At 67.3% G+C, this 53,870-nt stretch carries 45 protein-coding genes; 26 read left to right on the plus strand and 19 right to left on the minus strand.

What is annotated here, in order from left to right; all coding sequences use genetic code 11:
- Positions 1-272: 272 nt before the first annotated feature.
- From V3B25_RS16635 to V3B25_RS16660, 6 genes are all read left to right on the plus strand, one after another.
- Entirely contained in the window at positions 273-2,738 is a 2,466-nt protein-coding gene (locus V3B25_RS16635) for a GH92 family glycosyl hydrolase (protein ID WP_329811019.1), read from the plus strand.
- Between the two features lie 96 nt (positions 2,739-2,834).
- Positions 2,835-3,884 (plus strand): LacI family DNA-binding transcriptional regulator, encoded by a 1,050-nt coding sequence (locus V3B25_RS16640; protein WP_049424705.1) that lies wholly within the window; start codon positions 2,835-2,837, stop codon positions 3,882-3,884.
- A gap of 75 nt (positions 3,885-3,959) precedes the next feature.
- The gene (gene fucP / locus V3B25_RS16645) at positions 3,960-5,258 is read left to right on the plus strand and encodes an L-fucose:H+ symporter permease (RefSeq protein ID WP_329811020.1); all 1,299 of its coding nucleotides are present in this window, start codon (positions 3,960-3,962) and stop codon (positions 5,256-5,258) included.
- 7 nt (positions 5,259-5,265) lie between these two features.
- A complete protein-coding gene (locus V3B25_RS16650; protein WP_201119001.1) occupies positions 5,266-6,261 on the plus strand; it encodes a carbohydrate kinase in 996 nt (331 codons plus the stop codon).
- Positions 6,258-7,484 carry an AGE family epimerase/isomerase gene (locus V3B25_RS16655; protein ID WP_329811021.1) on the plus strand — a complete coding sequence of 409 codons (1,227 nt, stop codon included), beginning with the start codon at positions 6,258-6,260 and terminating at the stop codon, positions 7,482-7,484. The genes V3B25_RS16650 and V3B25_RS16655 overlap by 4 nt, the downstream gene beginning before the upstream one ends.
- A gap of 91 nt (positions 7,485-7,575) precedes the next feature.
- The gene (locus V3B25_RS16660; RefSeq protein WP_329811022.1) at positions 7,576-10,194 is read left to right on the plus strand and encodes a glycoside hydrolase family 2 protein; all 2,619 of its coding nucleotides are present in this window, start codon (positions 7,576-7,578) and stop codon (positions 10,192-10,194) included.
- Between the two features lie 128 nt (positions 10,195-10,322).
- Here V3B25_RS16660 and mtnC read toward each other — a convergent pair whose 3' ends face one another.
- The 5 genes from mtnC to V3B25_RS16685 form a co-directional block, all read right to left on the minus strand.
- Positions 10,323-11,018, minus strand: a complete 696-nt coding sequence (mtnC, locus tag V3B25_RS16665) for an acireductone synthase (RefSeq protein WP_043397315.1) — start codon at positions 11,016-11,018, stop codon at positions 10,323-10,325.
- A gap of 3 nt (positions 11,019-11,021) precedes the next feature.
- Positions 11,022-11,579, minus strand: a complete 558-nt coding sequence (locus V3B25_RS16670) for an acireductone dioxygenase (protein ID WP_014037028.1) — start codon at positions 11,577-11,579, stop codon at positions 11,022-11,024.
- Positions 11,580-11,671: 92 nt separating this feature from the next.
- Entirely contained in the window at positions 11,672-12,313 is a 642-nt protein-coding gene (locus V3B25_RS16675; RefSeq protein ID WP_201119008.1) for a methylthioribulose 1-phosphate dehydratase, read from the minus strand.
- A 545-nt stretch (positions 12,314-12,858) separates the two neighbouring features.
- Positions 12,859-14,286, minus strand: coding sequence for an amino acid permease (locus V3B25_RS16680; RefSeq protein WP_065183667.1), 1,428 nt, complete (start codon positions 14,284-14,286; stop codon positions 12,859-12,861).
- A gap of 82 nt (positions 14,287-14,368) precedes the next feature.
- A complete protein-coding gene (locus tag V3B25_RS16685) occupies positions 14,369-15,844 on the minus strand; it encodes an amino acid permease (protein WP_329811023.1) in 1,476 nt (491 codons plus the stop codon).
- Between the two features lie 133 nt (positions 15,845-15,977).
- Here V3B25_RS16685 and V3B25_RS16690 point away from each other — a divergent pair, with 133 nt between their 5' ends.
- A complete protein-coding gene (locus tag V3B25_RS16690; protein ID WP_329811024.1) occupies positions 15,978-16,592 on the plus strand; it encodes an NUDIX hydrolase in 615 nt (204 codons plus the stop codon).
- Positions 16,593-16,670: 78 nt separating this feature from the next.
- Here the strand turns inward: V3B25_RS16690 and serA are convergent, their stop codons facing one another.
- The gene (gene serA / locus V3B25_RS16695) at positions 16,671-17,912 is read right to left on the minus strand and encodes a phosphoglycerate dehydrogenase (protein WP_014037034.1); all 1,242 of its coding nucleotides are present in this window, start codon (positions 17,910-17,912) and stop codon (positions 16,671-16,673) included.
- A 169-nt stretch (positions 17,913-18,081) separates the two neighbouring features.
- Here serA and V3B25_RS16700 point away from each other — a divergent pair, with 169 nt between their 5' ends.
- The 3 genes from V3B25_RS16700 (at position 18,082) to V3B25_RS16710 (ending at position 21,669) form a co-directional block, all read left to right on the plus strand.
- Positions 18,082-19,470: an FAD-binding oxidoreductase gene (locus V3B25_RS16700; protein WP_329811025.1), complete on the plus strand. Its 1,389-nt coding sequence runs from the start codon at positions 18,082-18,084 to the stop codon at positions 19,468-19,470.
- 62 nt (positions 19,471-19,532) lie between these two features.
- The gene (locus V3B25_RS16705; protein WP_014037036.1) at positions 19,533-19,832 is read left to right on the plus strand and encodes a DUF2388 domain-containing protein; all 300 of its coding nucleotides are present in this window, start codon (positions 19,533-19,535) and stop codon (positions 19,830-19,832) included.
- 40 nt (positions 19,833-19,872) lie between these two features.
- Positions 19,873-21,669, plus strand: coding sequence for a DUF4105 domain-containing protein (locus tag V3B25_RS16710; protein WP_329811026.1), 1,797 nt, complete (start codon positions 19,873-19,875; stop codon positions 21,667-21,669).
- Here V3B25_RS16710 and V3B25_RS16715 read toward each other — a convergent pair.
- Together V3B25_RS16715 and V3B25_RS16720 are read right to left on the minus strand one after the other, a co-directional pair.
- Positions 21,647-22,723: an ATP-binding protein gene (locus V3B25_RS16715; RefSeq protein WP_032128780.1), complete on the minus strand. Its 1,077-nt coding sequence runs from the start codon at positions 22,721-22,723 to the stop codon at positions 21,647-21,649. The genes V3B25_RS16710 and V3B25_RS16715 overlap by 23 nt on opposite strands.
- Positions 22,723-23,439 carry a response regulator gene (locus V3B25_RS16720; RefSeq protein WP_020424480.1) on the minus strand — a complete coding sequence of 239 codons (717 nt, stop codon included), beginning with the start codon at positions 23,437-23,439 and terminating at the stop codon, positions 22,723-22,725. Before V3B25_RS16720 ends, V3B25_RS16715 begins: the two co-directional genes overlap by 1 nt.
- A 129-nt stretch (positions 23,440-23,568) precedes the next feature.
- Here V3B25_RS16720 and V3B25_RS16725 point away from each other — a divergent pair, with 129 nt between their 5' ends.
- The 4 genes from V3B25_RS16725 (at position 23,569) to V3B25_RS16740 (ending at position 29,055) form a co-directional block, all read left to right on the plus strand.
- Positions 23,569-24,717, plus strand: a complete 1,149-nt coding sequence (locus V3B25_RS16725; protein ID WP_032128781.1) for an efflux RND transporter periplasmic adaptor subunit — start codon at positions 23,569-23,571, stop codon at positions 24,715-24,717.
- Between the two features lie 36 nt (positions 24,718-24,753).
- Positions 24,754-27,903 (plus strand): multidrug efflux RND transporter permease subunit, encoded by a 3,150-nt coding sequence (locus V3B25_RS16730; RefSeq protein ID WP_329811027.1) that lies wholly within the window; start codon positions 24,754-24,756, stop codon positions 27,901-27,903.
- On the plus strand, positions 27,884-28,276 hold the full coding sequence (locus tag V3B25_RS16735) for a nuclear transport factor 2 family protein (RefSeq protein WP_032128783.1): 393 nt from the start codon (positions 27,884-27,886) through the stop codon (positions 28,274-28,276). The genes V3B25_RS16730 and V3B25_RS16735 overlap by 20 nt, the downstream gene beginning before the upstream one ends.
- Positions 28,277-28,359: 83 nt before the next feature.
- Positions 28,360-29,055: an MliC family protein gene (locus tag V3B25_RS16740; RefSeq protein ID WP_201119018.1), complete on the plus strand. Its 696-nt coding sequence runs from the start codon at positions 28,360-28,362 to the stop codon at positions 29,053-29,055.
- Between the two features lie 50 nt (positions 29,056-29,105).
- On the opposite strand, the gene V3B25_RS16745 is transcribed toward V3B25_RS16740, so the two are convergent.
- The 6 genes from V3B25_RS16745 to V3B25_RS16770 form a co-directional block, all read right to left on the minus strand.
- Complete coding sequence (locus V3B25_RS16745; RefSeq protein WP_201119020.1) at positions 29,106-29,639, minus strand: hypothetical protein; 534 nt, start codon at positions 29,637-29,639, stop codon at positions 29,106-29,108.
- Positions 29,629-30,195 (minus strand): elongation factor P-like protein YeiP, encoded by a 567-nt coding sequence (gene yeiP / locus V3B25_RS16750; protein WP_005409468.1) that lies wholly within the window; start codon positions 30,193-30,195, stop codon positions 29,629-29,631. Before yeiP ends, V3B25_RS16745 begins: the two co-directional genes overlap by 11 nt.
- Before the next feature lie 49 nt (positions 30,196-30,244).
- The gene (locus tag V3B25_RS16755; protein WP_049424669.1) at positions 30,245-31,015 is read right to left on the minus strand and encodes an SDR family oxidoreductase; all 771 of its coding nucleotides are present in this window, start codon (positions 31,013-31,015) and stop codon (positions 30,245-30,247) included.
- A 100-nt stretch (positions 31,016-31,115) separates the two neighbouring features.
- Complete coding sequence (locus V3B25_RS16760) at positions 31,116-32,012, minus strand: hydroxymethylglutaryl-CoA lyase (protein WP_049424667.1); 897 nt, start codon at positions 32,010-32,012, stop codon at positions 31,116-31,118.
- Positions 32,009-32,410 carry a VOC family protein gene (locus V3B25_RS16765; RefSeq protein ID WP_049424665.1) on the minus strand — a complete coding sequence of 134 codons (402 nt, stop codon included), beginning with the start codon at positions 32,408-32,410 and terminating at the stop codon, positions 32,009-32,011. Before V3B25_RS16765 ends, V3B25_RS16760 begins: the two co-directional genes overlap by 4 nt.
- Before the next feature lie 2 nt (positions 32,411-32,412).
- Complete coding sequence (locus tag V3B25_RS16770; RefSeq protein WP_049424663.1) at positions 32,413-33,201, minus strand: enoyl-CoA hydratase/isomerase family protein; 789 nt, start codon at positions 33,199-33,201, stop codon at positions 32,413-32,415.
- 119 nt (positions 33,202-33,320) lie between these two features.
- Here V3B25_RS16770 and V3B25_RS16775 point away from each other — a divergent pair, with 119 nt between their 5' ends.
- The 3 genes from V3B25_RS16775 to V3B25_RS16785 are packed head-to-tail and all read left to right on the plus strand — an operon-like array spanning position 33,321 to position 35,691.
- Positions 33,321-33,575: a FeoA family protein gene (locus V3B25_RS16775; protein ID WP_032128790.1), complete on the plus strand. Its 255-nt coding sequence runs from the start codon at positions 33,321-33,323 to the stop codon at positions 33,573-33,575.
- Complete coding sequence (locus V3B25_RS16780) at positions 33,572-35,437, plus strand: ferrous iron transporter B (protein ID WP_049400127.1); 1,866 nt, start codon at positions 33,572-33,574, stop codon at positions 35,435-35,437. The genes V3B25_RS16775 and V3B25_RS16780 overlap by 4 nt, the downstream gene beginning before the upstream one ends.
- Positions 35,437-35,691, plus strand: a complete 255-nt coding sequence (locus V3B25_RS16785; protein ID WP_049424661.1) for a DUF6587 family protein — start codon at positions 35,437-35,439, stop codon at positions 35,689-35,691. Before V3B25_RS16780 ends, V3B25_RS16785 begins: the two co-directional genes overlap by 1 nt.
- Positions 35,692-35,760: 69 nt before the next feature.
- Here V3B25_RS16785 and V3B25_RS16790 read toward each other — a convergent pair whose 3' ends face one another.
- The 4 genes from V3B25_RS16790 to V3B25_RS16805 form a co-directional block, all read right to left on the minus strand.
- Positions 35,761-36,222: a DUF4304 domain-containing protein gene (locus tag V3B25_RS16790; protein WP_049424659.1), complete on the minus strand. Its 462-nt coding sequence runs from the start codon at positions 36,220-36,222 to the stop codon at positions 35,761-35,763.
- 115 nt (positions 36,223-36,337) lie between these two features.
- Positions 36,338-36,919 (minus strand): NAD(P)H-dependent oxidoreductase, encoded by a 582-nt coding sequence (locus tag V3B25_RS16795; protein ID WP_329811028.1) that lies wholly within the window; start codon positions 36,917-36,919, stop codon positions 36,338-36,340.
- Between the two features lie 55 nt (positions 36,920-36,974).
- Positions 36,975-37,370, minus strand: a complete 396-nt coding sequence (locus tag V3B25_RS16800; protein WP_049424655.1) for a MerR family transcriptional regulator — start codon at positions 37,368-37,370, stop codon at positions 36,975-36,977.
- Between the two features lie 4 nt (positions 37,371-37,374).
- The gene (locus V3B25_RS16805) at positions 37,375-38,154 is read right to left on the minus strand and encodes a 3-oxoacyl-ACP reductase (RefSeq protein WP_049424653.1); all 780 of its coding nucleotides are present in this window, start codon (positions 38,152-38,154) and stop codon (positions 37,375-37,377) included.
- A gap of 120 nt (positions 38,155-38,274) precedes the next feature.
- On the opposite strand from V3B25_RS16805, the gene V3B25_RS16810 reads away from it, so the two are divergent.
- From V3B25_RS16810 to recJ, 6 genes are all read left to right on the plus strand, one after another.
- Complete coding sequence (locus V3B25_RS16810; protein ID WP_032966043.1) at positions 38,275-38,946, plus strand: dihydrodipicolinate reductase C-terminal domain-containing protein; 672 nt, start codon at positions 38,275-38,277, stop codon at positions 38,944-38,946.
- Between the two features lie 416 nt (positions 38,947-39,362).
- Entirely contained in the window at positions 39,363-40,490 is a 1,128-nt protein-coding gene (gene carA, locus V3B25_RS16815; protein WP_329811029.1) for a glutamine-hydrolyzing carbamoyl-phosphate synthase small subunit, read from the plus strand.
- A gap of 148 nt (positions 40,491-40,638) precedes the next feature.
- Complete coding sequence (gene carB, locus V3B25_RS16820) at positions 40,639-43,881, plus strand: carbamoyl-phosphate synthase large subunit (RefSeq protein WP_032128799.1); 3,243 nt, start codon at positions 40,639-40,641, stop codon at positions 43,879-43,881.
- A gap of 8 nt (positions 43,882-43,889) precedes the next feature.
- On the plus strand, positions 43,890-44,354 hold the full coding sequence (gene greA, locus V3B25_RS16825; protein WP_026347191.1) for a transcription elongation factor GreA: 465 nt from the start codon (positions 43,890-43,892) through the stop codon (positions 44,352-44,354).
- A gap of 4 nt (positions 44,355-44,358) precedes the next feature.
- Positions 44,359-45,276, plus strand: coding sequence for a phosphoglycerate mutase (locus V3B25_RS16830; protein WP_049424651.1), 918 nt, complete (start codon positions 44,359-44,361; stop codon positions 45,274-45,276).
- 160 nt (positions 45,277-45,436) lie between these two features.
- Complete coding sequence (recJ, locus tag V3B25_RS16835) at positions 45,437-47,194, plus strand: single-stranded-DNA-specific exonuclease RecJ (RefSeq protein ID WP_049424650.1); 1,758 nt, start codon at positions 45,437-45,439, stop codon at positions 47,192-47,194.
- Positions 47,195-47,279: 85 nt separating this feature from the next.
- On the opposite strand, the gene V3B25_RS16840 is transcribed toward recJ, so the two are convergent.
- Complete coding sequence (locus tag V3B25_RS16840; protein ID WP_329811030.1) at positions 47,280-48,329, minus strand: DUF1176 domain-containing protein; 1,050 nt, start codon at positions 48,327-48,329, stop codon at positions 47,280-47,282.
- Between the two features lie 131 nt (positions 48,330-48,460).
- On the opposite strand from V3B25_RS16840, the gene V3B25_RS16845 reads away from it, so the two are divergent.
- The 3 genes from V3B25_RS16845 (at position 48,461) to V3B25_RS16855 (ending at position 53,684) form a co-directional block, all read left to right on the plus strand.
- Entirely contained in the window at positions 48,461-51,373 is a 2,913-nt protein-coding gene (locus V3B25_RS16845) for a VIT domain-containing protein (RefSeq protein WP_329811031.1), read from the plus strand.
- A 250-nt stretch (positions 51,374-51,623) separates the two neighbouring features.
- A protein-coding gene (gene prfB, locus V3B25_RS16850) for a peptide chain release factor 2 (protein ID WP_097048047.1) occupies positions 51,624-52,749 on the plus strand; the annotation gives its coding sequence in 2 pieces (ribosomal slippage) (positions 51,624-51,698 and positions 51,700-52,749; 1,125 coding nt in all).
- A gap of 152 nt (positions 52,750-52,901) precedes the next feature.
- Complete coding sequence (locus tag V3B25_RS16855) at positions 52,902-53,684, plus strand: helix-turn-helix transcriptional regulator (protein WP_046985666.1); 783 nt, start codon at positions 52,902-52,904, stop codon at positions 53,682-53,684.
- Positions 53,685-53,870 lie beyond the last annotated feature (186 nt).

Below are 53,870 nucleotides of genomic sequence, written 5' to 3' on the forward strand. Positions count from 1 at the left end.
CCCCCCCCGACTCCCGCAGGAAACCGGCTTTTGCTGTTGCTTCGGCTTCGGCAGGTGCAGGGCGCAGCCCTGCCGAATACCCCTCTCATGCTGCGCCGCAGAATGCATTCGGCTGAACCTGCATGCTCTACTTGAATCGATCTAAATTCACGGTCTGGTGGGTCGGGCGTCATTCCAGGGGGAGCTTTCTGCCAGTCATGGCGGGACTCAGCGGAACGGTGCCGGACGGCCCCGGCCGTCTGCCTCCGCCTCATCGACTACAGGAACCCGACATGCGTCCAGTGCCGTCCGCTCCCGCCGTCCCAGTGTCCTCGCGCCCGCTGCTGCGCCTGGCCTGCCTGCTCGCACTGTCGTCAGTGCCGGTGCTGCTGCAGGCCGCGCCGGCTGCGCTGGAGCGCGAGGTCAACACCTTCATCGGCAGCAAGGACGACGGCAACACGTTCCCGGGCGCGTCGGCACCGTTCGGCCTGATCCAGGTCAGCCCGATCGGCAGCCACTATTCGGGCTGGCGCTACGACGACGAGAAGATCCGCGGTTTCGGCCACTCCTTCATCTCCGGCGCAGGTTGCTGGGAGCAGGGCGGGCAGGTGTCGGTGCTGCCGGTGACCGGTTCGATCGGTCCCGGCGGCGATTTCGATACCGGCAACGCGAAGAAGTTTGACCACAAGGCCTATGCCGCGTCGTACACGCATGACGGCGAGATTGGCCAGGCGGGCTATTACAAGGTGCGGCTGACCAGCTACGGCGGCATCGATGCCGAGACCACCGCGCGTACGCGTGCCGCGGCCGAGCGCTACACCTTCAGCCAGCGCAGTGGGGATGGCCACGTGCTGGTCAACGTCGGCCAGGCCAATGAGCGCCACTCGGTGATCGGCAGCGTGGTCGATGTGGTCGGCGACCGCGTGGTGGAAGGCAAGCTGGTCACCAAGAGTTTCTGCGGCGGCCATCAGTACACCACCTGGTTCCGCATCGAGTTCGACCGCCCGTTCAAGGCGCATGGCACCTGGGGTGAGGGCGGTGGCCTACCCGGCGCGCGCCACAGCATGGAAGGCGAGCAGAAGCCGAACGGTGCCTGGCTCAGCTTCGACCTGGCCAAGGGCCAGTCGGTGACGGCGGTCAGCGCGATCTCGCATGTGGACGCCGAAGGCGCGCGCATCAATCTGCGCGCGGACGGCATGCAGGGTGGGGTGCTGCTCGGTTTCGACCGCATGCGTGCGCTGTCCCAGCAGTCGTGGCGCGAGCAGCTGGGTCGGGTGCGTGTGCAGGGCGGTACGGCCGATGACCGCACCGTGTTCTACAGCGCGGCCTACCACGCGCTGCTGCAGCCGATGACCGGCAACGATGCCGACGGCCGTTATCGCGGCTATGACGATGGTATCCACCGCGCCGATGGCTGGACCTATTACGAGTACTTCTCGCTGTGGGATACCTACCGCGCGCAGAACCAGTGGCTGGCACTGACCCGCCCGGACGTGGCGCGTGACATCGGCCGTACCCTGCTGGCGATCGACGAGCAGGGTGGCTGGCTGCCGCGCTGGGGCTATGCCAACTTCGAGACCAACATCATGACCGGCGATCCAGTCACGCCGTTCATGGTCGACCTGTGGCGCTTCGGTGCGCTCAAGGGCCGTGAATCGCAGGCGTGGGATGCGCTGCGCCGCAACGCGTTCGGTACTCCTCCGCTGAACTCGCGCATGGCCGGCCGTTCCGGTAACCCGACCTATCTGGACAAGGGCTACGTGGTCTACGACCGCGCGTTCCCGTCCAAGGGCATGGACGTCGATCCGCACCACGGCGGTTCGGCCACCTTGGAATATGCGCTGGCCGACTGCGCGCTTTCGCAGATGGCCGATGGCCTGGGCCATGCGCAGGACGCGGCGACGCTGCGTGAGCGCGGCCGCAACTGGCGCAAGGTGTGGGACCCGCAGGTGCGAGATGCCGAAACCGGCTTCACCGGTTTCCCGCGCCCGCGCACCGAAGATGGCCAGTGGTACACGCCGGCCGATGGCCACTACAGCCCGCGCTCGCATCACGGTTTCCATGAAGGCACGGCGTGGCAGTACCAGTGGCTGGCGCAGCAGGACGTGCCGGGCCTGGTCGACGCGATGGACGGCCGCGAACAGACCGGCCGCCGCCTCGATGCCTTCTTCGCGATGGACGCGCTGCAGGCCGACCCGCTCAATGCAGCCCGCAAGGAGTGGGTGGTCGGGCCGTACAGCTACTACAACCAGTTCCGCTACAACCCGAACAACGAGCCGGACCTGCACTCGCCGTGGCTGTACACGCTGATCGGCCAGCCGTGGAAGACCGCCGCCGTGGTGCGTGCCGCGCAGCAGTTGTTCACCAATGCCCCGAATGGCGTGACCGGCAATGATGACCTCGGCACGATGTCGGCCTGGTACCTGTTCAGTGCCATCGGTGTGTATCCGGCGGTGCCGGGCAGCGGCCAGTTCCTGCTGCATACCCCGCGTTTCAGCAAGGTGGAAGTGGACATGGGCAATGGCCGCACCCTGCGCATCGACGCGCCGGGTGCCAATGGCCGCCGCCTGCAGTACGTGCAGGGTGTGAAGGTCGATGGCCAGGCGCATGCGCCGGTGTGGCTGGATTGGAACCAGCTGCAGCAGGGCCCGCGCCTGCAGTTCGCGCTCGATGCGAAGGCGCCGGAGCAGGGCTGGGGCACGGCGGTGAAGGACCTTCCGGTGTCCTGGTGTGCGGCACCGGGTAGCCAGCTGCGCTGAGACGGACTGTGCCGTTCGCGGTGACCCAGCGAACGGCACGGCACGACAGGGCCCTGATCCATTAGGCTTGAGCATCCAGCGGAGTCCGGGAAGACGATGAACGACAACGGCAGCAGTCCCAGCAAGCGCGCCGGCAAGGCGGTGACGGTGACCGACATCGCGCGTGCCATCGGCGTGTCACGGGCAACCGTATCGCTGGTGCTGCGCGGCAGCCCGCTGGTCAACGTCGATACCCGCGCCAAGGTCGAGGCCGAGCTGCGTCGCCAGCGCTATGTCTACAACCGCGCGGCGGCCAACCTGCGCCGGCGGACCTCGTCGAGCATCGCGCTGGTGATCAACGATCTGTCCAACCCGTTCTTCGCCGAATTCGCGTCCGGCGTGGATGAGGCGCTGGGCGGACGCGGTTACGTGACCCTGCTCGGCAGTACCGGTGAATCGCCGGAGCGGCAGCAGGCGGTGCTGTCCACGCTGATGGAGCACACCCCGGCCGGCCTGATCCTGTCGCCGGCCGAGGGCAGCGATACCGCGCTGCTGCGGCAGGCACTGGGTGCCAATGCCAACGTGCTGCTGTTCAACCGCGAGCTGGACGGGGCCGACTGGGATTTCCTGACCCTGGACAACCAGCACGGCGCCTATCTGGCCACGCGCCACCTGATCGAACGCGGCCATCGCCAGATCGCCTTCTTCGGCGGCCACGCTGCATCGAGCTCGTGCCACCAGCGCCGTGCCGGTTTCCAGCAGGCGCTGGCCGAGGCCGGTCTGTCGCTGCCGCCGGGCTGGATGATCGAGTCGGCGCCGAACCGCCTGGAAGCTGCGGCGCGCACCGATGAGCTGTTTGCCGACGGCCATCGGCCGAGTGCAGCGGTCTGCTACAACGACACCGTCGCGCTGGGCTTGATGCTGGGCTTGAATTCGCGTGGCATCCGTCCGGGCGGTGACTTTGCCGTTACCGGTTTCGATGATATTTCCGAGGCGTCGGTCGCGGTGCCGCCGTTGACTACGCTCACTGCCGATCCGCGCGAGCGGGGCCGGCAAGCTGCCGCGCTGTTGCTGCAACGACTGGACGAGCCGGATGCGCCGCCACGGCGCACGGTCGCGCCGGTGCAGCTGCGCATCCGCGAAAGCAGTGCCGCACGACCGAACTGATTCCTTCCATATACCCCTTCCACGCAACAACGACTTTCCGCGCATCGAGGCGCGTACCGCATGCCGATCTCCGCAATGCCCCGTCCATCGGGTACCTCCAGCAGCCAGGCGCCGGTCATGAATGTCCGTGCTGCTCTGGCGGTTGCCACCACCATATTCTTCATGTGGGGCTTCCTGACCAGCCTCAACGACGTGCTGATTCCGCACCTGAAGGCGGTGTTCGAACTGAACTACACCCGCGCGATGCTGGTGCAGTTCACCTTCTTCGGCGCGTACTTCCTGATGTCGGTGCCGGCCGGTCGGCTGGTGGCCCACCTGGGCTACAAGAAGGGCATCATCGCCGGCCTGCTGATCGCCGGCGTGGGCGCGCTGGGCTTCTGGCCGTCGGCCGCATTGCGCACCTATGAAGCGTTCCTTGGTTCGCTGTTCGTACTTGCCACCGGCATTACCGTGCTGCAGGTGGCAGCCAATCCCTACGTTGCGCTGCTGGGCCCGGAACAGACCGCATCGAGTCGTCTGACCCTGGCGCAGGCACTCAACTCGTTGGGTACCACGCTGGCGCCGCTGTTTGGTGGTTTCCTGATTCTGAGCACCGCAGTGAAGAGCGGCGACGAGATCAACGCGCTGCCCGTGGCCGAACAGATTGCCTACCGTACCGCCGAAGCGCAGTCGGTGCAGGGCCCGTACGTGGGCCTGGCCATCGCACTGGTGCTGCTGGCAGTGTTCGTCTACCTGTTCCGCCTGCCCAGCCTGACCGAGACCACCGAGCAGGCCGACAGCGGCCACCACACGCTGCTGGATGCACTCAAGCATCCGCACGTACTTTTCGGCGTGCTGGCTATTTTCTTCTACGTCGGTGCTGAGGTGTCCATCGGCAGCCTGATGGTGAACTACCTGGCACTGCCGGAGATCGGCGGCATGACTGAACAGCAGGCCACGCACTATGTGTCGGCCTACTGGGGCTGCGCCATGGTTGGTCGCTTTGCAGGTGCGTGGCTGCTGGCCAAGTACTCGCCGCGCGGCCTGCTGGCCGGATTCGCAGTGGCCAATGTGGTGCTGCTGGGCGTCACGCTGGCGTCGGGTGGCAAGGTCGCGCTGTACGGCATCGTGGCGACCGGTCTGTTCAATTCCATCATGTTCCCGACCATCTTCTCGCTGGCCATCGAACGTCTGGGCCCGCTGACCAACAAGGCGTCCAGCCTGTTGATCATGGCCATTGTCGGCGGCGCGATCATCCCACTGCTGCAGGGCGTGCTGGCCGACCGCATCGGTCTGCACCTCAGCTTCGTGCTGCCGGTGGTCTGCTACGTCTACATCATCTTCTACGGCCTGGTGGGTTCGCGCCCGCCGGCTTCCGCAACGCAGGGAGGCTGAGTCGGAAATGGGTGCCATTGTCTGCTTCGGCGAAATTTTGATCGATCTACTAGCGCAGCCGCCGGCCTCGGCCGATACCCCGCGCGCGTTCCTGCAGTACGCCGGCGGTGCGCCGGCCAACGTCGCGGTGGCGGCTGCGCGGCTGGGGGCGAAGACCCAGTTCGTCGGCATGCTTGGCCGCGACATGTTCGGTGACTTCCTGGCCGACAGTCTGGTCCAGCACGGCGTGGGCACGGATTACATCGTGCGCACCGACGCCGCCAAGACTGCGTTGGCCTTCGTCGCGCTGGATGCCAGTGGCGAGCGCAGCTTCAGTTTCTACCGCCCGCCGGCGGCTGACCTGCTGTTCCGTGACAGTGACTTCCAGGCGGAGTGCCTCGACAGCGCGCAGTGCTTCCACGTCTGTTCCAACAGCCTGACCGAGCCGGCCATCGCCGAGGCGACCTTCGCCGGCATGGAGCGCGCCCGTGCCGCCGGTGCGGTGGTCAGCCTGGACCTCAACCTGCGCCCGGCTCTGTGGCCAGCCAACGAAGATCCGACGCCGCGCCTGTGGCAGGCGCTGGAGCGCGCCGACCTGGTCAAGCTGTCGCGCGAGGAGCTGGATTACCTGGCGGCACCGCTGGGTGCCGATGGCGAGTCAGTGGTGCTCAAGCGCCTTCTGGCCGCGCAGGCGCGCTGGGTCATCGTTACCGATGGTGCGGCCACGCTGCACTGGTACACGCGCGACAACCACGGCACGGTCACCAGCTTCCGCGTGGCCACCGTCGACACCACGGCCGCCGGCGATGCCTTCGTCGGTGGCGTGCTGGTCGGCCTGCTGGAGCGTGGTGGGGCGGGCGCAGGCTTTGCCGCGTTCTGCCAGGACCCGGAGGCGATCACCGCCACGCTGCGCTTCGGTGCCGCCGTGGGTGCGCTGGCTGTTACCCGCAAGGGCGCGTTCGCCGCGATGCCCTCGCTCGATGAAGTGCAGCAGCTGCTGCAGGCCCAGGACATTACCGCATGAGCACCTCGCCCGATTTCCGTTCGCCCGCGTTCCTGCGCGCGCATATCGCCGACACGATGGCGTTCTACCACCCGCGCTGCATCGATCTGGACGGCGGTTTCTTCCACTACTTCCGTGATGACGGCAGCATCTACGATGCCAGCCACCGCCACCTGGTGAGCAGCACCCGCTTCGTCTTCAACTATGCGATGGCCTACCGCGAGTTCGGCAATGCCGAATACCGGGAGGCTGTCGAGCATGGCGTGCGCTATCTGCGCGAGGTGCACCGCAACCCGGCCACCGGCGGTTATGCCTGGACCCTGCGCGACGGCAAGGTCGAGGACGACATGAACCACTGCTACGGCGTGGCCTTCGTGCTGCTGGCCCACAGCTGCGCACTGAAGGCCGGCATCGAGCAGGCCCGCGACTGGATGGACGAGACCTGGCAGCTGCTGGAAGCACGCTTCTGGGAGCCGCAGCATGGCCTGTATAAAGACGAAGCCGATGGCCAGTGGAACTTCACCGGCTACCGCGGCCAGAATGCCAACATGCACATGTGCGAAGCGATGCTGGCCGCGTTCGAGGCCAGTGGCGAGCAGCGCTATGTCGAGCGCGCGCTGCAGCTGGCCGACAACATGACCCGCCGCCAGGCCGCCAAGGCCGGTGGCCTGGTCTGGGAACATTACGATGTGAACTGGGAAATCGACTGGGACTACAACCTGGACGACCCCAAGCACCTGTTCCGCCCATGGGGCTTCCAGCCCGGCCACCAGACCGAGTGGGCCAAGCTGCTGCTGATCCTCGATCGCCATGTGCAGGCCGACTGGCTGGTGCCGACCGCGCAGCACCTGTTCGACGTGGCCGTGGCGCGCAGCTGGGACGACGCCCGGGGCGGCCTGTACTACGGCTTCGCACCGGAATCGCGCCGGCAGCCCGGCATGGACGGCGCCCCGATCGGCGGCGACAGCTTCGTCTGCGACGACGACAAGTATTTCTGGGTGCAGGCCGAAACGCTGGCGACCGCTGCGCTGATGGCCAAGCGTACCGGCGATGACCGCTACTGGCAGTGGTACGAACGCATCTGGGCGTATTCGTGGGAGCACTTCGTCGACCACCAGTACGGTGCATGGTTCCGCATCCTCGATGCCGACAACCGCAAGTACAGCGACGAGAAAAGCCCTGCCGGCAAGGTGGATTACCACACCATGGGCGCGTGCTACGAAGTGTTGAACGTCGTGCGTTGAAGATCGTTCGAATGCAGTAGTGCCAGGCCATGCCTGGCAATCCGAAATCGGTAGCGCCGGGTCACGCCCGGCGGAAAAACAGGAGCGCCACGTGCATCGCATTTCCCTCGTTGTCCGTCTGCTCCTGCTGCTGATCGCAGCGTCCGCTTTCCCGGCAACTGCGGCGCCTCTGCAGGCACAGTGGGAGTTCCGCATGCTGCCCGGCGACGCCGAGGGTGCAGCCCACCCAGGCCTGCAGCAATGGCGTGCGGCGAAGGTGCCGGGCAGCATACACACCGACCTGCTGGCGCATGGGCTGATCCGCGATCCCTATGTCGGTGCACCCGAGGCCGAGCTGCAGTGGATCGGCCTGACCGCCTGGGAGTACCGCGCCCGCTTCGACGTGGATGCGGCGACGCTGGCCAAGCCGAACGCCGAGCTGCGTTTCGACGGGCTGGATACCTACGCCGAGGTCAGCCTCAACGGCAAGCCGCTGCTGCGCGCGGACAACGCGCACCGCACGTGGCATGCACGTGTGGACGGGCGCCTGCGCGCGAACGGCAATGAACTGCAGATCGTGTTCCGCTCACCGATCCGCACGCTGCTGCCGGGCGTGCAGGCGATGCCGCACAAGATTGCCGGCAACTATCCTTCACCCTATGGGGATGAGCCCAAAGACGCGATGGTCGGCAACTTCGCGCGCAAGCCGGCCTACCACTTCGGCTGGGACTGGGGCCCGCGTTATGTCACCGCCGGGGTCTGGCGCGGGGTCGACCTGCAGGCCTGGGACGCGCACCGCCTGACCGATCTTGCCGTGCGTACCGATGCATTGAGCGCGGAGCAGGCGGAGCTGGCGGTGTTGCTGCAGGTGGAGCAGGGCAGCACTGCCGGTTCTGCGATGGTCACTGTGGATGTGCAGGATCCGGAAGGCCGCAACGTGGCCCAGGTGCAACGCACGGTGTTGCTGAAGCCGGGCCAGAATGCGGTTGAGCTGCCGGTTGAGCTGGCCACGCCGCGGCGCTGGTGGCCGGTGGGCCATGGCGCGCAGGACCGCTATACCGTGCAGGCGCGCCTGGATGGTGGCGGCGATGCAACGCTGGCGCGCGAGCAGCGCATCGGCCTGCGCACGGTCGAACTGCGCCGCGAGGAAGACCGCAAGGGAGGGCAGGGCTTCGCCTTCGTCATCAACGGCGTGGAGATCTTCGCCAAGGGCGCCAACGTCATTCCGTTCGATGCCTTCCCCGCACGCGTCGATGCCGCACGCCTGCGCCAGGTGCTGACCGCCGCGCGCGACGCCAACATGAACATGCTGCGCAACTGGGGCGGCGGCTACTACGAGGACGATGCGTTCTTCGACATCGCCGATGAGCTGGGCCTGCTGGTCTGGCAGGACTTCATGTTCGGCGGCGGCATGCAGCCGGGCTACGATCCGGCCTTCCGGGCAAGCGTGGTGGCCGAAGCACGCGACAACGTGCGCCGGCTGCGCCATCACCCCAGCATCGTGCTGTGGTGTGGCAACAACGAGGAAGAAACCGCCTGGAAGGACTGGGGTCACGGCCGCGACCTGAAGGTGGCCGACCCGGCATTTGCGGCGAAGGTCTGGCAGGGCTACGTCGACCTGTTCGGCAACGACCTGCGCCAGGTGGTGGGCAAGGAAGGGCTGGGTGTGCCGTACTGGTCCAGCTCGCCCAGCAACGACCTTGACGAGAAGGCCAACGATTCAACGCGTGGCGACAAGCACTACTGGCAGGTCTGGGGCAATCCGGCGCTGCCGGTGCAGGCCTACCTGCGCGAGACCCCGCGCTTCATGTCCGAGTACGGGCTGCAGGCGTGGCCGTCGGTGGCGACGGTGGACCAGATCGCCACCCGCGCCGAGCAGCGCATCGACAGCCCGGTGATCCGCGCGCACCAGAAATTCATGGCCGGCGAGGGCAACAGCCGCCTGCTGCACTACATCGAACTGGGCTACGGCACGCCGAAGGACTTCGAGGACTTCGTCTACCTCAGCCAGGTGATGCAGGCCGATGGCATCGCACTGGCGGCGCTGCATCATCGCGCCTCGCGGCCGTACACGATGGGCTCGCTGTACTGGCAGCTCAACGACGTCTGGCCAGGTGCTTCATGGTCCAGCGTGGACTACTTCGGTCGCTGGAAGGCGCTGCACTTCGCCGCGCGGCGTTTCTTCGCGCCGGTGGCGGTGGCGGCGTTGCGCGACGAGGGCAGTACGCGGGTGCGCCTGATCAACGACGGTGCCGCGCTGGATGCACGCTGGCGGTTGCGGGTGATGGATGTGGACGGCAAGGTGCTTCGCCGCCGCGAGGAAGCGGTGTCGCTGGCTGCCGCCGGTGTCACCTCGATCGGTGATTTCCGCGACGCCGAATTGCTGGCCGGTGCCGATCCAAAGCGCACGGTGGCCGTGTTCGAACTGCTGCAGAACGGGGCGGTGAGTGCCCGCCAGGTGGTTGGTTTCGTCGAGGCGAAGGACCAGGTATTGCCCCGACAGAAGCTGAAGGCTGCCTTGAGCATCGAGGGCGACCACTATCGCCTGCGGCTGGAAAGCGCGGCGTATGTGCGCGCGACGTGGATCGATTTCGGCGCGCTGGATGTGCAGGTTGAAGACAACCTGCTGGACCTGCTGCCGGGCGAAACCCGCGACATCGCAGTGCGTGGCCCGGTGGATCTGACGACGCTGCGCGAAGCGCTGAAGGTAAAAACCCTCAACGATCGTTGAGGGCGGCGCATCCTGTTTTGGTAGGTGCCAACCTTGGTTGGCACACCCCGAACATGCCAACCAAGGTTGGCATCTACCAGAAGCGGAGACGGGTAGGTGCGGACCGTTGGTCCGCACACATCTCTTCTTTACAGCTGGATCTGCTGAAAATTCTCGACGCGCTCATGGCCGTTGGCGGCCTGGCCGGTGCGCGGCAGCGGGTAGTCATCCAGGCGATCAATCAGGCGGGTCTGCAGGCCGGCTTCGCGGGCAGCATCCAGCTCTTCCACCACATCGGACAGGAACAGGATCTCGCCGGCCGGCACGCCAATGGCCTGCACGATGCGGCGGTAGCTGTCGGCCTCGCGCTTGCCGCCGACTTCGGTGTCGAACCAGCCCGACACCAGCGGGCTGAGGTCACCGGCGTCGCTGAAGCCGAAGAATAGCTTCTGCGCCGGCACCGAGCCGGAGGAGTACACGTACAGTGGCAGGCCGGAGGCGTGCCAGCCCTTCAGCACCGGCGCCACTTCCGGGTAGAAGTGCGCGGTGTAGTCGCCGCGGCGGTAGCCTTCGTCCCAGATCAGGCCCTGCAGCGCCTTCAGCGCGGTGTGCTTGCGGTCCTGGTCGATCCAGCCCTGCAACGTTTCGGCCACCAGGCTGTCCTGGCAGGCGCCGCCGATCTCGGTGGCCACCGCATCCAGCCAACGGCGGACTTCCGGCTGCTGGCCGTGCTCGGCGACGAACGCGGGCAGCGCCTTGCGGGCATAGGGGAACAGCACGTTCTTGACGAACGAGATGCTGCTGGTGGTGCCTTCGATATCGGTCAGGATGACGCGGGGCTGCATGGATCAGGATGCCTGGGTAGGTACGTAACGGGGGAATTTCTGCGCGATGTCGGTGCCGGTGAAGTGACCGACCCAGCCATCCGGCTCGGTGAAGAAGCGGATCGCCACGAAGCTGGGCTCATCGCCCATGTCGAACCAGTGGGTGGTGCCGTCGGGCACGGCGATCAGGTCGTCCTTCACGCACTCGATCTCATAGACCTTGTCACCCACGTGCAGGGTGAACAGGCCGGAGCCTGCGACGAAGAAGCGCACCTCGTCTTCCTTGTGGAAGTGTTCGTCGAGGAACTTCCTGCGCAGCTCGGCGCGGTTCGGGTTGTCCGGGGCGATCGAGGCCACGTCCACGCTCTTGAAGCCGCGCTCGGCAACCAGGCGGTCGATGTCGGCGCGGTAAGCGGCGAACACTTCATCCTGGCTGGCGCCCGGTGCGACCGGTGCGGTGGCCTGCCAGCGCTCGAAGGTGACGCCGATCTTCTGCAGCTCGGCAGCGATGACCGCGCCGTCCTGGGTGTCCAGCAGCGGCGATTCGGGGCGGGTGTCGTCGTAGATGCGCAGTCGGCTCATGGCGGCAGCTTGAACGTCTCGGGGGGAAGACAGGGTAGCAGGGTGGGCACGAGGTGCAGATTCCGGATCGACATCTGCACCTGCGTGCGGGTTCAGCCGCGCAGCTTGCGCAGTTCCAGCTCGCAGTGGAACAGGAACTCGAACGCTTCCAGGTGGCGGCGTGCCTCGGCCATGTCGCGGCCCCAGGCATACAGGCCGTGGCCGTCGATCAGGTAGCCCCACAGGTTCTGCCGGTCGAGCAGGTCATCGACCTGCTTCGAAAGCACGTTCATGTCCTGGGTGTTGGCGAACACCGGCACGTCGATGGCCATCTCGTGGGTGCTGTTGCCGGCGAAGGCCTTCAGCAGCTCGTAGCCTTCCACTCGGATGTGGCCCTGCGGCGCGTACAGGCGCGAGGCGATGGTCTGCATCGGCGAGTGGGTGTGCAGCACGCAGCCGATCTCCGGGAAGCGACGGTACAGCTGGGTGTGCAGCAGGGTCTCGGCAGACGGGCGCAGCGGGCGGCCGACGGCCTGGCCGTCGAAGTCCACCACCATGATGTCGTCCTCGATCAGGCGGCCTTTGTCCTTGCCGGAGACGGTGATCGCGGCGTGGCGGTCATCCAGGCGGTGGGAGAAGTTGCTGCTGGTGGCCGGGGTCCAGCCGGCCTGGGCCAGTTCGCGGACGTTGTCGATCAGCAGCTGGGCCAGTTCGCTCAGGCGCGCGGTGTCGTACGGGAAGGTGGGGGCGTTCATGCCGGCGATTTTACTGGATTCGGCCAACGGCTGAGCCCCTCGTGGCTGTCTCGCCGGGCTGGATTTCTTGCTTTGGCCGGGCGGGTGGGCTGTGCAGGGGACGCCGTAGACCCTTCCTTGGGGGCTTGGCCGCGGCATCCATGCCGCGGACACCCCTGCACAACCCACCCGCCCGACCACGGACAGGTTCCGTGCGCGTCAGCCACGGAGTGAAGAAGGAAAGGCAGAAGCGGGTCGCGGCGCTGCGCTTGCTCGGAGCGGAGCATGGCTCCGCTCTACAGAAACAGTCATTCCGGAACATTCGTTCAAGAGAACGTTTCATCCACGCATGGCGTGGATCCACCGGATGCGCCGGGAGACTGTCATGGGCGGGGAGGCATGGGTTCGCGGGGGTATCCGCGCCATGGATGGCGCGGCGAAGGCGCCCTGGGGGGGTTGACGGGGGGCCCGGCGCCCGCATGCCTCCCCGCCAAACCCCTCAGCCCAGCTGTTGCCGTTGCTCCGGCTTCAAAGGCAGGTGCAGGGCCGCAGGCCCTGCAATCCCTTTACTTACCCCGCAGGCGGCTGTGCCTGAAGCCGTAGCAGAAATAGATCACGAAACCAACGAACGTCCACACGCCCATCAGCATCCAGTTGTGCATCGTCATCGCCGACAGCAGCGCCAGGCAGCTCAGCACGCCCAGGCTGCAGATCAGCCACGCCATCGGCATGCGGAACGGACGCGGCAGGTCCGGCTGGGTGCGGCGCAGGATCAGCACGCCCGCGCACACCGCCGCGAACGCGATCAGCGTGCCCATCGAGGTCAGCTCGCCCAGGATGTCCAGCGGGAACAGCGCCGCCAGCAGCGCGATGCCGATGCCGGTGATCACGGTGTTGATGTGCGGAGTGCGGTACTTCGGGTGGATCCTGGTGAACACCGGCGGCAGCAGGCCGTCGCGCCCCATGATCATGAAGATGCGCGGCTGGCCGATGATCATCACCAGCACCACCGAAGACAGGCCGACCAGCGCGCCGACCTCGACCACCCAGCGCAGCCAGCCCAGCTGCGGATGCGCCGCCACGGCGGTCACCACCGGCTCATCGGTGCCCAGCAGCTGGAACGGCACCAGGCCGGTCATCACTGCGGCCATGGCGATGTACAGCACGGTGCAGATCACCAGCGACAGCATCATGCCGAACGGCATGTCGCGCTGCGGGTTCTTCGATTCCTGCGCCGCCACCGACACCGCCTCGAAACCGATGTAGGCGAAGAACACCATCGCCGCGCCACGCAGCACGCCTTCCATGCCGTACTTGCCGGGGCCTTCGTTGGCCGGAATGAACGGGGTCCAGTTGCTGGTGTCCACGTACTTCCAGCCGACCACGATGACCAGCAGGATCAGGCCGGTCTTCAGCACGACCATTGCCATGTTCATCGCCGAGGACTTGCTGATGCCGACGTAGCACAGCCAGGTCAGCAGCAGTACCAGCGCGGCGGCCGGCAGGTTGGCGATCGCGCCGGTGGGGCGCAGCTGTGCATCGAGTGGGGCGCTGACCAGCGCCGCCGGTAGATGGATGTCGAACTGGCTGAGCAGGCTGAGGAAATAGCCGGTCCAGCTGACCGCGACCGCCGAGGCGGAGACGCCGTATTCGAGCACCAGCATCCAGCCGATGAACCAGGCCGAGAGCTCGCCGAAGGTGGCGTAGGTGTAGGTGTAGGCGCTGCCGGAGACCGGCACCATCGAGGCGAACTCGGCATAGGCCAGTGCGCAGAAGGCGCAGCAGATGGCGGCCAGTACGAAGGACAGCATGATGGCCGGGCCAGCGTGGTTGGCGGCGGCCTGGCCGGTGATGACGAAGATGCCGCCGCCGATCACCGCGCCGATACCGAGGGCGGTCAGGCCCCAGGGGCCGAGGTGGCGGCGCAGGCTCAGGCCGTTGGCGTCTTCATGGGCGGCATGCGGGTGCTTGGTGGCCCACAGTTGCTTGAACATGTGTGGTGGTCTTGTCGAAGCGCGCCACGGGCGGCGCGCGGGGAAAACGGACGGGCCGGCGCGAGGCCGGCCCGTAGGCGGATCAGGGCGACTTGGCCAGCTTGCTGTTGCGGATGCCGTAGCCCAGGTAGATCAGCAGGCCGAGCAGCGTCCAGCCAACGAACAGGTGCCAGTGCACCACGAACGCCTGCCAGAACAGGAACAGGCAGGTGGCTGCGCCGAGCGGGCAGATGATCCAGACCGCCGGCACGCGGAACGGACGGTGGATCTCCGGCTTGGTATAGCGCAGCACCAGCACGCCGATGCAGACCGTGGCGAAGGCCAGCAGGGTGCCCATCGAGACCAGTTCGCCCAGCACGTTCAGCGGTACCAGGCCGGCCAGTGCCGCGGCGATCACGCCGACCACGATGGTGGCGACGTACGGGGTGCGGAAGCGGGCGTGGACCTTGCCGAAGAACTTCGGCAGCAGACCGTCGCGGGAGATGGTGTAGGCGATGCGGGTCTGGCCCATCATCATCACCAGCACCACCGAGGACAGGCCGGCGATGGCGCCGATTTCCACGAAGGTCTTCAGCCAGGCCAGGGTCGGGTAGGGCTCCAGCGCGGTGGCCACCGGCTTGTCGGTGCCCAGCAGGTGGTACGGCATCATGCCGGTCAGCACGGCACAGACGATGATGTAGACGAGGGTGCACACGGCCAGAGAGCCGAGCAGGCCGATCGGCATATTGCGCTGCGGGTCCTTGGTTTCGCCGGCGGCGGTGGAGACCGCATCAAAGCCGATGTAGGCGAAGAACACGATGGTGGCCGCGCGGAACACGCCGCTCCAGCCGAACTCACCCGGCACGCCGGTGTTTTCCGGGATGAACGGCTGCCAGTTGGCCGGGTCGATGTGGGCTGCGCCGATGCCGATGAACAGGCAGATGACGGTGACCTTGATCGCCACGATGATCGCGTTGACGAAGGCCGACTGGGTCACGCCCACGTACAGCAGGCCGGACACCGCCGCCACGATCAGCACCGCCGGCAGGTTGAACAGCTTGCCCGAGGCGATGAACTCGCTGCCGGTCCAGGCGATCGGGGCTGCGCTGAGCGCATCCGGGAACGGCATGTGCAGGGTGGTGGTGATGAAGCTGATCAGGTACGCCGACCAGCCCACCGCGACCGAGGCCGAGGCGAACAGGTACTCCAGCACCAGGCACCAGCCGATGAACCAGGCCATGCCTTCGCCCAGGGTGGCGTAGGAGTACGAGTAGGCACTGCCGGAGACCGGCATCATCGCCGCGAACTCGGCGTAGCACAGGCCCGCCAGGGCACAGGCGAAACCGGCCAGCACGAACGAAAGCATCACCGCCGGGCCGGCATGGTTGGCCGCGGCCTGGCCGGTCAGCACGAAGATACCAGCGCCGATCACCGCCCCCACGCCAAGCAGGATGAGGTGTTTAGCCGTGAGGGTCCGTTTCAACGTGGCTTCGCCGTCCAGGCTGCCTTCGATGGGTTCGCCGGCATCGACGTGCCCGGCCGGTTCAACCGGCTTGACCCTCAACAGAGCTTTCAGCATGCAGTACTTCCTAGTGATCGGATTGGGTGGGCCGCCGATACGTTGCCGGCAACCCTGGAATGGTGAAGGCCGCGCGAACGGCCCGCTGTACCTTAGCCAAAGCTGAAGCCAACGCACAAGCGCAATCGCAACAATGAACGGCGATAATGAGCAGTATTTTTCCAGACCGCCCCCATTCATGCGCCAGACCGCCGAAACCCTTGCCGTGCTTGACGATCGCCTGCGTGGCCTGCTGCGGGACTATGCCCGCCGTGAGCCTGCCCACGACGCACTGGCTGCCGAATTCGGCACATTGCTGGACGATCCGGAAGATCCGTTCCGGCGCGAGCGGCTGGCCGGCCACTTCACCGCCAGCTGCTGGCTGGTCAGTGCCGACGGCCAGCGCCTGCTGCTGACCCATCACCGCAAGCTGCAGCGCTGGCTGCAGCTGGGCGGCCACGCCGACGGCGATCGTGACCTGGCCCAGGTGGCGCTGAAGGAGGCCGAAGAAGAATCGGGCCTGAGCGGCCTGGTGCTGGAAGACCCGACCATCTTCGATCTGGACAAGCATTGGATTCCGGAGCGCAAGGACGTGCCGGGACACTGGCACTACGACGTGCGTTTCGTGATCCGCGCGCTGGGCGGCGAAGCCTTCGTGCTCAGCGAGGAGTCACTCGACCTGGCCTGGCGGCAGGTGACCGAGGTCGCGGCCGATCCGGAATCGGACGAATCCATGCAGCGCATGGCGCGCCGGTGGCTGACGCGCTGAAGAAAAAGGGGACGGAGGGGATTAAGTCGTTTACGCCGCATGTGCCGCAAACGACTTAATCCCCTCCGTCCCCTTTTCTCAGTACAGGATGCGCGTGCGCAGCGTGCCCGGAATCGCGGCCAGCTCGTCGCGCACGGCGGCGGCTTGTTCCTCGCTGGCGGTGATGTCGATCACCACGTAGCCCACCTTCGGGTCGGTGCGCAGGAACTGGCCGTCGATGTTGACGTTGTGGCGCGAGAAGATCTCGTTGACCTTGGACAGTACGCCCGGCACGTTCTGGTGGATGTGCAGCAGGCGCAGGCTGTCGGCGTGCTCGGGCAGGGTCACTTCCGGGAAATTGACCGCCGACAGGGTGCTGCCGTTGTCGCTGTAGCGCACCAGCTTGGCGGCCACTTCAACGCCGATGTTGTCCTGCGCCTCCAGCGTGCTGCCGCCCACGTGCGGGGTCAGGATCACGTTGTCGTGGCGGGTCAGCGGCGATTCGAAGATATCGCCGTTGCCCTTCGGTTCGACCGGGAACACGTCCAGCGCGGCGCCGCCGACGTGGCCGCTGGCCAGGGCCGCGTCCAGCGCATCGATGTCGACCACGGTGCCGCGCGCGGCGTTGATCAGGTGCGCGCCCTTGCGCATCTTCGCCAGCTCGGTGCTGCCGATCATCCACTGCGTGGACGGGGTCTCCGGCACGTGCAGGGTGACGATGTCGGCGCGTGCCAGCAGGTCGTCCAGGCTGGCCGCTGCACGGGCATTGCCCAGTGCCAGCTTGGTTTCCACGTCGTGGAAGATCACCTGCATGCCCAGCGATTCGGCCAGCACGCCGACCTGGGTGCCGATGTGGCCGTAACCGATGATGCCCAGCGTCTTGCCGCGCACTTCATGGCTGCCGCTGGCCGACTTCGACCAGCCGCCGCGATGGCATTCAGCGTTCTTCTGCGGAATGCCACGGGTCAGCATGATCGCTTCGGCGATGACCAGCTCGGCCACGCTGCGGGTGTTGGAGTAGGGCGCGTTGAACACCGGGATGCCGGCCAGCTCGGCCGCGTCCAGGTCGACCTGGTTGGTGCCGATGCAGAAGCAGCCCACCGCGATCAGGCGCTTGGCCTCGGCCAGCACTTCGGCGCTGAGCTGGGTGCGCGAACGGATGCCGACGATGTGCGCCTCGGCGATGCGCGCCTTCAGTTCGTCCTCGGGCAGCGCCTTGGTGTGCGCTTCGATCTGGCTGTAGCCGGCGGCGCTGAATACCTCCACGGCGGTCTGGCTGACCCCCTCCAGCAACAGCACGCGGATATCCTGCTTCGGGAACGAGGTCTTCTTCGGCGACATGGGGCGACACGGCCAGTGGGACAGGGGCTGACCACTATGCCAGATCGCAGCGACCATGGTGCAGTGCGCAATTGGTTGCATCCGTAGCTATCTGCAGGGCTGCGGGGCTGGACGCTGGCGCGTGCCGCTGGCACGCTTGCCCGTTCTTCACGCACCGCGCTGGACTGTCATGACCGATTCCCGCATTGCCTCGCTGCAGCAGGCCTGTCCCGGCCTGAAGCTGAAGACCGACCCGGCCGACCTGGAGCATTACGGGCGCGACTGGACCCGGCGCTGGACGCCGGCGCCGCTGGCGATCGCACTGCCGGCCACGGTCGAGGAAGTGCAGGCGGTGATGCGTTGGAGTGCAGGCGAGGGCGTGGCCGTGGTGCCGTCCGGTGGCCGCACCGGCCTCTCGGGTGGCGCGGTGGCCGCCAACGGCGAGCTGGTGCTCAGCCTGGAACGGATGAACAAGGCGCTGGCCTACGACGCCGTCGATCGCACCCTGGTGGTGCAGGCCGGCATGCCACTGGAGGCCGTGCACAACGCCGCGCTGGATCACGGCCTGATCTACCCCGTGGATTTCGCCGCGCGCGGGTCCTGCTCGATCGGCGGCAACATCGCTACCAATGCCGGTGGCATCCGCGTGATCCGCTACGGCAACACCCGCGAGTGGATCGCCGGGCTGAAAGTGGTCACGGCTGATGGCGAGTTGCTGGAGCTCAACAAGGGCCTGATCAAGAACTCCAGCGGCTACGACTTCCGCCAGCTGCTGATCGGCTCGGAAGGCACGCTGGGTGTGATCGTCGAGGCGACGGTGAAGCTGACCGACCCGCCGCCGGCCAGCAATGTGATGCTGCTGGCCGTGCCCAGCTTTGAAGTGCTGATGCAGGTGTTCGCCGCGTTCCGCGCGCGCCTGCAGCTGCAGGCCTTCGAATTCTTCACCGACCGGGCGCTGGAGCACGTGCTGGCGCATGGCGCGCAGGCACCGTTCGACGAGGTGCATCCGTACTACGTGGTCACCGAGTTCGCCGCGGGCGACGAGGCCCAGGAAGCGGCGGCGATGGCCGCGTTCGAGGACTGCATGGGCAATGGCTGGGTCAGCGATGGCGTGATCAGTGCCAGCGACGCGCAGGCCGCGCAGCTGTGGCGCCTGCGCGAAGGCATCACTGAGTCGCTTGCCCGTTACACGCCCTACAAGAACGATGTTTCGGTGCGGATCTCGTCGATGCCGGCGTTCCTGGCCGAGACCCAGGCGCTGATCGGGCAGGCCTACCCGCATTTCGATGTGGTGTGGTTCGGCCACATCGGCGACGGCAATCTGCACATCAACGTGCTCAAGCCGGACGACACCAGTGACGCTGATTTCGTGGCGCAATGCGAGCACGTAACCAAGCTGCTGGCGCAGGTGCTGGCCCGCTTCGACGGCAGCATCTCGGCCGAGCACGGCATCGGTCTGGTCAAGAAGGGCTACCTGGACAGCACCCGCGGCCCGGCCGAGATCGCCCTGATGAAGGCGGTCAAACGCGCGTTCGATCCCCAAGCGCGGCTGAATCCCGGCAAGCTGTTCGACGTTTGAGCCGGGCAAATCCTTCACGCACCCGTTACGCTCCACGCTTCCTAACAACCGGCTTCGAACCGATGACCCGTCCGCTTCTGCTGCTCGCCCTGCTGTCCCTGCCGCTGGCCGGCTTCGCTTCCAGCTTCGCCGGCACGTCGGCCGGTTCGGCCACGGGTGCCTCCTCCGGTTCCTCGGGCAGCAGCTCGGGCGATGACAAGGTGGTACTGGCTGCGCGCGACGATGCCGCCGCGTTCGTCGCCAGCGACGGCCAGATCCGTGGTGCCCGCCTGCAGGCCGCGCTGGTCCACCTGCGTGAGCAGAGCACTGCCGCACAGCAGCAGAGCGACCTGGAACTGGCCCGCGCGCTGCTGGCACGTTGATCCCGCCTTCGGGTAGTGCCGGCCGCTGGCCGGCAACGCCATGACATCTGCACGGAACGCAGCCACGCATGGCGTGGCTCTACTGCTGATCGCTCACGTCGCGCACGCGGCTGACCGCCTGCAGCTGGACCCCGCCGGCCTCGACCCGGCGCAGCAGCAGCTCGCCAGCCAGACCCTGGCCGACGTGCAGTCATTGTTGCCAGATGGCCTGCTGCGCGCCCTGCCGGCGCAGGTGCAGGTGCGCTGGAGTGATGGCCTTCCTGCCAAGGTGCACGGCCGCGCTTTCGGCGACCGCATCACGTTGCGCCGCGATCTGCTGGATGACGGCATGCCCGGCGCCCGGCGTGCGCGACGCAGCGCGCTGGTACACGAACTGACCCATGTTGCCGACCGTACGGCGGCGAACTGGTCGCGCAGTATGCGCTGGCGTGATCTGGCCGGATGGCAGCGCAAGCCCTGGCATATCGGCCGTGGCGACAACGATTTCCGTGACCGTAGTCCGGACGCCTATGAACTGAAGGATCCGGCCGAGTACCTGGCAGTGAACGCCGAGCATTTCGTGCTCGACAGCGAGTTTGCCTGCCGGCGCCCGGCACTGGCGCAGTGGTACCAGGCCCATTTCGGAACCCCGACATCGCTGCCGCAGTCGCACTGCGCGACCACGTTGCCATTGCTGCAGGCCGAATCGGAAGAGGGCGCGGCGTCGTTGCTGCAACTCGACCCGGCACGTGTCTACGCGGTGGATTACCTGTTTGCCGAAGGCAGCGCGCAGCCGATGAGCCGCTGGGGCCACAGCATGCTGCGGCTGGTGATCTGCCGGCCGGGCCGTGCGCCGGGGCCGGACTGTCGCCTGGACCTGGAATACCACCGTGTGCTTTCGTTCCGTGCCTTCGTTGGTGACGTGCAGATTTCCAACTGGCGTGGCCTTACCGGTGGCTACCCGTCGCGACTGTTCGTGCTGCCGCTGCAGCAGGTGGTGGATGAGTACACCAAGGTCGAGCTGCGCGGGTTGCAGTCGCTGCCGTTGCAGTTGTCGCCCGGCGAGATCGCCAGCCTGCTCGAGCGCACTGCGCAGGTGCACTGGAGCTATGACGGGCGCTATTACTTCGTCAGCAACAACTGCGCGGTGGAAACCGCCAAGCTGCTGCAGGCGGGTGTGCCGCGGCTGGGCGAGGCCGGGCTGGCCCAGCTGAGTCCGCGTGGTTTGAAGCGTCGGCTGTCGCAGCTGCATGTGCTGGACGAGCAGGTACTCACGGACCGCAATGCAGCACAGGCGCAGGGTTACTACTTCGCCTCGGCACGCGATCACTACCAGCAGTTGTTCGGCGTGGCGGCAGCCCAGCTGGCATTGCCCGCACGCGACGTACGCGGCTGGTTGAAGCTGCCCGCACAGCAGCGTGCGCTGTGGTTGCTGCAGGGCGACCTGCGCGCAAGCGCCGGCCTGCTGCTGCTGGAACAGGCTGCGCAACGCCGCGCCGAGCTGCGCGCGCGCGATGTGCTGAAACGGCGCCTGCTGGCCGCACCGGACAGTGCCGAGACCCGGGGCCTGCGCCAGTTGCTGGAGCAGGGTGGGCAATGGCTGCGCCCGGGTACGCTGCTGGCGGACGGCGGCTACGGGTTGCCGCTGGCCGATGAGCAGGCGGTGCTGGCCGAAGCGGTTGCCACCGCCAGCGCACAGGCGGTGCCGGCCTGGCAGGCGCTGCGCGTACAGCTGCGTCAGCAGCTGCCGGAGAAGCAGCGCAACGAAATGGATGCGATCGACGCCAACCTCGCTGCGCTCGGTGCCCGCCTGCGGGAACAGGCAGCCACGCCGGCTATTGGCGCGGCAGCTCGATAACGAAACGGCTGCCACCAGCGTTGCCCGCCGTGCAGTAGACGCGGCCGCCGTGCGCGTCGGCGATGGCCTTGACCACCGCCAGGCCGAGCCCGCTACCGCCACCCTGGCGCGAACGCGAACCGTCGGCACGCATGAACGGAGAGAAGATGTCGGCGTGCAGCTCAGGGTCGATGCCCGGGCCCTCATCCTCGATCGCTACCTGCACATGGCCCGGTGTGTCATGCACGGCAATCCGCACCTTGCCCGGGCTGGCATAGCGGCGCGCGTTCTCCAGCAGCGCCAGCAGCGCCTGGCGCAGGCGGGTCGGGTCGCAGTGCGCGTTGTGTTCTTCGCGGCTGGTTTCCAGCTCCAGCACGAAGCCGGCGGCGCGGAACTGGGGATCGACCAGGGTCATCACCGAATGCACTTCGGCCACCACGTCGGTACGTGCGCGGCGCACGTCCAGCCGCGCATTGTCGGACAGGCTCAGCACGCGCAGATCCTCGATCAGTCGTGACAGGCCCTCGACCTGGGCGAGCAGGCTGCGGAACTGTGATTCGTCCGGCTGGAAGACGCCCTCGGCCAGGCCCTGCAGGCGGCCGCGCAGGATCGTCACCGGCGTCCGCAGTTCATGGGCGATGGCTGCATGCCACATCGCACGCTCGCTCTCCACGTGCTGCAGCCGCCGCGCCATGGCATTGAAGTCCTCGACCAAGGTGGCCACTTCGCCCGGCGAGTTTTCCTCGACGCTGGCACGGGCACCGAGGTCGCCGCCCGCGAGCGCGCGCACGCTGTCCACCAGCGAATTCAACGGCGACAGGATGCGATGGGCAAGACGGAACGAGGCGGCGATGGCCAGCGCCAGGCCGGTCAGGATCACGCCGACCATCCATGCCAGTTCAGGGCCGGTCGGCAGCCAGCTTTCCGGTTCCTCGGTAGTGCCGGGGAAAAATTCGACCAGCACTGCATACAGCAGCCACGATGACAGGATCATCATCACGATGACGCCGATCACCATCAGCGACATCGAGACGATGATGTGGCGGCTGAGCCCGGAGCGGCGCAGGCGGGCCATCAGCGGTCGGCCATCAACCGGTAGCCGACGCCACGCACGCTGGCCGGCACATTGACCATGCCCACTTCATCCAGCTTGCGGCGCAGCTTGCTGACATGGCTGTCGACCGTGCGCTCCAGCGCCTCGCTTTCCGGCAGGCACTCGTGCATCAGTTCGCTGCGGCTGAAGATGCGGGTCGGCGCCAGCGCCATGCAGTGCAGCAGCTTGAACTCGGTGAGCGTGAGCAGCACTTCGTGGCTGTAGCCTTCGCCTTCCACGTGTACGGCGTGGGTGGCCGAGTCGATCAGCAGCGGGCCCGCCCGCAGCGCGGTCGGGGCATCCACGCGCGAGGCGCGCAACGTACGCCGCAGCACGGCGCGCACGCGCGCCGCCACTTCGGCCGGATTGAATGGTTTGACCACGTAGTCATCAGCGCCCATGCGCAGTGCGGTCAGCTTGTCCAGGTCCTGGTCCAGTGCGGTCAGCATGATCACCGGCGTCTCGCCGCGCTGGCGCAGCTGGGTCAGCACGCTCCAGCCATCCAGCCGCGGCAGCTGCACGTCGAGCAGGACCAGGTCGGGGCGGGCGCTGCGATGCAGGTCCAGTGCGCTGTGGCCGTCGGCGGCGCGCAGCGTACGCAGTCCTTCGCGTTCCAGATAGGCGGTAAGAATGTCGGCGATCTCGGCCTCATCCTCGACGATCAGGACGAGGGCGGCGAGGGCAGGGGCGGCATGCATGCAGGGGCGGGGCCTTAAGGTGCTTGCCTCCATCGTATCTCCACAGTTCCTCCATCGAAACCCCATCATCGCCACGCACACTGGGTTCTTCAGAACCTATCAGCCGCCCGCGCGGCATTGTGCACAGCAATGAGAACCTTCAGGACTCCGGTCGCGTTGATCGCGGCCCTCGCCCTGGCCATGACGGCCTGCTCCACCCCCGAAGCCACGCCCGAAGCCGCACCCCGCGTGAGCGTGGTTACCGTCGGCCCGCAGGTGGTGCAGCGTGACGACGAACTGCCTGGCCGCGTGGCCGCCGTGCGCACCGCGCAGATCCGAGCGCAGGTGGGTGGCATCGTGCAGCGCCGGCTGTTTGACCAGGGCGCGGAAGTAGACGCCGGCCAGGCCCTGTTCCAGATCGATCCGGCGGCCTTCCGTGCCGATGTCGATTCGGCACTGGCCGCGCTGCAGCGCAGCGAGGCCGCCCTGGGCCGCAGTCGCGTGCAGTCGCAGCGCCTGCATGCACTGGCCGCGGCACAGGCCGTCAGCCAGCAGCATCGCGACGATGCCAGTGCCGAGTACGAACAGGCCCGTGCCGCGGTGAATGAAGCGCGCGCGATCCTGGCCCGTCGCCAGCTCGACCTGCGCTATGCCACGGTCAGCGCGCCGATTGCCGGCCGCATCGATCAGGCGCTGGTGACCGAAGGCGCACTGGTCGGCGTGGCAGATGCCGAGCCGATGGCGGTGGTACAGCAGATCGACCAGGTCTACGTCGATGTGCGCCAGCCGGCGGCGCAGCTGGAATCGCTGCAGCGCAGTGCTGCCGGTGGTGGCGAGCTGCCGGTGACGATCATCGGTGCCGCCGGCAAGCCGCTGTCCGAGCGTGGCCAGATGCTGTTCTCCGGCATCAACGTCGATGCGCGTACCGGTGATGTGATCCTCCGCATCCTGGTCGACAACCCGCAGCGCCAGCTGCTACCCGGCATGTATGTGCGCGCGAAAGTGCCGCGGGGTGCACCGGCCAGTGCGCTGACCGTGCCGCAGCAGGCCGTGCTGCGCAGCGCCGGTGGCCAGGCTTATGCCTGGGTGATCGGTGGCGATGGCAAGGCGGTGATCCGCACGCTGGAGGTCGACGGCAGCGTTGATCGCCAGTGGCTGGTGCGCACCGGTCTGAAGGCGGGCGAAAAGGTGGTGGTCGAGGGCCAGGAACGCCTGCAGGAAGGCGTGGTGGTCGATGCGCGCGACTGGCAGGTGCCGGTCGCCAGCGCCGGCGCGGTCCAGGCCGGCAGCAAGGGCTGAGCCTTTCCCGGGCCAGCCCCTCCAGGAAAATCCAACATGGCACGTTTCTTCATCGATCGCCCGGTGTTCGCCTGGGTGCTGGCGATCTTCATCATCCTGGCCGGCGTACTGGCGATTCCGCGCTTGGCCGTGGAGCGCTATCCGGCGGTCGCGCCGCCCAGTGTCAGCATCTATGCCAGCTACCCGGGTGCCAGCCCGCAGACGCTGAATGATGCGGTGGTCGGGCTGATCGAGCGCGAGCTGTCCAGCGTCAAACACCTGCTGTACTTCGAATCGTCGGTGGACACCTCCGGCGAAGCCTCGATCACTGCGACCTTCAAGCCCGGTACCAACCCGGAGCTGGCGCAGGTGGACGTGCAGAACCGGATCAAGGCGATCGAGCCGCGCCTGCCGCGCAGCGTGCGCCAGAACGGCCTGTTCGTGGAGGCCGCCGATTCCGGCTTCCTGATGCTGGTCGGCCTGCGTTCGCCGGATGCCAGCGTCAGCGAAGCCGCGCTGGGCGATTTCATGGCGCGCAACATCATCGAAGAGCTGCGCCGCATCGATGGCGTCGGCCGCGTGCAGCTGTTCGGTGCCGAACAGGCGATGCGCGTTTGGCTGGACCCGACCCGGTTGACCGGCTACGGCCTGACCATGGGCGATGTGGCCACCGCCATCGAGCAGCAGAACCTGGAGATCTCGCCGGGACGCATCGGTGATTCGCCGGGTGTTCCGGGCCAGCGCATCACCGTGCCGCTCAGCGCCGATGGGCAGCTGTCCACGCCGGAGCAGTTCGCAGCCATCGTGCTGCGCGCCGGGGCAGACGGTTCACGGGTGGTGCTGGGCGATGTCGCCCGCGTCGAACTGGGCGCGCAGAGCTATGCGTGGGGCACCCGCGAGGATGGCCACCCAGCGACCGCCGCCGGGGTGCAGTTGCGTCCTGGCGCGAACGCAGTGCGCACCGCGTCGGCGGTACGCGAGCGCATGGCCGAACTGGCGCCGCTGCTGCCGCGCGGCGTGGAGTCGAGCATTCCGTTCGACACCGCACCGTTCGTGAAGATCTCGATCCAGAAGGTGGTGCAGACGCTGCTGGAGGCCATGCTGCTGGTGTTCGCGGTGATGTACCTGTTCCTGCAGAACTGGCGCTACACGCTGATTCCGGCGCTGGTCGCACCGATCGCGCTGCTCGGCACCTTCGCGGTGATGCTGGCACTGGGCTTCTCGATCAACGTGCTGACCATGTTCGGCATGGTGCTGGCGATCGGCATCATCGTCGACGACGCCATCGTGGTGGTCGAGGGCGTGGAACGGATCATGGCCGAGGAAGGACTGCCGCCGCGCGAGGCTACCATCAAGGCGATGCGCGAGCTGACCGGTGCGGTGATCGGCATCACCCTGGTGCTGACCGCCGTGTTCATTCCGATGGCGTTGGCCAACGGCTCGGTGGGCGCGATCTACCGCCAGTTCACCGTGGCGATGGCGGTGTCGATCCTGTTCTCGGCGCTGCTGGCATTGAGCCTGACGCCGGCACTGTGCGCGACCCTGCTGCGCCCGAACACCCATGGTCATCATGGTCGGGGCGGGCTGTTCGGCGCCTTCAATCGTGGCTTCGAGGCGATGACCGGGCGCTACCAGCGTGGCGTGGCCTCGGTGCTGCAGCGCAGTGGGCGGGTGATGGGCGTGTTCGCCGCACTGGTAGTGGCGCTGCTGCTGGGCCTGCACTGGTTGCCGGGCGCATTCCTGCCGGAAGAAGACCAGGGCTATTTCATGACTTCGATCCAGCTGCCGGCCGAAGCCACCGCCGAGCGCACGCTGGCCGTGGTCGAAGCCTACGAGCGGCATGTGGCGTCACGCCCGGGCATCGGCTCCAACCAGTCGATCCTCGGCTACAGCTTCTCCGGTTCCGGCCCGAGCGCGGCGCTGACCTACACCATGCTCAAGGACTGGGGTGAGCGTGCAGGGGCCACCGCAGCCGGCGAGGTGGAGGCCGCGCAGAAGGCGATGTCCACGATTGCCGAGGGCGAGGTGATGAGCGTGATGCCGCCGGCGATCGACAGCCTGGGCCGTTCGTCCGGGTTCTCGCTCGCCCTGCAGGCGCGGACCGGGCAGAGCCAGGCCGAACTGCGCGCGGCCCTGCAGCAGCTGCTGAAGCAGGCCGAGACCAGCCCGCTGCTGTCGGAAGTGCATGCCGATGGCCTGCCGGCCGGCACCAGCGTGCGGCTGGACATCGACCGGGCCAAGGCCGAGGCGATGGGCGTGGGCTTCGAACACATCAGCAGCACGCTGTCGGCTGCGATGGGCTCGCAGTACGTCAATGACTTCCCCAACAAGGGCCGGTTGCAGCAGGTGATCCTGCAGGCAGACGCCTCGCACCGGATGGAACTGGAGGATGTGCTGAAGCTGTACGTGCGGAACAGCGAGGGCGGCATGGTGGCGCTGTCCGAACTGGTGACCCCGCACTGGACCGAGGCGCCGCTGCAGCTGCAGCGCTATCTCGGCTTCCCGGCGCTGAATCTGTCCGGCGCCCCGGCCTCCGGCGTGTCGACCGGCCAGGCGATGGCGGAGATGGAGCGGCTGGCCGAAACGCTGCCGTCTGGCTTCGCGCTGCAGTGGACCAGCCAGTCGCTGCAGGAGCGTGAGTCGGGGGCGCAGGCACCGTGGCTGCTGTTGTTGTCGATGCTGGTGGTGTTCCTGGTGCTGGCGGCGCTGTACGAGAGCTGGTCGATTCCGTTGGCGGTGATGCTGGTGGTGCCACTCGGCCTGCTCGGTGCGGTCGCCGCCGTGTTGTTGCGCGGCATGCCCAACGACGTGTTCTTCAAGGTCGGCATGATCACGGTGATCGGGCTGTCGGCGAAGAACGCGATCCTCATCGTCGAGTTCGCGCGGCAGCTGCAGCAGCAGGGTCGCGGCCTGGTTGAAGCAGCGCTGGAAGCGGCGCGGCTGCGCCTGCGGCCGATCGTGATGACCTCGCTGGCATTCGCGCTGGGCGTGGTGCCGCTGATGCTGGCGCAGGGCGCATCGAAGGAAACCCAGCAGGCGATCGGAACCGGCGTGTTCGGCGGCATGGTCAGTGCGACCGTGCTGGCGGTGTTCTTCGTGCCGGTCTTCTATGTAGTAGTGCAGGGCGCGCGGCAGTGGATCGCGCAACGCCTGCGCAGGCGCCGGCCGATGCCGGAAGGATCCGTGGATGGAACGGGACATCGTTGAAGACCTGCATGAGCGGCAGCTGGCAGCGCTGGAACAGCGCCTGCGGCAGGCATTGCTGGATGACGACCACGATGCGCTGACCGCGCTGGTATCGCCGGCCTTGTTCATGATGGATGGGCAGGGCGGGCGCATGCTCGATCTGCCCTGGCTGGGCGACTGGCTGGCCGGGAACCTGCGGGTGAGCAGCCTGCAATCGTACGCGGTGGAAACGCTGCTGTGCGGACGCCTGGCATTGTTGTCCAGTGACGTGCGCTTGTCGGTGCGCGGGCAGGGCCAGGAGCGCGAGCTGAAACTGCGCCTGCTGCGGGTCTGGACCTGCAGTTCCGGCGACAGTGGCGCACAGTTGCTGTCGATGGCGGTGCTGGCCGCGTGAGTGCGGTCAGGCCGCTTTCAGGCCCCGCTCACCGGCAGGTGGTAGGGTCGAAGATCTCTGTAGTGTCGACAAGGAGTCGAGCCATGCGTGTAGTCCCCAGTCTGTTGGCAGCCTCCCTCGGGTTGGTCCTGGCCGCGTGCCAGCCGGCACAGCCACCCGCTGCGGGCGGCACTGATGCCGCGCCGCCGGCCGCGCCCGAACCGGCTGCCAGCACCGGCGCCGGTACCGGCAGCGAGACCATGTACCGGTGTGGTGATCTGAACGTGCGCGCGACCTTCAATGGCGAGGATGCGGCGACGGTAGTGATCGGCGAACGTACCTTCGCCATGACCTCCGAGCGTGCGGCGTCGGGCGCGAAGTATGGCGATGGCCAGGGCAACAGCTTCTGGACCAAGGGCAGCGATGACGGCCTGTTGAGCCTGAAGGGCGAGGCCGATCGCGAGTGCCATGCGGTCGAAGCCACCGAAGGCGATGGCAGCGCCGGCAATGCCGCGTTCCGTGCCACCGGCAACGAACCCGGCTGGCTTGCAGTCGTTGACGGCGATGCGCCGGGCCTGCAGGTGGAAGTCGATTACGGCGAGCGCCGCTTCGATGTGGCCAAGCCCACCGAGGGGGCCGACGGATGGAGTGGCAAGGCGTCCGACGGTACCGACGTCAAGCTCAGCTTCCAGCGCACCACCTGCCAGGACGACATGAGTGGTGAGGCGTTCGAGGCCAGGGTGAACCTGACCATCGGCACCCGCCAGTACCACGGCTGCGGCAATTTCGGCGCGAAGTAACGCCCGATTCCGCGGATCGGTGACGCCGGGCCATGCCCGGCGTGCATCGATCAGCCCCCGCAGGGCTTCAGGTCGAGATCGAAGTCCAGGTCATAGCGAGTGTTGATTCCGATCAGCCCTGCGCGGACAGCGCAGTCACCGCGATGACGCGCGACCAGATCGGTGAAGTTCTTCTCGCGGCCTTCGCAGTATTTGGCGCTGGCCTCTTCCAGTTCACGGCGACGCTCGTCGTCGTACGGCTCTTCGCCGGCGAAATGCTGGCAGGTGTTCTCGCGCGCGAGGAAGGCCTGCACGTCGGCCGGCATCGCGCAGTAGATGCGCACGTCGTCGACGTCATATACATCCTCCGGGACCGGACAGCCTGCGGCTGCACGTACCTTGTCCAGGTCCTCATCGCCCGAGGGCTGCTCGGTAGCGGGCTCCGCTTCGGCGATGGCCTCCACGGCGGCCGGTGCCTCCACCGCTGGTGCGGCGGTCACGGCCGGTTCGGCTGGCGTGGCGTCGGCAGCATTGTCCGCTGCCTGCGGCGAACATGCCGCAAGCAGGGACAGGCAACCGATCAGCGCAAGGCGCTTAGTCGGCACGGCCAGCGAATTCGCCGGTGGCGGTGTTCACCAGCACGCGCTCGCCGTTGACGATGTACTCCGGCACCATGATTTCGATGCCGGTGTTGAGCTTGGCCGGCTTCGGGCGCTTGGTGGCGGTGCCGCCCTTCAGTTCCGGCGGGGTTTCAATCACTTCCAGCACCACCGAGGCCGGCAGCTGGATCGCCACCGGCTGCTCGTCGATCACCTGCACGTAGATGCCGGTCAGGCCGTCGGTGATGTAGCCGGCGTCGTCGCCGATCACGTCCGCGTCCAGGGTGTACGGGGTGTAGTCCTCGTCATCGAGGAACACGAACGCATCGCCGTCCTTGTACGAATAGGTGGACTGGCGGCGCAGCAGTTCGACCTCGACCAGGTTGTCGTCGGCATCGAAGCTGGCATCGAGCTTGTTGCCGCCCGGCACGCTGTACATGATGAAGCGGAAGCGGACGTTGCCGCCGCGACCCTGCGGCGAGCTGCGCTCGATGTCGCGGATCTGGTACACGCCGTTGTTGTACTCGACGACGTTGCCCTTCTTGATGTCGTTGGCTTTCATGGTGATCTAGGTCGTTGGGGGAGGGCGCCGTCCCGGCGCCCGGGGGGAATCACTTCGGAGCGAGGCGGGTAGCGCCGTCCAGGCGGATGGTCTCGCCATTGAGGTAGGTGTTGCCGAGGATGAAGCCGACCAGGCTGGCGAAGTCTTCCGGCTTGCCCAGGCGCGACGGGAACGGGATCGACGCGGCCAGCGACTGCTGCACCGCCTCGGGCATGCCATCGACCATCGGCGTCCAGAACACGCCCGGGGCGATGGTGTTGACGCGGATGCCGAAGCGCGACAGTTCGCGCGCCATCGGCAGCGTCATCGACACCACGCCGCCCTTGCTGGCGGCGTACGCGGCCTGGCCGATCTGGCCTTCGTAGGCGGCGATGCTGGCGGTATTGATGATCACGCCGCGCTCGCCGTCGGTGCCGGCTTCGTTGTGCTGCATGCGGTTGGCCGCGGCCTTTGCAACGTTGAAGCTACCGACCAGGTTGACCATCACCGTGCCCTGGAAGCCGGCCAGCGGCATCGGCCCTTCTTTGCCCAGCACGCGGCCGGCGCCGAGGATGCCGGCGCAGTTCATCGCCACGTTCAGGCCACCGAGGAACTCGTGGGCCTGGTCGATGGCTGCGGTTACCGCCGCCTCATCGCTGACGTTGACGTTGAAGTAGCGGGCCTTGTCGGCGCCCAGTCCGGCAACGGCAGCAGCACCCTTGTCGTCGTTGAGGTCGAACAGGGCCACCTTGCCGCCCTGGGCGACGAGGTGCTGGGCCACGGCCAGGCCGAGGCCGGAGACGCCGCCGGTGATCACGGCACGTACGGAAGACAGCTGCATTGCACGGTCCTGCAGGTTCGAGAACCGCCGATTCTAACGGAAGCCGCGACCGCCGCTGTTGTGCACTGCGCCGCCGCTGCAGTGCGGCGCAGTGCGGCGGTCAGCCGGCGGCGGCCAGCGCCTGGCCGGTGCGGCTGGCGGTGGCGCGTCCGAGCAGGCCGGCCAGCCAGCGGCCGGTTTCGGCCAGTGCCGGCAGGTCCACGCCGCTGTCCAGGCCCAGGCCCTGCAGCAGGTAGACCACGTCCTCGCTGGCGACGTTGCCGCTGGCGCCCTTCGCGTACGGGCAACCACCGGCGCCGGAGACGGCGCTGTCGACCACGCGCACGCCTTCTTCCAGGCAGGTGGCGATGTTGGCGATGGCCTGGCCATAGGTGTCGTGGAAGTGCACGGCCAGTGCGGCCATCGGAATCTCGGCGGCAACCGCCTGCAGCATTGCCCGGGCCTTGCGCGGGGTGCCGACGCCGATGGTGTCGCCCAGCGAGATTTCGTAACAGCCCATCTGGTGCAGGGCACGCGCCACCCGCACCACGTCGGCCAGTGGCACCTCGCCCTGGTAAGGGCAGCCGAGCACGGTGGAGACGTAGCCGCGCACGCGCACGCCATCGGCGGCGGCGCGGCGCAGGATCGGCTCGAACCGGGCCAGCGATTCGTCGATGCCGGCATTGGTGTTGGTGCGGTTGAACGCCTCCGAAGCGGCGGTGAACACCGCCACTTCCTCCACGCCCACCGCACGGGCGCGGTCGTAGCCCTGTTCGTTCGGTACCAGCACCGGGTAGTGGATGCCGGCCCGGCGCTGGATGCCGGCGTAGACCTCGGCGGCATCGGCCAGCTGCGGGATCCACTTCGGGCTGACGAAGCTGGTCGCCTCGATGCTGCGCAGGCCGGTGGCCGACAGGCGGTTGATCAGTTCGATCTTGTCGGCGGTGGACACCGACTGCTTTTCGTTCTGCAGACCGTCACGCGGGCCGACCTCGACGATGCGGACGTAGTCGTTCATGCGGCCACCTCGTCGGCAGGGCGGTGGCAGACCGCCTCGATGTTGTTGCCATCCAGGTCGAGCACGAAGGCGCCGTAGTAGTCGGGGTGGTACCACGGGCGCAGGCCCGGCGCGCCGTTGTCGCGACCGCCGGCGGCGAGGGCAGCGGCATGGAAGGCGTCCACCTGGGTGCGGCTGGCGCAGGCGAAGGCCACGTGCACGCCGTGGCTGGCGGTGCCGCCATTGCCGAGCCAGAAGAACGGCTTGCCGTCGCTGCCGAAGCCGATGTGGTCGTGCGCGCCGGTCTGTTCGGCGGTCACTTCCATCACCACGCCGATCTGCAGCGGCGCCAGCGCCTGCAGGAAGAAGGTCTTGCTGCGCGCCAGGTCGGCGCTGGTCAAACCAAGATGATCGAGCATGTTCAGGCTTCCGTGACCCAGTGGGGCGCGCGCTTGTCGAGGAAGGCGCCCAGGCCTTCCTGGCCCTCGGCGGACACCCGCAGGCGCGCGATCAGGGCGGCATTATCGCGATCCAGGGCATCGCGGTCATGGCTGTCACGCACCTGCCGCACCAGCTGCTTGGCGCTGGAAGAAGCGATCGGGCCGGCCTTGTCGAGCAGGGCCAGCTGGCGTTGCACGGCCTCGTCCAGGCGTTCCGGCTCGACCAGCTGGTGGACCAGGCCGATGCGCAGCGCAGTCTCGGCGTCGAAGTGCTCGCCGGTGGCGAACCAGCGGCGCGCCTGGCGCGGGCCGATGGCCTCGATCACGTAGGGAGAGATCACCGCTGGCAGCAGGCCGAGGCGGCTTTCGGTGAGGCCGAAGCGCGCCGCGGTGCTGGCGATGGCGATGTCGCAGCAGGCGACCAGGCCGACGCCGCCACCGAAGGCCGCGCCGTGGACCCGGGCCAGGGTCGGCTTGGGCAGCTCGTCCAGGGTGCGCATCAGCCGCGCCAGGGCCAGCGAGTCCTCGCGATTGTCGGCCTCGCTGGCGGCGGCCATGCCACGCATCCACTGCATGTCGGCGCCGGCCGAGAAGGAGGTGCCGTGGCCGGCCACCACTACCGCGCGCACCGCGTCGTCGCGTCCGGCGGCTTCGAGGGCGGCGGTCAGCCGCGCGATCAGGCCGGCGTCAAAGGCATTGTGCAGCTCGGGCCGGTTCAGCCAGAGGGTGAGGACGGCGCCGCTGCGCTCGATCTGCAAAGCATCGTTCATGGGATTCCAGGGTCACTCCATACGTGTATGGATCATAGCGGGCCATTGGTCATGGGCCATGACGCGACGCGGGAATGTTAGAATCGAGAACCATTTACATCCAGCAGAGAATGCGCTAGATGACGCTGTCCGAACTGCCGCTGCACGCCTCGGCCGTGGTCGAGTCCGTGCAGGACCTCCATGCCAACGATGCCATCGCCCGTCGCCTGCGCGAGCTGGGTTTCGTGAAGGGCGAGGAAGTGCGCCTGGTGGCCAAGGGCCCGGTCGGTGGCGAGCCGCTGCTGGTGCAGGTCGGGTTCACCCGGTTTGCGCTGCGTATCAGTGAAGCCAAGCGCGTCGTGGTCGACGCCAACCGCCAGGAGCGTCGCGCATGACCGCTGCAACTTCTACCGCGCCCCTGCGCATTGCGCTGGTCGGTAACCCCAACAGTGGCAAGACCGCGCTGTTCAACCAGCTGACCGGCAGCCGGCAGAAGGTTGCCAACTACACCGGCGTCACCGTTGAGCGCAAGGAAGGCCGCCTGCGCGCGCCGTCCGGCCGCGAGTTCGCCGTACTCGATCTGCCAGGTGCCTACAGCCTGCACCCGGCCAGCCTGGACGAGGCGATCACCCGTGACCTGTGCCGGGGCTTCTACCCGGGCGAGGCTGCACCGGACGTGCTGCTGTGCGTGATCGACGCCACCAACCTGCGCCTGCACCTGCGCTTCGCGCTGGAACTGCGCGAGCTGGGCAAGCCGATGGTGGTTGCGCTGAACATGGTCGATGCGGCCCAGCGCCGTGGCATCCAGGTGGACGTGGCCGCGCTGGAGCGCGAGCTGGGCGTGCCGGTGGTGGAAACCGTGGCGGTGCGCAAGCAGGGCGCCAAGGCCCTGGTCGAGCGCCTTGATGCGATGGTGCCGCACCTGGATGCGCCGGTGCCGGGCCCGGAAGGTGGCATCGACTACCACGCCAAGGTGCGCGAGATCCTGTCGGTGGCCGTGCGCATGCCGGCACGGACCGCGAAAGTCGACGACGCGCTGGACCGCTGGCTGCTGCACCCGGTGTTCGGCCTGATCAGCCTGGCGGTGGTGATGTTCCTGATCTTCCAGGCGGTGTATGCCTGGGCGACACCGTTGATGGATGGCATCGAGGCCGGTTTCGCCTGGCTTGGTGCCTTCGTTGGCAGCGTGCTGCCGGAAGGTCCGTTGGCCAGCCTGCTGACTGACGGCATCATCGCCGGTGTGGGTGGCGTGGTGGTGTTCCTGCCGCAGATCCTGATCCTGTTCTTCTTCATCCTGGTGCTGGAGGAATCCGGCTACCTGCCGCGTGCGGCGTTCCTGCTCGACCGCATGATGGCCGCCGCCGGCCTGTCTGGCCGCTCGTTCATCCCGCTGCTGTCCAGTTTCGCCTGCGCGGTGCCGGGCATCATGTCCACGCGCAGCATCCAGGACCCGCGTGACCGCCTGGCCACGATCCTGGTGGCGCCGCTGATGACCTGTTCCGCACGCCTGCCGGTGTACGCGCTGCTGATTGGCGCGTTCATCCCGCAGAAGACGGTGTGGGGCGTGTTCAACCAGCAGGGCCTGGTGCTGTTCGGCCTGTATGCGGCCGGCATTCTCAGTGCGCTGGCGATGTCGTGGATCATGAAGAAGTGGCGCCGCGACAAGAGCGAGCACCCGCTGATGCTGGAGCTGCCGTCGTACCGGCTGCCGCATGTGCGCGATCTGGCGGTGGGCCTGTACGAGCGCGGCATGATCTTCCTCAAGCGCGTCGGCGGCATCATTCTGGCGCTGACCATCCTGCTGTGGGTGCTGCTCTCGTTCCCGGCGGCTCCGGCCGGCGCCACCATGCCGGCCATCGATTACAGCTATGCGGGCCAGATCGGCCATGCGATGGCGGTGTTCTTCGCGCCGCTGGGCTTCAACTGGCAGATCTGCATTGCGCTGATTCCGGGCCTGGCCGCGCGCGAAGTGGCGGTGTCCTCGCTGGCGACCGTGTACGCGCTGTCGGCGGCCGATGACGATGCCGCCAGCCAGGCGCTGACCCCTCTGATCAGCGACGGCTGGTCACTGGCCACCGCGCTGTCGCTGCTGGTCTGGTACATCTACGCCCCGATGTGCATCTCGACGCTGGCCACCATCAAGCGCGAGACCAATTCGTGGAAGACGATGGCCTTCTCGGCGTTCTACCTGTTTGCTGCGGCCTACGTGGCGGCGCTGATCACCTACCAGGTGACCAAGGCGCTGGGAGGCGGCTGATGGACCGTGGACTGCTGCTGCAGTACCTGATCATCGCGGTGGCCGTGCTGGTCAGTGCCTGGGTGGTGCTGAAGAAGCAGTTTCCCGGCACCGTGCGCAAGCTGCGTGGCGCGCTTGCGCTGGCCCTGCTGAAGCCGGGCCGCGCCGCCTGGCTGCAGGCGCTGGGGCGGAAGATCGCACCGCCGGCTAGCGGAGGCGGTGGTGCCTGTGGCGGTTGCGACGGCTGCGGGCCGACGCCGCCCAAACAGCACTGAATGTGTCCTGGTAGGTGCGAACCTTGGTTCGCACACTCCTGGAGTCCATCCACGCATGGCGTGGATCTGCTAGACCTCTCTGCGGATGATCGCCCGGAAGTTCCCGTCCTGATTCAATCGCCGCACTGACTCGCGGTTTCCATGGGTTGCCGCGAAGCCCGCCACGTCGGCAAGGGCACCGAGCAGCAGGCATTTCATCCCATCGCGATTGCCGGCCTCCAGCAGATCATCCAGATCCTGCTGGATGAAAGCCCGGCGCAGGCCGGGCGTCTCTTCGATCCGCCAGTCGACATGGGGCGTGGGAATGCTGGAGCGGTACCGGAAAGCTGTTTCAAGATCGTCAGGCGCGAGGGGATACTCGAGCAGCTCCGGAAAGTAGAGCCCAGCATTCACATAGAAACCCCGGTTTTCGCTGGCGCGTTGGTGATTCACGACAAGCAGGGCAGTATCCAGCAAGCGGTAGCGGGTCGTCGACGTGCCGGCAAAGCCGGTCTTCCTGGCGCACTTGCTGAAGACGGTCGAGGATTTCATGGGCGTTGCCTGGGCCGGAAGAGGGCCCTCAGACTTGAGGCGCAGTGCCCGGCGGTCAATTGGCAAACGCGACACATGGAACGTGGCCGGCATTTCATCCACGCATGGCTTGGATCTACCTGGCGCGTGAACCCAGCTCTGCTGCCAACGCCAGCCACTTGCTGCGTTGTGCTGGGGTACTGCTGCGCACCACACCGAGACGGCTGACCCGCACCGGGCGGATGCCGCAGAATTCCAGGAGGGGGGCGCGGATCTGGGTGATGCCCGGGTCGCGGTAGATCCAGCGGTAGTACCAGGGCGGCGTATCCAGCGTGGTGATCACCCGTGCGCTGCGCCCGGCCAGCAGCCGGTCCCACCACACCGAATCGCGCCGGTAGCGGAAGGCGTACCCCGGCAGCAGCACGCGATCGAAGAAGCCCTTCAGCAGCGCCGGCATCGCACCCCACCAGGTGGGATAGACCAGCACCAGGTGATCGCAGGCCTCGATCGCTTCCGCCGCGTCCTGCAGGTCGGCTTCCAGCGGCTGGATCTGGCGGTAGCCATGCCGCAGCACCGGATCGAACTCGAGTTCACCCAATGCGATCAAGCGCACCCGGTGGCCGGCATTCTCGGCGGCGGTGGCGTAGCGCTGGGCGAGGGCGCCGCACAGGCTGTCGCGGTCGGGATGGCCGAGCAGCATCAGGATGGAACGGGACACGGCAACCTCGGGCAATGGAAAGTGCGCGAGGCTGCGGTCTGCCCCAAGGGCAGAGTCAAGCCTGGGTCGTGCAGCCGCTGGGTTCCAGCACGCAGTCATTGCTGCCGGAGAGCAGCCACTGCTGCAGTTCGTCGCTGACCTGCTGCAGGTCGAGCTCGACCTGCGCCAGCCGTGCCCGCTCGCTGGCAATGCGGCTGCGCTGCTGCTCAAGCAGGGTCAGCACTGCCTGCCAGTCGAGCCGCCCGTCGCGGCCCTGCAGGCGCGAGATTGCCGCCAGCGTGATACCCAGCCCCAGCGCCTGGCGGATCAGCTGCACCCAGGCCACGTCCTGTTCGCTGTAGTCGCGATAGCGGTTCACGCGCGGCACCGGCGGCAGCAGCCCGCGTGCCTCGTACAGGCGGATGGCCTTGGCGCTGGCGCCGGTCAGGCGACTGACTTCGGAAATGCGCATCGGCTCAGTCCCGCACCAGTCCGCCATCCACCACCAGGTTCTGGCCGGTCACCGCGCGTGACCACGGGCTGGCGAAGAACAGCGCGGCATCGGCGAATTCGGCCGGGGTGGTGACGCTGCGCAGCGGGGTGTTGGCGGCGATGTAGTCGAACACCGCTTCGGGCGTGGCGGAACTGGCATCGGTGGTGCGCAGCAGGCCGCCGGACAGCATGTTGACGGTGATGCCGTGCGGGCCGAGGTCGCCGGCCAGTGTGCGGGTCAGCGACAGCAGTGCGGCCTTGGCGGCGGTGTAGTCGTGGTAGGGCACCACCGGGTTCTGGAACAGGTTGGTGCCGATGTTGATCACGCGGCCGAAGCGGCGGGCCTGCATGCCGGGCAGGGCGGCCTGCACGGTGTTCAGCGCGCCACGCACGCTGCCCTCGAACTGTGCCTGGAACGCCGGCCAGCCGATGTCGGCGGCGCCGTCGCGGGCATCGCCATTGAACGAGAAGGTGGCCAGTGCGTTGTTGACTACGGTGGTGACGCCCTGGCCAAAGTGGGCCAGGGCGTGCTGCAGCATTGCATCGACCTCGGCGCGCTCAGTGACATCGGCCGGCAGCGCGATCGCCTGTCCGCCCAGCTCGGCAGCCAGAGCACGTGCGGCGCCTTCGCTTCGGTGGTAGTTGATGATGACGCGCGCGCCCTGTGCGGCGAAGGCGCGGGCGATGTGCTGGCCAAGTCCGCGCCCGGCACCGGTGACCAGCACCAGCTGTTCGCTGATCTGCATGAGGGAACTGCCATCCATTGCATGAAAGGGCATGCAGCGTAGCAGCGATGGCGCTTGCCGGAGCGGGCGTGCTGCCGCTAGCCTGCAGGCATGAACCAGACTCCCCTGCGATTGCTCATCCACGGTGCCTCCGGGCGCATGGGCCAGGCCCTGCTGCGGCTGGCCGCCGAACATCCCGAAACCCTGCAGATCGCCGCTGCGGTGACGGGCCGTGCGCCGGCCCAGCGCGTGGTCGATGGCGTACCGTTCTTCGCGGCCAGCGAGCTGCCCGGTGCGCCGGCATTCGACGTGGCGATCGACTTCAGCCTGCCGGAGGGTTTCGACCCGATGCTGGCACTGTGCGTGGAACGTGGTGCGGGGCTGGTCTCGGGCACTACCGGCATCTCCAGCACGCAGCGCCAGGCGCTGGAGGCGGCGGCGGCGAGGATCCCGCTGGTCTGGGCCTCGAACTTCAGCCTGGGCGTGGCGGTACTGGACGAGCTGGTCGAGCGCGCGGCGCAGGCGCTGGCCGGCTGGGACTGCGACATCGTCGAATCGCACCACACGCAGAAGAAGGACGCGCCGTCGGGTACCGCGCTGACCCTGGGCGCGGCCGCGCAGCGGGGTGGGGCGGAGCCGCATTACGCCAGCCTGCGTGCCGGTGACATCGTCGGCGAGCATCTGGTGCAGTTCACCGGCCTGGGTGAGCGCATCGAGCTGGTGCACCGGGCCACCAACCGCGACATCTTCGCCCGCGGCGCCCTGTTTGCCGCCCGCCAGCTGCAGGGCCGCGCCCCGGGCAGCTACCGGGTGCGGGACCTGCTGCAGTAAGGCGGTAGTGGCGGGCGCGGGGCGGGCGGGGGGGGGGGGCCCGGGGGGGGGGGGGGGGGGGCCGCGGGCCGCGCGGCCGGGGGCCGGCGGTGGGGGGGGGCCGTGGGTGGGCTGTTGGGCGGCCGGCGGCCGGCACTACCAGGCGCCTGATGGCATGCAGATTGCCGGCCAGCGGCCGGCACGATCTGGCGGCGGACCCTGCATACGCCGCCGGATTGAAATGAATGCGCAATCGCCTGTTCATGAAGTGCGATAACCGCTGGCGCGAGCGCCCCGGCAGCGCTACAATTCGCACTCGCCGAATCACGAAAGCCGGACCGGTCCCAGACCGCACGTCCGCGCTTTTTTGCAACCGGATTTCCGTGAAGCGCAGGCGTGACTTCGGCAGCCCCCTCGGTAGCCAAAGTGAGATTCCCGTGACCCAAGCCGCAATCCTCGTCCTCGAAGACGGCACCGTATTCGAGGGCGAATCCGTAGGCGCGCCCGGCCTGTCCGTCGGTGAGGTGGTGTTCAACACCGCCATGACCGGCTACCAGGAAGTGCTGACCGACCCGTCCTACGCCCGGCAGATGGTCACGCTGACCTATCCGCATATCGGTAACACCGGCATGACCGACCAGGACAATGAAGCGTCCAAGGTGTGGTCGGCCGGCCTGATCGTGCGCGACGTTCCGCGCCGTCCCAGCAACTGGCGCAGCCAGGTGTCGCTGCAGGACTGGCTGATCCAGCGTGGCGTGGTTGCCATCGCCGGCATCGACACCCGCAAGCTGACCCGCATCCTGCGCGAGAAGGGCGCGCAGAACGGTGCGCTGATGGCCGGTGACATCGACGTGGAAAAGGCACTGGAAGCTGCCCGCAAGTTCCCGGGGCTGAAGGGCATGGATCTGGCCAAGGTCGTCACTACCGAGAAGACCTACACCTGGACCGAGGGCCAGCTGGACCTGGATGCCAACGCCTTCGTCAGCGTGCCGGCGAAGTTCAAGGTCGTGGCCTACGATTTCGGCGTAAAGACCAACATCCTGCGCATGCTGGCCGAGCGCGGCTGCGAAGTGACCGTGGTGCCGGCACAGACCCCGGCCGCCGAAGTGCTGGCGCTGAAGCCGGACGGCGTGTTCCTGTCCAACGGCCCGGGTGACCCGGAACCGTGCGACTACGCCATCGAAGCGATCAAGAACTTCATCGACGTGAAGATCCCGACCTTCGGCATCTGCCTGGGCCACCAGCTGCTGGGCCTGGCCTCGGGCGCGCAGACCATGAAGATGGGCCACGGCCACCATGGTGCCAACCACCCGGTGCAGGACCTGGACAGCGGCCGGGTGATGATCACCTCGCAGAACCACGGCTTCGCGATCGATGAAGCGACCCTGCCGGCGACCCTGCGCGTGACCCACCGCTCGCTGTTCGATGGCACCAACCAGGGCGTGGCCCGCACCGACGTGCCGGCGTTCTCGTTCCAGGGCCACCCGGAAGCGTCGCCGGGCCCGACCGATGTCGGTCCGCTGTTCGACCGCTTCGTGGTGCTGATGGAGCAGGCCAAGGCGTGATCAGTACGCCGCCGGCCCCCCGGTGGCGTCGCGATGGACCGTAAACCCCGCAACGCTGCTGCCGCTGGCGCGGCGCTGCGGATCAAGATTCCTGATCGACAGCGTGCGATCACCCCCCTTGTCACGCTGTACTGACTTAGAGAAGAAAATGCCCAAGCGCACTGACCTCAAGACCATCCTCATCATCGGTGCTGGCCCGATCGTCATCGGCCAGGCCTGCGAGTTCGACTACTCCGGCGCCCAGGCCTGCAAGGCCCTGCGTGACGAGGGTTACCGCGTGGTGCTGGTCAACAGCAACCCGGCCACGATCATGACCGACCCGGAGATGGCCGACGCCGTCTACATCGAGCCGATCAACTGGCAGACGGTCGAGAAGATCATCGCCAAGGAAAAGCCCGATGCGCTGCTGCCGACCATGGGTGGCCAGACCGCGTTGAACTGCGCGCTGGACCTGGCCGACAACGGCGTGCTGGAGAAGTACAACGTCGAGCTGATCGGCGCCAAACGCGAAGCGATCCGCATGGCCGAAGACCGCGAGCTGTTCCGCGTCGCCATGGGTGAGATCGGCCTGGAATGCCCGACCGCCGCCGTCGCCCATACCCTGGACGAAGCGCTGGAGATCCAGACCCGCGTCGGTTACCCGACCATCATCCGCCCCAGCTTCACCCTGGGCGGCAGCGGTGGCGGCATCGCCTACAACCGCGAAGAGCTGGTCGAGATCGTCAGCCGCGGCCTGGAACTGTCGCCGACCACCGAAGTGCTGGTGGAAGAGTCGGTGCTGGGCTGGAAGGAGTTCGAGATGGAAGTGGTCCGCGATACCGCGGACAACTGCATCATCGTCTGCTCGATCGAGAACCTGGACCCGATGGGCGTGCACACCGGTGACTCGATCACCGTGGCGCCGGCGCAGACCCTGACCGACAAGGAGTACCAGCGCCTGCGCGATGCCTCCATCGCCGTGCTGCGCAAGATCGGCGTCGATACCGGTGGCTCGAACGTGCAGTTCGGCATCAACCCGAAGACCGGCCGCGTGGTCGTCATCGAGATGAACCCGCGCGTGTCGCGTTCCTCGGCGCTGGCCTCCAAGGCCACCGGCTTCCCGATCGCCAAGGTCGCCGCCAAGCTGGCCGTGGGATACACCCTGGACGAACTGAAGAACGAAATCACCGGTGGCCTGACTCCGGCCTCGTTCGAGCCGTCGATCGACTACGTCGTCACCAAGATCCCGCGTTTCGCCTTCGAGAAGTTCCCGGCCGCCGATGCCCGCCTGACCACCCAGATGAAGTCGGTGGGCGAGGTGATGGCGATGGGCCGTACCTTCCAGGAGTCGGTGCAGAAGGCGCTGCGTGGCCTGGAAACCGGCAAGGTCGGCTTCGACCCGACCGGCCTGGACCTGAGCAACGAAGAAGACCTGCAGACCCTGCGCCGCGAGCTGAAGGCCCCGGGCCCGGAGCGCCTGTTCTTCGTCGCCGATGCGTTCCGTGCCGGCATGAGCGTGGAAGAGATCTACGCACTGTCGTTCATCGATCACTGGTTCCTGGACCAGATCGAGGAAATCATCGCGGCCGAAGCCGAAGTCGCTGCCGGTGGCATCGACGCGCTGGACGCCGCCCGCCTGCGCAAGCTGAAGCGCGCTGGCTTCTCCGACGCGCGCCTGGCGCAGCTGACCGGTACCAACGAAGCCGCCATCCGCGCGCTGCGTCGTGCGCACAAGGTGCGCCCGGTCTACAAGCGCGTCGATTCCTGCGCCGGTGAGTTCTCCACCGGCACCGCTTACCTGTACTCGACCTACGAGGACGAGTGCGAGGCCGCGCCGAGCAACCGCGACAAGATCATGATCCTGGGCGGTGGCCCGAACCGCATCGGCCAGGGCATCGAGTTCGACTACTGCTGCGTGCACGCAGCACTGGCGCTGCGCGAGGATGGCTATGAAACCATCATGGTCAACTGCAACCCGGAAACCGTGTCGACCGACTACGACACCTCCGACCGCCTGTACTTTGAGCCGCTGACGCTGGAAGACGTGCTGGAAATCGTCGAACTGGAACAGCCGAAGGGCGTGATCGTGCAGTACGGCGGCCAGACCCCGCTGAAGCTGGCGCGCGCGCTGGAAGCCAACGGCGTGCCGGTGATCGGCACCAGCCCGGACTCCATCGACCTGGCCGAAGACCGTGAGCGCTTCCAGCAGCTGGTGGACAAGCTGGGCCTGAAGCAGCCGCCGAACCGCATCGCCCGCAACGACCAGGAAGCCCTGCTGCTGGCCCGCGAGATCGGCTACCCGCTGGTGGTGCGCCCGAGCTACGTACTGGGCGGCCGTGCGATGGAAATCGTCTACGGCGAAGCCGACCTGGCCCGCTATGTGCGCGACGCGGTCAAGGTGTCCAACGATTCGCCGGTGCTGCTGGACCGCTTCCTCGACAATGCCGTGGAGTGCGACGTCGACATCATTGCCGATGCCCAGGGCAACGTCCTGATCGGCGGCGTGATGGAGCACATCGAAGAAGCCGGCGTGCACTCGGGCGATTCCTCGTGCTCGCTGCCGCCGTACTCGCTGTCGGCTGAAACCCAGGCCGAGCTGCGTCGCCAGGTGGTGGAACTGGCCAAGGCCCTGAACGTGGTCGGCCTGATGAACACCCAGTTCGCGATCCAGACCAGCGATGAAGGTGCCGACACCATCTACCTGCTGGAAGTGAATCCGCGTGCCTCGCGCACCGTGCCGTTCGTGTCCAAGGCTACCGGCATGCCGCTGGCCAAGATCGCCGCCCGCTGCATGGCCGGCAAGACCCTGGCCGAGCAGGGCGCGACCAAGGAAATCGTGCCGGACTACTACTCGGTGAAGGAAGCGATCTTCCCGTTCGCCAAGTTCCAGGGCGTCGACCCGATCCTCGGGCCGGAGATGCGCTCCACCGGTGAGGTGATGGGCGTCGGTCGCACCTTCAACGCCGCCTTCGCGCGTGCGCAGGAAGCCGGTGGCATCAAGGCGCCGCCGGTCGGCAAGGCCTTCGTCTCGGTGCGTGATCCGGACAAGAAGCGCGTGCTGCCGGTGGCCAAGGCGCTGCTGGCGCGTGGCTACAGCCTGGTCGCCACCCGTGGCACCGCCGCGTGGCTGCAGCAGCACGGCATGGACTGCGAGATCATCAACAAGGTGGTCGAAGGCCGTCCGCACATCGTCGACTCGATCAAGAACGGCGAGATCGTCTACATCGTCAACACGACCGAAGGTCGTTCGGCGATCAACGACTCGTTCTCGATCCGTCGCGAGGCGCTGCAGCATCGCGTCACCTACTCGACCACCATTGCCGGCGCCAAGGCGCTGGTGGATTCACTGGAATTCCGCGGCACCGGCCCCGTCTGGTCGCTGCAGGAGCTGCACAAGGAGTTGAATGCATGAGAGCCCCCATCACGATGAAGGGCGCGCAGAAGCTGCGCGACGAACTGGATCACCTGAAGTCGGTCAAGCGCCCGAAGGTGATCGCTGCGATCGCCGAAGCGCGTGAGCATGGCGACCTGAAGGAGAACGCCGAGTACCACGCCGCGCGCGAGGAGCAGGGCTTCATCGAAGGCCGCATCAAGCAGCTGGAAGGCGAGCTGTCGCACGCCGAGATCATCGACGTGAGCAAGCTCAATGCCGGCTCCAAGGTGGTGTTCGGCGCCAGCGTGACTCTGGCCGACGTGGAAACCGACGAAGAGAAGAAGTACCAGATCGTCGGTGACCTGGAAGCGGACATCAAGCTGGGCCTGATCGCCATCTCCTCGCCGGTGGCGCGCGCGATGATCGGCAAGCTGGAAGGCGATTCGATCGTGATCGACGCCCCGGCCGGCCAGCGCGAGTACGAGATCGTCAGCGTCAGCTACGTGGACTGACCCGGTGGCAACGGCGACCCTGCTGTTGCCCGCGCGCAGCCGCTTTGCCGCGGCTGCGCTGCCGGACGATGTGGCGCGTGCGCTCGGCCGCGCCACGGCGGTGCAGGTCGCGCCGGGCGAACGCGCGCAGCTGACGCGCCACTTCACGGTTGCCGCGCCGCACTTGCCGGTGGCCGCGTTGACCCGCCAGCGCGACGTCGGCGATGCCGCCGGCGCCAGCTGGCTGCGCGCCGATCCGGCCTGCATGGTGCCGGACATGCATGGCGCGCGGATGATGGCCTACGGCGAAACGCTGCGGCCGACGCTGGCCGACTGCCTGGCCCTGCTGCCGGTGCTGCAGCCGTTGTTCGCCGATGCCGGGTTCGTGCTCGACGCGCCCGATCCCTCGCGCTGGTACCTGCGGCTTCCGATCGACCTGGCCCTGCCGGACTTCGACAGTCCGGACGAGGTGCTGGGCGATGACCTGTTCTCGCACCTGCCGGAAGGCGAGGGTGGCCGCCGCTGGCGGGCGCTCATGACCGAAGCGCAAGTGCTGCTGCACAACCATTCCTGGAACCAGCAGCGCGCCGCGCAGGGACAACAGCCGATCAATTCGCTGTGGTTCTGGGGTGGCGGCGTGATGCCGGTGTCGGTCAGCACGGCGCATGCGCAGGTGCGCAGTCGTGATGCCCTGCTGCAGGGCCTGGCTCTGGCGGCAGGCGTGGCCGTGGATGGCGAGCAGGCGGTGGATGCACTGGTCGACCTGCGCCAGCTGCGCTCTTTGCAGCAGCTCGGCAATGATGCGATCCGTCCGCTGCTGGCTGCGCTGAAGCGTGGCGAGCTGCAGCGACTGGTGCTGGATTTCGAGGATGGCCTGCAGTTCCAGCTGGATCGCGGACAGCGCTGGCAGTTCTGGAAAAAGCCGCGGCAGCTTCACGATTGAGCGGGGTCGGATCCGTTTTCCATCGGAAAACGGTTCTGACCCTGGACGTTTGCCGGGGTTGCCGGCCAGCGGCCGGCACTACCGCAGGAGCCGGGCGCAATCCCGCCAGCCTCTCCCACGCGCGGTATCATCCCTCTGTCTTTCGTAACCGGCGATGCCGATGTCCCTTGCCGCCGATGCCGTGCAGCCCACCTCTGATACGCCGATGATCCTCCGCCGCGATACGGTCGCGCCCGGCAGCTGGCCGGAGGGCACGCTGCCGCTGCTGGCGCGGCTTTACGCCAGTCGTGGCGCAGGCACACCGGAACTGGCGCTGCCGAAGCTGGGCAGCCTGCATGCCCCCGAGCTGCTGACCGGCATCGACGATGCAGTGGGCCTGCTGATCGAGGCCATCGCCAACGACAAGCGCATCCTGGTGGTCGGCGATTTCGACTGCGATGGTGCTACCGCCTGTGCGGTCGGTGTGCGCGGCCTGCGCATGCTCGGCGCGCAGCATGTTTTCCACGCGGTGCCGAACCGCATGGTGCACGGCTACGGCCTGTCGCCGTCGCTGGTGGAGGAGCTGGCCGAGCTGCAGCCGGACCTGCTGGTCACGGTCGACCACGGCATTGCCTGCCATGCGGGTGTGACTGCGGCCAAGGCGCGTGGCTGGCAGGTGCTGGTCACCGACCACCATCTGCCGGGCCCGCAGTTGCCACCGGCTGACGTGATCGTTGATCCGAATCTGGATGGCGATGCCTTCCCCAGTAAGTCGCTTGCTGGCGTCGGCGTGATCTTCTACGTGCTGATGGCGCTGCGCCGGCAGATGCGCGAGGCCGGCGTCTTTGCCGATGGCAAGGGGCCGGACCTGACCGCGCTGCTGGACCTGGTGGCGGTCGGCACCGTTGCCGACCTGGTGGCACTGGACCCGAACAACCGTGCGCTGGTCAGTGCGGGCCTACGCCGTCTACGCGCAGGGCAGGGCTGTGTCGGCCTGCGTGCGCTGATCGAAGCCAGTGGCCGTGATGCCGCGCGACTGACCGCCACCGATATCGGCTTCGCACTCGGCCCGCGCCTGAACGCTGCGGGCCGGCTGGAAGACATGGCGCTGGGCATCGCGCTGCTGCTTACCGAAGACCCGCGCCAGGCGCGCGACATCGCGCAGACGCTGGAGCAGATCAATTCGGAACGCCGCGCCGTGCAGCAGTCGATGACCGATGACGCCGAGCAGGCGCTGACCCGCGTGGTGCTGGACATGGCCGGGCAGCGCCCGGTGGCGGCCTGCCTGTTCGATGCCGATTGGCATCCGGGCGTGGTCGGCCTGGTCGCGTCGAAGATGAAGGATCGCCTGCATCGCCCGGTGATCGCCTTCGCCCCGGCCGAACCCGGCGCCGACACCCTGCGTGGCTCCGCCCGCTCAATTCCCGGCCTGCACATCCGTGACGCTCTGGCGCTGGTCGATGCGCGGCATCCGGGTCTGATCGAACGCTTCGGTGGGCATGCCATGGCGGCTGGATTGAGCATGCGGCTGGATCACGTCGATGACTTCAAGGCCGCCTTCGTCGCCGTGGTGCTGGAAATGCTCGACCCGGCGGCGCTGCAGCAGCAGGTGCTGAGCGATGGCGAACTGGCCGCAGACGAGCTGGACCATCGCCACGCCGATGCCCTGCGGTTGGCCGGACCGTGGGGTCAGGGCTTCCCCGAACCGCTGTTCGATGGCCACTTCGAAGTGGCCAACTGGCGCGTACTGAAGGAGCGGCACCTGAAGCTGGAACTGCGCCTGCCGGGCATGCCTGGCACGATCAATGCGATCCATTTCGGCGGCTGGCACGGCAACGCACCCGGCCGTCATGTGCATCTCGCCTATCGACTGGCCTGCGACGACTATCGCGGCGGCAGCGCCATCCAGCTGATCGTCGAGCACTGCCTGCCTGCATGAGGAAAAGGGGAGGGAGGGGATTAAGTCGCTTGTGCCTTGTTTGCCACTTGCGACTTAATCCCCTCCGTCCCCTTTTTCTGTGGCGTCAGCGGACCTCGCTGACCAGCATCGGCAGTTCCCAGGTGCCACCGGGCACGCCCCGGCATAGACCCGGTGCCACCTCGGACGTCGCGATGAAGTTCGTCCCGTCCCACGTCCAGGCTGCGTGCGAAATGCAGTCAGCGAGGCCGCGGCCCTTCTGCGCGGCAATGATCTGGCCGTCGGTGTAGTCGATCGCATCGCTGGTCACCCATTGCGCCTGGAACGGCGCCTGCGGGCTGGCGACCCAATAGCCATCGCCGATGTTGTAGGCCCCGCGCCAACACGGGACAGTGACCAGCACATGCTGCGCGTCCAGGCGCCGGACCTGCAGCGGGGAGTTGCTGAGCGGAACGTCGGCATCAGTTTCCTGCAGGCCTTCGCAGCTGTCGTCCTCCAGCGTGGCACGCAGTGCCGCGCGCAGGGCGGGTGAGGCGGCCAGCCGAGCAAGCGCGGGATCATCCGGAGTCGAATCCAGGGTAGCGGCCTTGCGCACAACCGGCACCGGCAGTGCGGCGGGGACGCTGGATTCAGGCGTGCTGCCCTTGCGCATCACGGCGCCGGGCGTGCCGAGGCGGCCCTGGTACTCATCGATCTTCAGCAGTGCCGCTGCGGCACCCTTGTCCGACAGCGGCCAGCGATGGCCAGCGCCATCGGTCACGCCGATTCCACCGCCGCGCACCAATGCGGACAGCAGCGCGCTGGTCTGCGCAGCCGTCAAGCTGTGCGTGCCTGCGCTCTTCAAGGGAGCAAGGACACCCAGGTCCTGTTGCTGGATGCGCAGATGCAGTGCGCCCTTGGGCTGGGTCTGGCCTTCTTCCGGCTGCAGCGTCAGGCGGCCCTGGATGGCCTGATCCGGGCCGCCCTTGCGGGTGAGCAGCACACTCAGGGTGCTGTCATCGTCGGTGGCGTAGCCGGCGGCGCGGCAGGTCAAGGTGTTGTCACAGGCCACGACCCAGTCGTGGTGCTGGAAATACAGACTCCTGGCCGGAGCCGCAGCAAGCGCTGTCAGGGGGCAGGCCAGTGCCAACAGAGTGGCCAGCAGGGGCAATCGCATCGGCATCCTTGCGCGTGTGGGAGCGTGGGGGATGGTGCCTGTGGATGGGGGCAAAGAAAAGCCGAGCACGGTCCAACCCCATTCCGGCTGTCCGTGCGTTCAAATGTCCACGATCCCACTGGAGCCCTGTCATGGTCTTCGTCCGTTGCTGCGCTGTGTTGTTGCTGGCCCTCGCGGCTGGCCCTGTCGGCGCTCAGTCGCCACGTATTGCCAGGCCGCAAGCCACCACCCCGCTGTTGATCGCGCCCGCTGCCGAACAACCGGTGCAGCTGCAGCGTGCCCGCATCGAAGGCGAGGTCCAGGCCGGCATCGCCCAGACCAGGATCACCCTCGAATTCCACAACCCGAACCGACGCGTGCTGGAGGGCGAGCTGCAGTTCCCGCTGGCCGATGGCCAGCAGATCACAGGCTTCGCGCTGGACATCAACGGTGAACTGCGCGACGCCGTGCCGGTGCCCAAGGACCGTGGCCGCCAGGTGTTCGAGGAAATCGCCCGCCGCGGTGTCGATCCGGGCCTGCTGGAACAGACCGCTGGCAACCAGTTCCGCCTGCGTATCTATCCGCTGCCGGCCGGCGGCAGCCGGCGCGTGCAGCTGGTGATTCGCGAACCGCTGGCCTTCGCCGGCCAGGGCTGGCAGTGGACGCTGCCGCTGCAGTTCGCCGCTGGCGCTGCATCGGTTGAGTTGAAGCTGCAGGCGCCGGAAGCGGCCACCGCAGGTACGGCTCCGTTCCGTATCAACGCGGGCCAGCTGCACTGGCAGGGCAAGGGCGCGCAGTTGCCGACGCAGCTGCAGTGGAGCCTGCCGGCGGCACGTCAGGCGCAGGTCCAAGTGGCGCCCTGTCAGGACGGGCACTACCTGTTGGCGCAGCTGCCGGTGGTAGTCAGTCGCACGCCGCGCACACTTCCCAGCGAGATCGGCCTGCTGTGGGACGGCTCCGGATCCTCGGGTCAGCGCGATCGCACGCGTGAGTTCGCGCTGCTGGATCGCTACTTCGCAGCGATGGGTGACGGCACCGTGGCGTTGACCGTGCTGCGTGACCGCGCGGAACCGGTGCGTCGCTTCCGTGTCCGTGCGGGCAACTGGAGCGAGCTGCGTGCAGCACTGCAGGCCGTACGCCCGGACGGTGCCAGCGCGCTGGCGCAGTGGCAGCCGCAACCGAGCGTGAAGGAATACCTGCTGGTCAGCGATGGCCTGCTGACCTATGGACCGGAAGCATTGCCAGCACTCGCACCGCAGCAGCGCCTGTTCGCGGTCAGCAGTGCTGGTGCGCGAACCGATACAGTGCGCCTGCGCGGCTGGAGCGAAGCCCATGGCGGACGCTTCGTCGCGCTGGGCAAGGATGTTGACGCGGCTGCGCGGGAACTGCTGTCGTCGCCGTTGGACGTGCAGGTCGATGCGGGCCGTGGCGTACAGGATGTTGTGATCGATCGTCGCAGCGAGGCCGAAGGCTGGCTATGGCTGCATGCCCGCCTTGCGGCGGACGGCGTGCCGATGCGGGTGCGCGTGGGCGGCGGTGAATGGCAGGCACTGCCGGCAACGCAGAAGAGTGACGACGGTGAACTGCTGGCCGGCTTGTGGGCGCAGGCCCGTCTGCAGCAACTCGGCGCCGACCGCCGAGGCAACCGCGAGGCAATGCAACTGCTGTCGCAGCAGTTCGGCCTGGTCGGACCGGACACCTCGCTGATCGTGCTGGAGACCCTGGAGGACTACCTGCGCTATGCGATCCGCCCTTCGGGCAAGCTGCGCGCCGAGTACGACGCCAGGTTTGCAGTGCAGGTAAGTGATCGTGCCGCTGCTGATCGCCGGCGTCTGGATGAAGTGGCGGCACGCTGGAAGGAGCGCCAGCAGTGGTGGAACCGCAGCTGGCCGAAGGGTGCGCCGCCGCAGTTGAAAGGCAGGGCGCTGGAAGTTGCATCCGCGGACTACGCGATGGACTCGGCGCCGATGGCGATGCTCGCCGCGCCGGCCCCTGCGGCACCGCCCGCCCCGGCACCGATGGCCGCCGCTGCCGAGCAGCGCATGGAAGCCAGCAGTGCGCGTGCACGTCGCTCAACGTCCGCATCGAACAAGGCCCTGGATTCAATCACGGTCACTGGTGGTCGTGTCGCTGCGCCCGCTGCCGCCAACGAGGGCGAGCTCGGCATCCAGCTGGCGGCCTGGCAGCCGGATTCGGCCATCGCCCGTCGCCTGCGCCAGGGCTCGGCGTCGCATCTCTATGACCGCTATCTGGCCGAGCGCGATGCACACGCCGACAGCAGCGCATTCTTCCTCGACGTGGCCGACCTGTTGCTGGAGCAGGGTCAGCGCGACCTGGCACTGCGTGTGCTGTCGAACCTGGCCGAGATGGATCTGGACAACCGCCACTTGCTGCGCGTGCTCGGCTACCGGTTGATGCAGGCCGACGCGCCGGCACTGGCGGTGCCGGTGTTCGAGCAGGTGCTCGCGATGGGCCAGGAAGAACCGCAGAGCTTCCGCGATCTTGGCCTGGCACTGGCGGCTGCGGGCAAGCCGCAGCAGGCGTTGGCGCCGCTGTACCAGGTGGTGGTGCGGCCGTGGGACAACCGCTTCGACGGCATCGCCCTGATCGCGCTGGATGAGCTGAACAACCTGGTGGCACGCAGCACGCCACGGCTGGATACCCGCAGCATCGACCCGCGCCTGCTGCAGGCGATGCCGCTGGACCTGCGCGTGGTGCTGTCGTGGGATGCCGACAACAGCGACATGGACCTCTGGGTGACCGACCCGAACGGCGAGCGCGCGTACTACGGCAACCGCCTGATCTACCAAGGCGGGCAGATGTCGCAGGACTTCACCGGCGGCTATGGCCCCGAGCAGTTCTCGCTGCGCAATGCCAAGCCCGGCAAGTACAAGGTGGAGGCCAATTACTTCGGCAGCCGCCAGCAGCTGGTGACCGGTGCGACGACCCTGATGCTGCGCCTGACCACGCACTGGGGCACGCCGAAGCAGAAGGACCAGATGGTCACGATGCGGCTGAAGGATCGTGCCGAGACTGTGCTGGTTGGCGAGTTCGAGGTGAAGTAGTGATTGGCTGGCGGCGGCGATCCGGGGGGGGGGGGGCCGTGGACACCGCCGTCGCCCGCGGAGCATGGATGCCCTGCGGGGGGTCGGCTGCCGCTCAGCCGCTCCCCGCCCATGGCGGCCATCGCCCGGTCCGGACGCTGCGGCGGTGGACCACGCTCGCGCCCGCCCGCAGCGTGCCCGGGCCCTCATTCCGGGTACCCGCCGCCTGCGGTATCATTACCAGTCATCTTTTGAATGCATAACCGCCGACATGATCGAACTGAATCCTGTCCGCCAGCGCATCACCGATCTGACCGATCGCGTGCTGTCGCTTCGGGGGTATCTTTGACTACGACGCCAAGAAAGAGCGTCTTGAAGAAGTAACGCGGGAGCTGGAAAGCCCCGACGTCTGGAACAATGCCGAATACGCCCAGAACCTGGGCCGCGAGCGTTCCAGCCTGGAAAAGACCGTGGGCGGCATCGCCTCGGTGTTGGACGGCCTGGCTGATGCCACCGAACTGCTTGAGCTGGCCGAGTCTGAGCAGGACGAGGACACCGCGCTGGCCGTGGTCGCCGACCTGGACAAGCACCAGTCGCACGTCGAGAAGCTGGAGTTCCAGCGCATGTTCTCCGGCGAGATGGACAATGCCGCTGCGTTCGTCGACATCCAGGCCGGTGCCGGTGGCACCGAAGCCCAGGACTGGGCCGAGATCCTGCTGCGCATGTACCTGCGCTGGTGTGAATCGCGCGGCTGGAAGACCGAGCTGATGGAAGTCTCCGGTGGCGACGTCGCCGGCATCAAGTCGGCTACGCTGCGCGTGGAAGGCGACTATGCCTACGGCTGGCTGAAGACCGAGACCGGCGTGCACCGCCTGGTGCGCAAGTCGCCGTTCGACTCGGACAACCGCCGCCACACCAGCTTCACCTCGGTGTTCGTGTCGCCTGAAATCGATGACAACATCGACATCACCATCAACCCGGCCGACCTGCGGACCGACGTGTACCGTTCGTCCGGTGCCGGTGGCCAGCACGTGAACAAGACCGAGTCGGCGGTGCGAATCACCCACATCCCGACCAATATCGTCGTGGCCTGCCAGACCGGCCGCAGCCAGCACCAGAACCGCGACAACGCGATGAAGATGCTGGCCGCCAAGCTGTATGAGCTGGAGATCCAGAAGCGCAACGCCGAAAAGGACGCCGTGGAAGCCACCAAGTCCGACATCGGCTGGGGCAGCCAGATCCGTAACTACGTGCTCGACCAGAGCCGTATCAAGGACCTGCGTACTGGCATCGAGCGTTCGGATACGCAGAAGGTGCTGGACGGCGACCTCGACGAATTCGTCGAAGCCAGCCTGAAGGCCGGCCTGGCCGTGGGCTCCAAGCGCGTCGATGCCTGATCGACGTGCCTGCGCGGAGATCGTCACCCTCGCGCGCAACGCCGAGGGTGGTTGAACCGTTTTTGTGTAGAGCCGAGCCATGCTCGGCTGCTTCTCGCGAGCTGGCGGACGCGTCGAGCATGGCTCGACGCTACAAAGGGTAGGACGGGCCGATGATGCGCAGCGAAAGTGAACGCAAGGAACTTGGCGGCTTCCTCAAGGCCTGCCGTGCCCGTGTCGACCCCGCCACGCTCGGCCTCCCGGCCGGGCGCCGGCGTACCCCGGGCCTGAAGCGTGAGGAAGTGGCGCTGGCGATCGGGGTCAGCGTCAGCTGGTACACCTGGATCGAACAGGGCCGCGAAGTGCGCGCTTCGCCGGAGGTCCTTGAACGCCTGGCGCAGGTACTGCGCATGAGTGACGACGAACGCGCCTATGCATTCGCGCTGTCCGGCTACGGGGTGCCACTGGAATCTCCCGACGAGACAGTGACCGATGGCCTGCGCCAGCTGGTCGAAGCGATGCAACCGATCCCGGCCTACGTGCGCAATACCCGTTACGACATCCTGGCCTGGAACCCGGCCATCGCCGACCTGTTCGTGGACTACAGCCAGCTGGCGCCACATGAGCGCAACACGCTGCGGCTGATGTTCCTGTACCCGCCGTACCGCACGTTGATCCTCAACTGGGAAGAAATGACCCGCGGCCTGCTGGCCGGCTTCCGCGCGGCGATGGCGCAGGCGCCGGACAAGGCCCCGTTCCTGGCGCTGGCCGAGGACATCGCTGCGCACAGCGAGGAGTTCCGCCAGTGGTGGCCGGAGCACGACGTGCGCCGGTTCGATGAAGGTGCGAAGAAGCTGAACCATCCCACGCGCGGGTTGCTGGACCTGCAGTACGTGGCGTTGGTGCCGGAGAGCCGGCACGACCTGTCACTGGTGACCTACCTGCCGCGTAGGTAGGGGGGGGGTCGGCAGGGCTTGCAGCCCTGCACCTGCAGAGGCTGAAGCAACGGCAACAGCAACAGCGGGCATTCCGTGGGATGGCGGGGCGGTGTGGGTTGGCAGGACACGCCGTAAACCCGTCCATGGGGGCTCGATGGCGCCATCCATGGCGCCAACGGTCCTGCCAACCCACACCGCCCCGCC

This window comes from Stenotrophomonas sp. SMYL8 (assembly GCF_036320065.1).
Classification (GTDB): domain Bacteria; phylum Pseudomonadota; class Gammaproteobacteria; order Xanthomonadales; family Xanthomonadaceae; genus Stenotrophomonas; species Stenotrophomonas maltophilia_A.

What these genes read in the sequence shown, in the direction of transcription:
- V3B25_RS16635 (WP_329811019.1), top strand. Translation starts at nt 273, where the DNA reads ATGCGTCCAGTGCCGTCCGCTCCCGCCGTCCCAGTGTCCTCGCGCCCG.
- V3B25_RS16640 (WP_049424705.1), top strand. Translation starts at nt 2,835, where the DNA reads ATGAACGACAACGGCAGCAGTCCCAGCAAGCGCGCCGGCAAGGCGGTG.
- fucP (WP_329811020.1), top strand. Translation starts at nt 3,960, where the DNA reads ATGCCCCGTCCATCGGGTACCTCCAGCAGCCAGGCGCCGGTCATGAAT.
- V3B25_RS16650 (WP_201119001.1), top strand. Translation starts at nt 5,266, where the DNA reads ATGGGTGCCATTGTCTGCTTCGGCGAAATTTTGATCGATCTACTAGCG.
- V3B25_RS16655 (WP_329811021.1), top strand. Translation starts at nt 6,258, where the DNA reads ATGAGCACCTCGCCCGATTTCCGTTCGCCCGCGTTCCTGCGCGCGCAT.
- mtnC (WP_043397315.1), bottom strand. Translation starts at nt 11,018, where the DNA reads ATGCAGCCCCGCGTCATCCTGACCGATATCGAAGGCACCACCAGCAGC.
- V3B25_RS16670 (WP_014037028.1), bottom strand. Translation starts at nt 11,579, where the DNA reads ATGAGCCGACTGCGCATCTACGACGACACCCGCCCCGAATCGCCGCTG.
- V3B25_RS16675 (WP_201119008.1), bottom strand. Translation starts at nt 12,313, where the DNA reads ATGAACGCCCCCACCTTCCCGTACGACACCGCGCGCCTGAGCGAACTG.
- V3B25_RS16680 (WP_065183667.1), bottom strand. Translation starts at nt 14,286, where the DNA reads ATGTTCAAGCAACTGTGGGCCACCAAGCACCCGCATGCCGCCCATGAA.
- V3B25_RS16685 (WP_329811023.1), bottom strand. Translation starts at nt 15,844, where the DNA reads ATGCTGAAAGCTCTGTTGAGGGTCAAGCCGGTTGAACCGGCCGGGCAC.
- V3B25_RS16690 (WP_329811024.1), top strand. Translation starts at nt 15,978, where the DNA reads ATGAACGGCGATAATGAGCAGTATTTTTCCAGACCGCCCCCATTCATG.
- serA (WP_014037034.1), bottom strand. Translation starts at nt 17,912, where the DNA reads ATGTCGCCGAAGAAGACCTCGTTCCCGAAGCAGGATATCCGCGTGCTG.
- V3B25_RS16700 (WP_329811025.1), top strand. Translation starts at nt 18,082, where the DNA reads ATGACCGATTCCCGCATTGCCTCGCTGCAGCAGGCCTGTCCCGGCCTG.
- V3B25_RS16705 (WP_014037036.1), top strand. Translation starts at nt 19,533, where the DNA reads ATGACCCGTCCGCTTCTGCTGCTCGCCCTGCTGTCCCTGCCGCTGGCC.
- V3B25_RS16710 (WP_329811026.1), top strand. Translation starts at nt 19,873, where the DNA reads ATGACATCTGCACGGAACGCAGCCACGCATGGCGTGGCTCTACTGCTG.
- V3B25_RS16715 (WP_032128780.1), bottom strand. Translation starts at nt 22,723, where the DNA reads ATGGCCCGCCTGCGCCGCTCCGGGCTCAGCCGCCACATCATCGTCTCG.
- V3B25_RS16720 (WP_020424480.1), bottom strand. Translation starts at nt 23,439, where the DNA reads ATGCATGCCGCCCCTGCCCTCGCCGCCCTCGTCCTGATCGTCGAGGAT.
- V3B25_RS16725 (WP_032128781.1), top strand. Translation starts at nt 23,569, where the DNA reads ATGAGAACCTTCAGGACTCCGGTCGCGTTGATCGCGGCCCTCGCCCTG.
- V3B25_RS16730 (WP_329811027.1), top strand. Translation starts at nt 24,754, where the DNA reads ATGGCACGTTTCTTCATCGATCGCCCGGTGTTCGCCTGGGTGCTGGCG.
- V3B25_RS16735 (WP_032128783.1), top strand. Translation starts at nt 27,884, where the DNA reads ATGGAACGGGACATCGTTGAAGACCTGCATGAGCGGCAGCTGGCAGCG.
- V3B25_RS16740 (WP_201119018.1), top strand. Translation starts at nt 28,360, where the DNA reads ATGCGTGTAGTCCCCAGTCTGTTGGCAGCCTCCCTCGGGTTGGTCCTG.
- yeiP (WP_005409468.1), bottom strand. Translation starts at nt 30,195, where the DNA reads ATGAAAGCCAACGACATCAAGAAGGGCAACGTCGTCGAGTACAACAAC.
- V3B25_RS16755 (WP_049424669.1), bottom strand. Translation starts at nt 31,015, where the DNA reads ATGCAGCTGTCTTCCGTACGTGCCGTGATCACCGGCGGCGTCTCCGGC.
- V3B25_RS16760 (WP_049424667.1), bottom strand. Translation starts at nt 32,012, where the DNA reads ATGAACGACTACGTCCGCATCGTCGAGGTCGGCCCGCGTGACGGTCTG.
- V3B25_RS16765 (WP_049424665.1), bottom strand. Translation starts at nt 32,410, where the DNA reads ATGCTCGATCATCTTGGTTTGACCAGCGCCGACCTGGCGCGCAGCAAG.
- V3B25_RS16770 (WP_049424663.1), bottom strand. Translation starts at nt 33,201, where the DNA reads ATGAACGATGCTTTGCAGATCGAGCGCAGCGGCGCCGTCCTCACCCTC.
- V3B25_RS16775 (WP_032128790.1), top strand. Translation starts at nt 33,321, where the DNA reads ATGACGCTGTCCGAACTGCCGCTGCACGCCTCGGCCGTGGTCGAGTCC.
- V3B25_RS16780 (WP_049400127.1), top strand. Translation starts at nt 33,572, where the DNA reads ATGACCGCTGCAACTTCTACCGCGCCCCTGCGCATTGCGCTGGTCGGT.
- V3B25_RS16785 (WP_049424661.1), top strand. Translation starts at nt 35,437, where the DNA reads ATGGACCGTGGACTGCTGCTGCAGTACCTGATCATCGCGGTGGCCGTG.
- V3B25_RS16790 (WP_049424659.1), bottom strand. Translation starts at nt 36,222, where the DNA reads ATGAAATCCTCGACCGTCTTCAGCAAGTGCGCCAGGAAGACCGGCTTT.
- V3B25_RS16800 (WP_049424655.1), bottom strand. Translation starts at nt 37,370, where the DNA reads ATGCGCATTTCCGAAGTCAGTCGCCTGACCGGCGCCAGCGCCAAGGCC.
- V3B25_RS16805 (WP_049424653.1), bottom strand. Translation starts at nt 38,154, where the DNA reads ATGGATGGCAGTTCCCTCATGCAGATCAGCGAACAGCTGGTGCTGGTC.
- V3B25_RS16810 (WP_032966043.1), top strand. Translation starts at nt 38,275, where the DNA reads ATGGGCCAGGCCCTGCTGCGGCTGGCCGCCGAACATCCCGAAACCCTG.
- carB (WP_032128799.1), top strand. Translation starts at nt 40,639, where the DNA reads ATGCCCAAGCGCACTGACCTCAAGACCATCCTCATCATCGGTGCTGGC.
- recJ (WP_049424650.1), top strand. Translation starts at nt 45,437, where the DNA reads ATGTCCCTTGCCGCCGATGCCGTGCAGCCCACCTCTGATACGCCGATG.
- V3B25_RS16840 (WP_329811030.1), bottom strand. Translation starts at nt 48,329, where the DNA reads ATGCGATTGCCCCTGCTGGCCACTCTGTTGGCACTGGCCTGCCCCCTG.
- V3B25_RS16845 (WP_329811031.1), top strand. Translation starts at nt 48,461, where the DNA reads ATGGTCTTCGTCCGTTGCTGCGCTGTGTTGTTGCTGGCCCTCGCGGCT.
- V3B25_RS16855 (WP_046985666.1), top strand. Translation starts at nt 52,902, where the DNA reads ATGATGCGCAGCGAAAGTGAACGCAAGGAACTTGGCGGCTTCCTCAAG.